56 protein-coding genes and 7 tRNA genes (1 of these 63 cut by a window edge) are annotated in these 57,671 nt (G+C 37.1%); 23 read left to right on the top strand and 40 right to left on the bottom strand.

Going from position 1 to position 57,671, the window contains the following annotated elements; genetic code table 11:
- From MMY79_RS03685 to MMY79_RS03675, 3 genes are all read left to right on the top strand, one after another.
- On the top strand, positions 1-13 hold the end of the coding sequence (locus tag MMY79_RS03685) for a patatin-like phospholipase family protein (RefSeq protein ID WP_034591625.1). 905 nt of this gene lie to the left of the window's left edge; only the last 13 of its 918 coding nucleotides appear in the window; its start codon lies off the left edge, out of view; its stop codon occupies positions 11-13.
- A 104-nt stretch (positions 14-117) separates the two neighbouring features.
- The gene (locus tag MMY79_RS03680) at positions 118-579 is read left to right on the top strand and encodes an NfeD family protein (protein WP_016137083.1); all 462 of its coding nucleotides are present in this window, start codon (positions 118-120) and stop codon (positions 577-579) included.
- Positions 580-607: 28 nt separating this feature from the next.
- The gene (locus tag MMY79_RS03675; protein WP_252612099.1) at positions 608-1,462 is read left to right on the top strand and encodes an SPFH domain-containing protein; all 855 of its coding nucleotides are present in this window, start codon (positions 608-610) and stop codon (positions 1,460-1,462) included.
- 63 nt (positions 1,463-1,525) lie between these two features.
- On the opposite strand, the gene MMY79_RS03670 is transcribed toward MMY79_RS03675, so the two are convergent.
- From MMY79_RS03670 to prpF, 3 genes are all read right to left on the bottom strand, one after another.
- The gene (locus MMY79_RS03670) at positions 1,526-1,894 is read right to left on the bottom strand and encodes an MmcQ/YjbR family DNA-binding protein (RefSeq protein ID WP_252612097.1); all 369 of its coding nucleotides are present in this window, start codon (positions 1,892-1,894) and stop codon (positions 1,526-1,528) included.
- A 57-nt stretch (positions 1,895-1,951) separates the two neighbouring features.
- Positions 1,952-2,863 carry a polyprenyl synthetase family protein gene (locus MMY79_RS03665; RefSeq protein WP_016137086.1) on the bottom strand — a complete coding sequence of 304 codons (912 nt, stop codon included), beginning with the start codon at positions 2,861-2,863 and terminating at the stop codon, positions 1,952-1,954.
- Positions 2,864-3,024: 161 nt separating this feature from the next.
- Complete coding sequence (prpF, locus tag MMY79_RS03660; RefSeq protein ID WP_252612095.1) at positions 3,025-4,212, bottom strand: 2-methylaconitate cis-trans isomerase PrpF; 1,188 nt, start codon at positions 4,210-4,212, stop codon at positions 3,025-3,027.
- 378 nt (positions 4,213-4,590) lie between these two features.
- On the opposite strand from prpF, the gene MMY79_RS03655 reads away from it, so the two are divergent.
- Together MMY79_RS03655 and MMY79_RS03650 are read left to right on the top strand one after the other, a co-directional pair.
- On the top strand, positions 4,591-5,970 hold the full coding sequence (locus MMY79_RS03655; protein ID WP_004789335.1) for an amino acid permease: 1,380 nt from the start codon (positions 4,591-4,593) through the stop codon (positions 5,968-5,970).
- A gap of 59 nt (positions 5,971-6,029) precedes the next feature.
- Positions 6,030-6,102 (top strand) — tRNA-Arg (locus MMY79_RS03650).
- Between the two features lie 347 nt (positions 6,103-6,449).
- Here MMY79_RS03650 and MMY79_RS03645 read toward each other — a convergent pair.
- The 11 genes from MMY79_RS03645 to MMY79_RS03595 form a co-directional block, all read right to left on the bottom strand.
- Positions 6,450-6,743, bottom strand: a complete 294-nt coding sequence (locus MMY79_RS03645) for a hypothetical protein (protein WP_252612093.1) — start codon at positions 6,741-6,743, stop codon at positions 6,450-6,452.
- A 65-nt stretch (positions 6,744-6,808) separates the two neighbouring features.
- Positions 6,809-7,168 carry a hypothetical protein gene (locus tag MMY79_RS03640; protein WP_001247270.1) on the bottom strand — a complete coding sequence of 120 codons (360 nt, stop codon included), beginning with the start codon at positions 7,166-7,168 and terminating at the stop codon, positions 6,809-6,811.
- A 184-nt stretch (positions 7,169-7,352) separates the two neighbouring features.
- On the bottom strand, positions 7,353-7,784 hold the full coding sequence (locus tag MMY79_RS03635) for a hypothetical protein (protein WP_252612091.1): 432 nt from the start codon (positions 7,782-7,784) through the stop codon (positions 7,353-7,355).
- Between the two features lie 260 nt (positions 7,785-8,044).
- Positions 8,045-8,356, bottom strand: coding sequence for a hypothetical protein (locus MMY79_RS03630; RefSeq protein WP_252612089.1), 312 nt, complete (start codon positions 8,354-8,356; stop codon positions 8,045-8,047).
- A gap of 214 nt (positions 8,357-8,570) precedes the next feature.
- Positions 8,571-8,990 (bottom strand): hypothetical protein, encoded by a 420-nt coding sequence (locus tag MMY79_RS03625; protein WP_252612087.1) that lies wholly within the window; start codon positions 8,988-8,990, stop codon positions 8,571-8,573.
- A gap of 482 nt (positions 8,991-9,472) precedes the next feature.
- Positions 9,473-9,925, bottom strand: coding sequence for a hypothetical protein (locus tag MMY79_RS03620; RefSeq protein ID WP_252612085.1), 453 nt, complete (start codon positions 9,923-9,925; stop codon positions 9,473-9,475).
- A gap of 35 nt (positions 9,926-9,960) precedes the next feature.
- The gene (locus MMY79_RS03615) at positions 9,961-10,470 is read right to left on the bottom strand and encodes a hypothetical protein (RefSeq protein ID WP_252612083.1); all 510 of its coding nucleotides are present in this window, start codon (positions 10,468-10,470) and stop codon (positions 9,961-9,963) included.
- 84 nt (positions 10,471-10,554) lie between these two features.
- Complete coding sequence (gene hchA, locus MMY79_RS03610) at positions 10,555-11,430, bottom strand: glyoxalase III HchA (protein WP_252612081.1); 876 nt, start codon at positions 11,428-11,430, stop codon at positions 10,555-10,557.
- A gap of 208 nt (positions 11,431-11,638) precedes the next feature.
- Positions 11,639-12,649: an NAD(P)H-quinone oxidoreductase gene (locus MMY79_RS03605; RefSeq protein WP_252613420.1), complete on the bottom strand. Its 1,011-nt coding sequence runs from the start codon at positions 12,647-12,649 to the stop codon at positions 11,639-11,641.
- A 31-nt stretch (positions 12,650-12,680) separates the two neighbouring features.
- Positions 12,681-13,577 carry an AraC family transcriptional regulator gene (locus MMY79_RS03600; protein WP_252612079.1) on the bottom strand — a complete coding sequence of 299 codons (897 nt, stop codon included), beginning with the start codon at positions 13,575-13,577 and terminating at the stop codon, positions 12,681-12,683.
- 157 nt (positions 13,578-13,734) lie between these two features.
- Positions 13,735-14,553, bottom strand: coding sequence for an undecaprenyl-diphosphate phosphatase (locus tag MMY79_RS03595; protein WP_016137097.1), 819 nt, complete (start codon positions 14,551-14,553; stop codon positions 13,735-13,737).
- A gap of 347 nt (positions 14,554-14,900) precedes the next feature.
- Between MMY79_RS03595 and MMY79_RS03590 the strand changes: the two genes are divergently transcribed.
- Both MMY79_RS03590 and MMY79_RS03585 read left to right on the top strand, forming a co-directional pair.
- Positions 14,901-15,701, top strand: a complete 801-nt coding sequence (locus tag MMY79_RS03590; protein WP_252612077.1) for a PaaX family transcriptional regulator C-terminal domain-containing protein — start codon at positions 14,901-14,903, stop codon at positions 15,699-15,701.
- A gap of 105 nt (positions 15,702-15,806) precedes the next feature.
- On the top strand, positions 15,807-16,799 hold the full coding sequence (locus tag MMY79_RS03585) for a fatty acid desaturase family protein (protein ID WP_252612074.1): 993 nt from the start codon (positions 15,807-15,809) through the stop codon (positions 16,797-16,799).
- 42 nt (positions 16,800-16,841) lie between these two features.
- On the opposite strand, the gene MMY79_RS03580 is transcribed toward MMY79_RS03585, so the two are convergent.
- A complete protein-coding gene (locus tag MMY79_RS03580; RefSeq protein WP_252612072.1) occupies positions 16,842-17,867 on the bottom strand; it encodes an AraC family transcriptional regulator in 1,026 nt (341 codons plus the stop codon).
- A 156-nt stretch (positions 17,868-18,023) separates the two neighbouring features.
- Between MMY79_RS03580 and MMY79_RS03575 the strand changes: the two genes are divergently transcribed.
- Positions 18,024-18,722, top strand: coding sequence for an NAD(P)H-dependent oxidoreductase (locus tag MMY79_RS03575; RefSeq protein ID WP_252612070.1), 699 nt, complete (start codon positions 18,024-18,026; stop codon positions 18,720-18,722).
- A 597-nt stretch (positions 18,723-19,319) separates the two neighbouring features.
- Complete coding sequence (locus tag MMY79_RS03570; protein ID WP_252612068.1) at positions 19,320-20,750, top strand: outer membrane protein transport protein; 1,431 nt, start codon at positions 19,320-19,322, stop codon at positions 20,748-20,750.
- A gap of 59 nt (positions 20,751-20,809) precedes the next feature.
- Here MMY79_RS03570 and thrH read toward each other — a convergent pair whose 3' ends face one another.
- Positions 20,810-21,427 carry a bifunctional phosphoserine phosphatase/homoserine phosphotransferase ThrH gene (gene thrH, locus MMY79_RS03565; RefSeq protein WP_003655338.1) on the bottom strand — a complete coding sequence of 206 codons (618 nt, stop codon included), beginning with the start codon at positions 21,425-21,427 and terminating at the stop codon, positions 20,810-20,812.
- 184 nt (positions 21,428-21,611) lie between these two features.
- Here thrH and MMY79_RS03560 point away from each other — a divergent pair, with 184 nt between their 5' ends.
- Entirely contained in the window at positions 21,612-22,346 is a 735-nt protein-coding gene (locus MMY79_RS03560; protein WP_042897679.1) for a phosphoadenylyl-sulfate reductase, read from the top strand.
- Positions 22,347-22,517: 171 nt separating this feature from the next.
- Complete coding sequence (locus tag MMY79_RS03555; RefSeq protein WP_005309889.1) at positions 22,518-23,903, top strand: wax ester/triacylglycerol synthase family O-acyltransferase; 1,386 nt, start codon at positions 22,518-22,520, stop codon at positions 23,901-23,903.
- A gap of 28 nt (positions 23,904-23,931) precedes the next feature.
- Here MMY79_RS03555 and MMY79_RS03550 read toward each other — a convergent pair whose 3' ends face one another.
- From MMY79_RS03550 to MMY79_RS03525, 6 genes are all read right to left on the bottom strand, one after another.
- Positions 23,932-24,105, bottom strand: coding sequence for a PA1571 family protein (locus tag MMY79_RS03550; protein ID WP_002116397.1), 174 nt, complete (start codon positions 24,103-24,105; stop codon positions 23,932-23,934).
- A 139-nt stretch (positions 24,106-24,244) separates the two neighbouring features.
- A complete protein-coding gene (gene rng / locus MMY79_RS03545) occupies positions 24,245-25,699 on the bottom strand; it encodes a ribonuclease G (protein ID WP_252612065.1) in 1,455 nt (484 codons plus the stop codon).
- A 107-nt stretch (positions 25,700-25,806) separates the two neighbouring features.
- Positions 25,807-26,367 (bottom strand): Maf-like protein, encoded by a 561-nt coding sequence (locus tag MMY79_RS03540; protein ID WP_252612063.1) that lies wholly within the window; start codon positions 26,365-26,367, stop codon positions 25,807-25,809.
- Positions 26,355-26,846 (bottom strand): rod shape-determining protein MreD, encoded by a 492-nt coding sequence (gene mreD / locus MMY79_RS03535; RefSeq protein WP_252612061.1) that lies wholly within the window; start codon positions 26,844-26,846, stop codon positions 26,355-26,357. Before mreD ends, MMY79_RS03540 begins: the two co-directional genes overlap by 13 nt.
- Positions 26,833-27,690, bottom strand: a complete 858-nt coding sequence (gene mreC, locus MMY79_RS03530) for a rod shape-determining protein MreC (RefSeq protein ID WP_252612059.1) — start codon at positions 27,688-27,690, stop codon at positions 26,833-26,835. Before mreC ends, mreD begins: the two co-directional genes overlap by 14 nt.
- 16 nt (positions 27,691-27,706) lie before the next feature.
- Positions 27,707-28,747, bottom strand: a complete 1,041-nt coding sequence (locus tag MMY79_RS03525; protein ID WP_003655325.1) for a rod shape-determining protein — start codon at positions 28,745-28,747, stop codon at positions 27,707-27,709.
- Positions 28,748-28,880: 133 nt separating this feature from the next.
- Here MMY79_RS03525 and gatC point away from each other — a divergent pair, with 133 nt between their 5' ends.
- From gatC to MMY79_RS03500, 5 genes are all read left to right on the top strand, one after another.
- Complete coding sequence (gene gatC, locus MMY79_RS03520) at positions 28,881-29,195, top strand: Asp-tRNA(Asn)/Glu-tRNA(Gln) amidotransferase subunit GatC (RefSeq protein WP_000107699.1); 315 nt, start codon at positions 28,881-28,883, stop codon at positions 29,193-29,195.
- A gap of 53 nt (positions 29,196-29,248) precedes the next feature.
- On the top strand, positions 29,249-30,727 hold the full coding sequence (gene gatA, locus MMY79_RS03515) for an Asp-tRNA(Asn)/Glu-tRNA(Gln) amidotransferase subunit GatA (protein WP_252612057.1): 1,479 nt from the start codon (positions 29,249-29,251) through the stop codon (positions 30,725-30,727).
- Positions 30,727-32,196, top strand: coding sequence for an Asp-tRNA(Asn)/Glu-tRNA(Gln) amidotransferase subunit GatB (gene gatB, locus MMY79_RS03510; protein WP_252612055.1), 1,470 nt, complete (start codon positions 30,727-30,729; stop codon positions 32,194-32,196). Before gatA ends, gatB begins: the two co-directional genes overlap by 1 nt.
- 266 nt (positions 32,197-32,462) lie before the next feature.
- A complete protein-coding gene (locus MMY79_RS03505) occupies positions 32,463-34,460 on the top strand; it encodes a hypothetical protein (RefSeq protein WP_252612053.1) in 1,998 nt (665 codons plus the stop codon).
- 369 nt (positions 34,461-34,829) lie between these two features.
- On the top strand, positions 34,830-35,408 hold the full coding sequence (locus tag MMY79_RS03500; protein WP_252612051.1) for a DJ-1/PfpI family protein: 579 nt from the start codon (positions 34,830-34,832) through the stop codon (positions 35,406-35,408).
- A 79-nt stretch (positions 35,409-35,487) separates the two neighbouring features.
- On the opposite strand, the gene MMY79_RS03495 is transcribed toward MMY79_RS03500, so the two are convergent.
- The 3 genes from MMY79_RS03495 to MMY79_RS03485 form a co-directional block, all read right to left on the bottom strand.
- On the bottom strand, positions 35,488-36,006 hold the full coding sequence (locus tag MMY79_RS03495; RefSeq protein ID WP_004789310.1) for a hypothetical protein: 519 nt from the start codon (positions 36,004-36,006) through the stop codon (positions 35,488-35,490).
- A 110-nt stretch (positions 36,007-36,116) separates the two neighbouring features.
- Positions 36,117-36,887: a hypothetical protein gene (locus MMY79_RS03490; protein WP_252612049.1), complete on the bottom strand. Its 771-nt coding sequence runs from the start codon at positions 36,885-36,887 to the stop codon at positions 36,117-36,119.
- Between the two features lie 40 nt (positions 36,888-36,927).
- Positions 36,928-37,992 carry a DUF1176 domain-containing protein gene (locus tag MMY79_RS03485; RefSeq protein WP_252612047.1) on the bottom strand — a complete coding sequence of 355 codons (1,065 nt, stop codon included), beginning with the start codon at positions 37,990-37,992 and terminating at the stop codon, positions 36,928-36,930.
- Between the two features lie 121 nt (positions 37,993-38,113).
- On the opposite strand from MMY79_RS03485, the gene MMY79_RS03480 reads away from it, so the two are divergent.
- Complete coding sequence (locus MMY79_RS03480) at positions 38,114-38,863, top strand: DUF4850 domain-containing protein (protein ID WP_252612045.1); 750 nt, start codon at positions 38,114-38,116, stop codon at positions 38,861-38,863.
- A 40-nt stretch (positions 38,864-38,903) separates the two neighbouring features.
- Here the strand turns inward: MMY79_RS03480 and sbmA are convergent, their stop codons facing one another.
- The 6 genes from sbmA to MMY79_RS03450 form a co-directional block, all read right to left on the bottom strand.
- On the bottom strand, positions 38,904-40,100 hold the full coding sequence (gene sbmA / locus MMY79_RS03475; protein ID WP_252612043.1) for a peptide antibiotic transporter SbmA: 1,197 nt from the start codon (positions 40,098-40,100) through the stop codon (positions 38,904-38,906).
- A gap of 237 nt (positions 40,101-40,337) precedes the next feature.
- A complete protein-coding gene (locus tag MMY79_RS03470) occupies positions 40,338-41,573 on the bottom strand; it encodes a threonine ammonia-lyase (RefSeq protein ID WP_252612040.1) in 1,236 nt (411 codons plus the stop codon).
- Between the two features lie 205 nt (positions 41,574-41,778).
- Positions 41,779-42,753 carry a patatin-like phospholipase family protein gene (locus tag MMY79_RS03465; RefSeq protein WP_252612038.1) on the bottom strand — a complete coding sequence of 325 codons (975 nt, stop codon included), beginning with the start codon at positions 42,751-42,753 and terminating at the stop codon, positions 41,779-41,781.
- 170 nt (positions 42,754-42,923) lie between these two features.
- Complete coding sequence (locus tag MMY79_RS03460; RefSeq protein ID WP_252612036.1) at positions 42,924-44,399, bottom strand: alanine/glycine:cation symporter family protein; 1,476 nt, start codon at positions 44,397-44,399, stop codon at positions 42,924-42,926.
- A 99-nt stretch (positions 44,400-44,498) separates the two neighbouring features.
- Positions 44,499-44,666 (bottom strand): hypothetical protein, encoded by a 168-nt coding sequence (locus tag MMY79_RS03455; RefSeq protein WP_252613418.1) that lies wholly within the window; start codon positions 44,664-44,666, stop codon positions 44,499-44,501.
- 157 nt (positions 44,667-44,823) lie between these two features.
- Positions 44,824-45,027 carry a hypothetical protein gene (locus tag MMY79_RS03450; protein WP_252612034.1) on the bottom strand — a complete coding sequence of 68 codons (204 nt, stop codon included), beginning with the start codon at positions 45,025-45,027 and terminating at the stop codon, positions 44,824-44,826.
- A gap of 506 nt (positions 45,028-45,533) precedes the next feature.
- Between MMY79_RS03450 and MMY79_RS03445 the strand changes: the two genes are divergently transcribed.
- A complete protein-coding gene (locus MMY79_RS03445) occupies positions 45,534-46,241 on the top strand; it encodes a nitroreductase (RefSeq protein ID WP_252612032.1) in 708 nt (235 codons plus the stop codon).
- 25 nt (positions 46,242-46,266) lie between these two features.
- Here MMY79_RS03445 and MMY79_RS03440 read toward each other — a convergent pair whose 3' ends face one another.
- A complete protein-coding gene (locus tag MMY79_RS03440; protein WP_252612030.1) occupies positions 46,267-47,481 on the bottom strand; it encodes a multidrug effflux MFS transporter in 1,215 nt (404 codons plus the stop codon).
- A 127-nt stretch (positions 47,482-47,608) separates the two neighbouring features.
- Here MMY79_RS03440 and yccS point away from each other — a divergent pair, with 127 nt between their 5' ends.
- From yccS to MMY79_RS03420, 4 genes are all read left to right on the top strand, one after another.
- On the top strand, positions 47,609-49,783 hold the full coding sequence (gene yccS, locus MMY79_RS03435) for a YccS family putative transporter (RefSeq protein WP_252612027.1): 2,175 nt from the start codon (positions 47,609-47,611) through the stop codon (positions 49,781-49,783).
- 100 nt (positions 49,784-49,883) lie between these two features.
- The gene (locus tag MMY79_RS03430; protein ID WP_004789292.1) at positions 49,884-50,459 is read left to right on the top strand and encodes an SdpI family protein; all 576 of its coding nucleotides are present in this window, start codon (positions 49,884-49,886) and stop codon (positions 50,457-50,459) included.
- 155 nt (positions 50,460-50,614) lie between these two features.
- Positions 50,615-53,197 carry a sulfite reductase flavoprotein subunit alpha gene (locus tag MMY79_RS03425; protein WP_252612025.1) on the top strand — a complete coding sequence of 861 codons (2,583 nt, stop codon included), beginning with the start codon at positions 50,615-50,617 and terminating at the stop codon, positions 53,195-53,197.
- A 114-nt stretch (positions 53,198-53,311) separates the two neighbouring features.
- Complete coding sequence (locus tag MMY79_RS03420; RefSeq protein ID WP_252612024.1) at positions 53,312-54,097, top strand: YdcF family protein; 786 nt, start codon at positions 53,312-53,314, stop codon at positions 54,095-54,097.
- Between the two features lie 459 nt (positions 54,098-54,556).
- On the opposite strand, the gene MMY79_RS03415 is transcribed toward MMY79_RS03420, so the two are convergent.
- The 8 genes from MMY79_RS03415 to MMY79_RS03380 form a co-directional block, all read right to left on the bottom strand.
- A tRNA-Val gene (locus tag MMY79_RS03415) sits at positions 54,557-54,632 on the bottom strand.
- Between the two features lie 66 nt (positions 54,633-54,698).
- A tRNA-Asp gene (locus MMY79_RS03410) sits at positions 54,699-54,775 on the bottom strand.
- A gap of 36 nt (positions 54,776-54,811) precedes the next feature.
- Positions 54,812-54,887, bottom strand: a tRNA-Val gene (locus tag MMY79_RS03405).
- An 88-nt stretch (positions 54,888-54,975) separates the two neighbouring features.
- Positions 54,976-55,052: transfer RNA gene (locus MMY79_RS03400), tRNA-Asp, on the bottom strand.
- Between the two features lie 47 nt (positions 55,053-55,099).
- Positions 55,100-55,176, bottom strand: a tRNA-Asp gene (locus MMY79_RS03395).
- 24 nt (positions 55,177-55,200) lie between these two features.
- Positions 55,201-55,276 (bottom strand) — tRNA-Val (locus MMY79_RS03390).
- Positions 55,277-55,483: 207 nt separating this feature from the next.
- The gene (gene elsL, locus MMY79_RS03385; RefSeq protein ID WP_252612022.1) at positions 55,484-55,987 is read right to left on the bottom strand and encodes a cell wall-recycling L,D-carboxypeptidase ElsL; all 504 of its coding nucleotides are present in this window, start codon (positions 55,985-55,987) and stop codon (positions 55,484-55,486) included.
- A gap of 218 nt (positions 55,988-56,205) precedes the next feature.
- Positions 56,206-56,565 carry a YbaN family protein gene (locus MMY79_RS03380; protein ID WP_252612019.1) on the bottom strand — a complete coding sequence of 120 codons (360 nt, stop codon included), beginning with the start codon at positions 56,563-56,565 and terminating at the stop codon, positions 56,206-56,208.
- Between the two features lie 103 nt (positions 56,566-56,668).
- Here MMY79_RS03380 and MMY79_RS03375 point away from each other — a divergent pair, with 103 nt between their 5' ends.
- Positions 56,669-57,550: a DUF1853 family protein gene (locus MMY79_RS03375; protein ID WP_252612017.1), complete on the top strand. Its 882-nt coding sequence runs from the start codon at positions 56,669-56,671 to the stop codon at positions 57,548-57,550.
- The last annotated feature ends 121 nt before the right edge of the window (positions 57,551-57,671 follow it).

The raw sequence follows: 57,671 nt of genomic DNA, 5'->3' as shown, positions 1-57,671 counted from the left end.
TTCTAAATTTTAATTGAAGTGGTTTTTTTCTATCCACATTACCTATCATCTGCTACAGTGGTAAAAGTGATATTAATCACTTTTACCCATCATAAAGATATATAAAAGAGCAGATCTATGGAGTTTGTTGTACAACCTTGGCACTGGTTTGTATTGGGTATCTTACTTATTCTTTCTGAGCTGATTCTACCTGCCTTTGCCGCACTCTGGTTTGGTATTGCCGCCATTATGGTGTGCATTCTCTATTGGTTATTTCCAGATATTAGCCTCACAACACAAATTGTATTGTGGATAATACTATCAGTGCTATGCACCATTCTTTGGTTCAAATTTATTAAACCCTTATCAATTGATAAAACCAAAGCGGGATTGCCCCGTGAAGCAACGATTGGTCAAGTTGGCATGGTGATTCAAACCGGTCTAGACCATGATCAAATTATTGTTCGCTTTCCAATGCCTATTTTAGGGGCCGATGAGTGGAATTGTCGGAGCACTACTCCTGTTAAAGTAGGCGATCGTGTCAGAGTTATTGACATTTCGGGTAATGACTTAATTGTTCAAACCCACGGTACTTCATAAACATTAAAGATAAAGAGAGGGTATTTTCATGCCAGTCGGTACTATTATTGTTTTAGCCTTTTTGGCGTTTGTGGCTATTACCATTTTTAAAGGGGTTCGTATTGTTCCTCAGGGCTACAAATGGATTGTCCAACGTTTAGGTAAATATCACACCACCCTTAATCCAGGGCTTAATTTTGTGATTCCCTATATCGATGACGTTGCTTATAAAATTACCACGAAAGACATTGTGCTAGATATTCCATCGCAAGAAGTGATTACACGTGACAACGCCGTATTACTCATGAATGCTGTGGCGTATATTAATTTAACCACACCAGAGAAAGCAGTTTACGGTATTGAAAACTATACATGGGCGATTCAAAACCTTGTACAAACCTCTCTGCGTTCTATTGTCGGTGAAATGGATCTAGATGATGCTTTGTCTTCACGTGATCATATTAAAGCGAAGCTCAAAGCTGCAATTTCTGATGATATTTCAGATTGGGGCATTACCTTAAAAACGGTTGAGATTCAAGATATTCAGCCATCTACAACAATGCAGGCTGCCATGGAAGCTCAAGCTGCGGCAGAACGTCAACGTCGTGCCACAGTAACGAGAGCTGACGGTGAAAAACAAGCTGCCATTTTAGAAGCTGATGGTCGCTTAGAAGCATCTCGTCGTGATGCAGAAGCACAAGTTGTTTTAGCTGAAGCTTCGCAAAAAGCGATTGAAATGGTAACAAGTGCAGTCGGTGATAAAGAAACTCCTGTGGCTTACTTGCTAGGTGAACAGTACATTAAAGCAATGCAAGAGTTAGCGAAATCAAGCAATGCTAAAACTGTAGTTTTACCTGCTGATGTTTTAAATACAATTCGCGGTATTATGGGAAAGCATAATTAATTTAATGAGTTCAAATAACTAATTGAAATCAAGACGGTGACTACAATGTCGCCGTTTTTTATATTATTGGTTTTTTAATCTTTTCTGATCTTTCAAAGGTAATTTTTTTACGACTAAATCATAAGAATCATGAATTAAATCTTGGAGTAAATCGCTTGTTAAACTCTTATGCGGTGTAATCGAAATCCAGTGTTTTTTATTCATGTGATAACCCGGAATAATAAATGAATAAAGCTCCTGATATTCCTGACTTTTATAAGGGTCACATTTGACATTAATCATTTTGACGCCCGCTACTTCCGTTGTCAGCATGAATATTTTTTCTAAAATTTTAAAAACTTCATATTCAGGCCCAAATGGATGAGTCTGTTGGCTAAAAGGAAGATTACGTGCAATTTCAATTGCTTTTTGATGGAGTTGTTCACCATTCATTCTTTTCTCCTTTATTCATTCCACATGAATAGAAGCATCAATATTGATTTAATATTATTAATTCGTACGAGCTAAAAGGAATTGTGAGATATCAACCAATTCTTTTGCATTGTCACCAAAATGAGCTAAAGCCTCAAAAGCTTGATCATGCAATTCTTTGGCATAAATCTGTGCTTGTTCAAGCCCCATTAAAGCTGGGTATGTCGATTTTTGAACTTGCTCATCTTTACCCGCAGTTTTACCCAAAGCTTCGGTGCTCGAAGTGATATCGAGAATATCGTCTAATACTTGAAAAGCCAGTCCAATGGTCTGCCCATATTGACGCAATTTTGGAATTGCTTGATCTGTGCCAGAAAAGATAGTAACTGCACCCATCATAATTGCAGCCTGAATAAGCGCACCAGTTTTATTACGATGAATATTTTCAAGTTCGTCTTGAGCAATTTGCTTAGCTTCAGCTTGTAGGTCTAATACTTGTCCACAAACCATTTTAGAAGTGGCTGTTGCTAAAATCTGAATTTGTTTTAATACAATCGCAGCATCGGTACCCTGCCCTTGTTCATCGAACAAACGACTACCTAAAACCTCAAAAGCCATTGATTGTAAAATATCGCCTGCGAGCAAAGCAGTATCTTCACCAAATGCAACATGACATGTCGGCTGACCACGACGCAGTAAATCATTGTCCATACAAGGCAGGTCATCGTGCGCTAGTGAATAACAATGAATTAACTCTACAGCAACCGCCGCACGGCGAGCCGCAGCAAAATTTGGATTAGGCTGTAAAGAAGCTGTGGCATAACACAAAGCCGGACGCACACGTTTTCCACCAAGCATAACTGCATGGTGTACTGCACTTTTTAAAGGTTCTGGAATTGAGAACGCGGCCAGTGTCGTCAATAAATCTTGTTGAATACGTTGTTGAGCTTGTTTTAAAACATCCGCATTAACTTGAGAGAGTGATGACACAGTCGCCTCGATAAAATCAGTAGAGAAATTTTATTGAATGTAATGAAGCATTCATGCGCTACATCATACACGATTCACTGTAAAAAGTGGGTGATGAGTTTTTGAAGGTAAACGTAAAAAAGCCTCTTCGTAATTGAGAGGCTTTTTTACTTAAGTGACTTTTAGAAACTGTCACCTGGAACACGTACCCAACCTTCCATTAACACACGTGCACTACGGCTCATAATGGCTTTTTTAACGACCCATTGATCATTAATACGTTCCGCTTGAGCACCAACACGTAATGTTCCAGATGGATGACCAAAACGTACCGCTTCACGTTCACCGCCGCCAGCAGCTAAATTTACTAACGTTCCCGGAATAGCAGCCGCTGTGCCAATTGCAACCGCTGCTGTTCCCATCATTGCATGGTGCAATTTACCCATCGACAAAGCTCGAACCAGTAAATCAACATCACTCTCTGAAACTGGTTTACCACTTGAAGCTGTATAATTTTTCGGTTTAGAAACAAAAGCAATTTTTGGTGTGTGCTGACGCGCAGCTGCTTCAGAAATATCTTTAATTAAACCCATCTGTACCGCACCATACGCACGAATTTTTTCAAAACGAGCCAGTGCAGTTGTATCACTATTAATATGATCTTGTAACTCTGTGCCTTGGTAACCCAAATCTTCTGCATTTAAGAAAATGGTTGGAATTCCTGCATTAATGAATGTCGCTTGAAAATGACCAATGTCGGGGACATCTAATTCATCAACGATATTTCCTGTCGGGAACATATCACCGCCTTCTTCACCATCATCGGCTGGATCTAAAAACTCAATTTGAACTTCAGCAGCAGGAAACGTTACCCCATCGAGCTCGAAATCACCAGTTTCTTGAACTTGACCATTGGTGATAGGCACATGCGCAATAATGGTTTTTTGAATATTTTTTTGCCAAATTCGAACCGTGCATAGGCCATTTTCTGGAATACGGTTTGCATCAACCAAGCCATTTGAAATCGCAAAAGAGCCAACAGCGGCGGTTAAATTACCGCAGTTACCACTCCAGTCTACAAAAGCCTGATCAATTGAAACCTGACCAAATAAATAATCAACATCATGATCTGGCTGAGTACTTTTAGCGAGAATCACAGTTTTGCTGGTACTCGAAGTGGCTCCTCCCATTCCATCAATTTGTTTTCCATATGGGTCTGGGCTACCAATGACACGTAGTAAGAGCTGATCCCTTGCTTGTCCTGCAACTTGGGCTTTTTCAGGCAAATCATCAAGCTTGAAAAAGACACCTTTACTGGTTCCACCACGCATATAAGTTGCTGGAATTTTAATTTGCGGTACTGAGCTCATATCAACTGTTATCCTTACTATTATGTTCTTCTATATCAAAACAAGCATTCTTGTTTACCCTTCTCTGCATCTTAAATTGTTTTAAGGCCAAGAGATAGCGATCTGCTTTATACATCAATCGTATTGACGCGAGTATATTTTGAGAATTTAGCAATATGCTTGCAATGACTTAATCTAAGCAAAATCTAAGAAAAAAAGTCTATATTAAATTATATTTTTTAGAGTACTTTTCACTCTATATTAAAAAATTAAAAGTAAACCAATGATTTTAAATATATTTTAATATTACTTTTCAGTCACTCCTTATTAATTTGTAGTCTAGGCTAAAATAACTCCATCTATTAGAATAATTTACTTATTCATTGTGAGTGAAGACCTTTGACCAACGAATCTTCTACACTGCAACGAGGACTAAAAAATCGACATATCCAATTAATTGCTATGGGTGGAGCAATTGGTACCGGATTATTTTTAGGCTCGGCGCAAGTGATTCAATCTGCGGGACCATCCATTATTTTAGGATATGCCATTGGCGGCTTAATCGCGTTTTTGATTATGCGTCACTTGGGAGAAATGATTGTTGAAGAACCTGTTGCAGGATCGTTCAGCCATTTTGCGTATAAATATTGGGGGAAATTTCCCGGATTTTTAACCGGATGGAACTATTGGATACTCTACGTTCTGGTTGCGATGAGTGAGCTCACCGCGGTAGCCAAATATATTAATTATTGGTGGCCTCATATTCCAGCGTGGACTTCTGTCTTATTTTTCTTTGTCGTGATTACGGCAATTAACTTAACCAACGTCAAATTTTATGGTGAATCCGAATTCTGGCTCGCTATTATTAAAGTTGCTGCGGTTATTTCTATGATTGTGTTTGGGCTTTATTTGCTATTTACAGCAGATGTCGGTTCAAGCATTTCATTTAGTAACCTTTGGTCTCATGGTGGATTTTTTCCAAATGGCTTTAGCGGCCTGTTCTATATGTTGGCTTTCTTGATGTTCGCTTTTGGTGGTATTGAACTGATTGGTATGGCCGCAGCAGAAGCAAAAGATCCGAAAAAAACCATTCCAAAAGCAATTAACCAAGTCGTTTTCCGTATCTTGATTTTCTATATCGGTTCACTGGCAATCTTACTTTCATTAGTGCCATGGAACCAATTAGATCTTGGCGGTCTCGACAAAAGTCCATTTGTTATGATTTTTAGCCAAATGGGAATTGGTTGGGCTGCACACTTACTTAACTTTATTATCTTAACTGCTGCCCTATCTGTTTATAACAGTGGGATGTTTGCAAATAGCCGTATGCTCTACAGTCTCGCTCAACAAGGGAATGCACCAAAAGTTTTTGCAAAAACCAATAAACAGGGGGTTCCTATTCCCGCTGTTCTGCTTTCTGCTTTATTAATCTTTGGTTGTGTTCTTTTGAATTACTTTGTACCTGAAGATGCTCTTGGACATCTTATGTACGTTGTGGTTGGTGCACTTGTTCTAAACTGGGCAATGATATCAATTACACATTTGAAGTATAGACGCTTTGTTAAGCACGCGAATATTAAGACATCTTTTCCAGCGTTATGGTCACCTTTTAGTAATTACTTAGTTTTAGCGTTTATTGCTGTGGTTCTCTATATTATGTGGACTCAAGGCTTCAAAGAGTCAGTAATGATGATCCCTATTTGGATTACGGCAATGCTCGTACTTTTTGACTATTTAAATCCTAAAAAACTAGATTCCATTGAGAATCCTGAAGAATAAATAAATCTAAAAAGCCATTGTCTAGACAATGGCTTTTTTGTTTATAATCATAAAATTATGCGCCCTTAGCTTAACTGGATAGAGCAGTTGCCTCCTAAGCGACCGACGTGGGTTCGAGTCCCACAGGGCGCACATATAATCTAGCAAATAGATATGCTAGTAATGATTATAGAAAAGGATCAATTAAAGTATATACATAGAACAAAGAGCTAAAAAGAATTACACACCATCTCCTATAAATCTCGCCTGTACTACTATTAACATCTATAGCAAATACAAAGGTAAAAGTTCCATTAAACCAAGCATATAAGCAAAAAAAAGTTGATGAAAATATAACTAAAACAGAAGATATAGATAAAACTTCCTTAATATATTGTACAAATAATCCAAAAGCAGAAATTAATGTATATACAGAAAATATTAGGAATTTATATCTTGTATATATTAAAAGATAAGTTTCTTTCACTTCTTACCTCTTATTAAATTATTTTTGTAGAAAAAGATAATAGATAAGGAGTATTAATTATACCTTCTATAAATTTTTCAATATTCCTTAAATTTACTTTTGGCAATACAACCATATTTTCATAAAAAAAATATTGATTTGATCTCAAATCATCTTCAATAGTTTGTTTCAATCTAATAGGATCATAAAAATTAAATGTATATACTTTATCAAATATCTGTATATCCACCTCAAGACATCCCTTCAACTCAATTTCCCAAGCATATTCACAAAAGTCATCAGATAAATTTATAATATAATTCTTCATACAGTTCCTTTAATATTAAAATACTCTTAAGACACTGTTCCAATTTTAAACTTTCATATATAAATTTAATCACAGTAATTTAAATTTAAAAGCCATTTTTTAGTTTCCAAGAGATCTTTTTGAATCTTTCTTTGATCATTTAAATATCTATTATCTATAAAATATTTAACTTGACATAAATTCTTTTTATCATAAAGAGTTAAATCTTTTTCTGATATCCTCCTCATATCTTGCGCAACAAGCAATAAAGGAATATATATATCCACATTTTCATATTTTTGTAACTCTTTAATTATATAGACATAATTAGTTAGATTTACAACAGTTGATGCATTAAAACCTTGCTGAAAATAATACTCCTTATTAATTTCTACAGCTCTACAACCACTAAGAAAAACAATCAAACATACTAAAAAAGGCCTCATATTATTTCCTTTATCCCAATAAAACCTCATAACTTTATTTTAAAATGCTTTTATTTTACATCTTTTTATATAAAAATTTAGAACTGGTTAGTTCCCACATTATATTAACCCATAAGCACAAGCATAGCGCAGTGATGCCTATAGATGATAAATTATAAGACCAGAGTTCTGAACAATACCCGATTCAACAGCTCTTAATATTTACAACCATTTTGTTCTCATTTAAATAAAAACAACCTGAACCATGATAGCCTGCCCCACCATCAATCGAATAATAATATTGAGTATATAACTTTAGCTGCTTGGGTTTTACAATCTCTTTAAATCCACGTGGTTTAACTCCATAAGTCCATTTATAGGCATAATCATTTTTAAAATTAAACCAACTTATTTCCCTGCTTATTTTAATCTCCCATGCTGTTTCTTTCAACGTACCAGCAGGAACAGTACTATTATCCATCACATAAAATCGAAAACCACTATCAAGCTTTTTGGCATCACTTTTAGATAGCTGAAATATAATTCCATTATTAGCATTACCCGAAACAAGTAAATCAACTGTACCAGAGCATGCCACTAACACAGGTATAAATAGTAAGCTATATAAATTTCCCATTATCAGCTGCCTCCAGCACAACGGTTTTTTATAATGTTAGGCAATCTACCTCCAAATATTCAAAAAAAATCACCTTAATTTTCAGTACTATATAAAGAAACAGCTTATTATAAAAATACTAAAAATCAGAATTATCCGTAGGATATATAAAGACTGAATTTTCAAAGGTGATATGACTTAGCTCTAACGAATCTTTGTCCTGAACCACCTTAAGACTCAAATCTAATTTATTCATATTAACAATTCATCCTTTATTAAAATTATTTACCTAACAATGGATTAAGCATCATATAAAAATGAAAAAATGTACTTGAAAAAATTATCATCCATCTCCCTATAACCTCTCCATTAGTACTTGATTCTGTAATGGGAAAAGTTTCAGCAAATAATCCATTACACCAAGTAGAGATACAAACATAACAACTTAAAAAACTAGCAAAAAAGTATCCATAGTCAATTAATCCCATCTTAACTTGCATCAAAATACTTAATAAAGTTAAAAATAAAATTAAAAAAACTATCTCTTTTTTATGCCTTTTAAGCAGATAAAAGTAAATTTTCTTTAATTTCATATAAGAAGCCCTTAATCTTAAAATTTATATTCAGTGATACTTACTACCATATTCAAACATCTATTTATATTTATTAAATATTCTTGATCACAATTTCCCTTAACAATTTAAAAATTTAGTTATAGCCTATATATTTACTATAATTTTTCAATTAACCTTTATACATATTGTTAATAACTAAAAATCTGGGCAGATGCCCAGATTTAATTTACTATTATTCTGGAAATACAATCTGACTAGGCTGTACAATAATATTTGGTGGCAATATTTTTAGTTGATTCATAGTTTCAAAAAGCTCTTTTTGATACACAGTTAGGTCAAAAACTAACTCAACCCAGCCATTATTAAACCACACATCCCAGTAAACTAGGTTGTTCTCATGAGTAACCTTGATATAATCCCAACCGCCATCATCAGCTATACCAGAGACATCTGTAAATATTAGATAAAATCCAGAAGAGTAAATAGATTTTTCTAATTCAGATGGTACAAGTAAGGTACCTTGATCAATGAATAACTTTAAATCAGATTTATCCCGAGGCCATATAAAGGCTGAATTTTCAAAAGCGATATGATTTATCTCTATGGAATCTCTCCCCTGAACCACCTTAACACTTAAATCTAGCTTATTCATATTAACACTTCATTATTTACAAAAACTATTTATTTAACAATGGATTAATTAAGAAATAAACATGAAGAAATGTACTTGAAAAAATCATCATCCACCTCGCTATGACTTCTCCATTATTACTCGATTCAGTGATTGGTAAAGTTTCTGCAAATATTCCATTGCACCACATATATATACAAGCATAGCAACTCAGGAAAATGACAAAAAAGTATCCATAGTCAATCAAGCCCACTTTAACTTGAATGGAAACACTCACTAAAGTAAAAAATAAAATTAAAAAAACTATCTTTTTCTTATGCCTTTCAAGCAGATAAAAGTAAATTTCCTTTAGGTCCATATAAGAAACCCTTAATCCTAAAACTTATATTCGGTGATACTTACCACCTCATTCAAAAATAAATTTACATCCTTGATTAATCAATGCACAATTCTCTATCATTTTATTTAGTCTTCATCCCTTTTATATTTTATAATCATCTAAATTATTTATAATTTTTAAAAAAATTATTGTACGACTCCTCTCTCCTATCATAGAAAAACAAGTCATCAATTTTTTCTAACAAGTAAAAATCACCTATTATTTCTTTAAGCCCATTAAAAACAAAACCTTTTGAATTAGATTTCAACCCTAATGATAATTTTTCAATTAATAAAGAGTGGTTTTCACAATATGAAAATATTTTAATTAAAGAATGAATTTCTTCCTTACAAGGTATATCTACAGTAAGTGTAAGTAAAAAAGCTTTCATATAAAATAAAGTGTCCTTTTCAACTTCGGGAAAATTAACATATCCCGAAAAAATTCGCCTATTAACTCCACTTTGGTTATAAATAATATCATTTTCATTACCATTAGCAGGAAAAATAATATCTTTATTTAATTTAATATAACCCACGTAATTATAGGCTACAATATTAGTTTCATCCTCATCCATATTAAACTCCTACAATCCATTAATATAAAATAATTTTAACCTCCATCCTTAATGTAAACTCTATTAAGTAATGGAGAAACGCCAAATTTCTCTTCTACTACCCAATTCCAAACATCATCTTCTTTTAATTTATCAAGAATATAAATGGATGCTATCTCATTTCCAGCTTTGTAAAGCTCTTCACTAATAATTTTTTCTCTTTCATTAGTAAAAACTATATCTTGAAAAATTTCTTTATTAGTTCCATTGACTTTAACTGTAATCATTTTATTTGCATCTATAAATGGATTTTCTTGATTAATCCCAACTATTACACCTTTCACACAATAAGTTTCTATATTGCCACTTTTGATATTTTCCCACCATTCAGCTGTTGCATATAAACCATTGTCACCCTTAAGCCCCATTGTTGTTCCCTTATCCAACGTAGTTTGCTGTATATTTTTGATATAATTTTCATCCATCAAGATTGAAGAAGATGACCTTAAATCAAATACCAACTTATACCCTTGCTCAAGTAGATTTATATCTTCTATTTTTATCATTTTCAATTTTACACCTAACACATTATTTATTATAAAAAATAGGACTTAATAAATATAAGTCTTATTCTCATAAAAATTGTGTACTTAATCCTTCACTTCAGCCAACAATGTTTCAGCTGCAAGTTTTCCTAAATTATTAGAAGCAAGCGGACTATCACCAGTTAACAATTTACGGTCTCTATGACATTGACCTGTAATACCTTTATTTAAAATTTCTACACCGAGTTTTTCAAGGTTTTCACCTACTAGCCAAGGTAAAGCTCCAGGCATATAACCGATATCAATATTTGCTCCCTTATCTAAGGAATCAGGGAATACACAAATTTGATAGCCTTTAAAAATATAGTTTTCTGGCTGTTCATCTACTGCCGCAGCCAGTAATGAAGCTGGACCATGACATAATGTAATAATAAATTTATCTTGTTCAACCGCCCATTTAAGGACTTTTTTCACCTCAAGGCTATGTGGAATTTTAGCTAATACGCCATGCCCACCCGGAATAAATACAGCCGCATATGGTGAGTTTTCACCGACTGCATTTTCTAAAATATCAGTTAGCTTTAATGGATTTTTTAATTTATCTGCGTATTTTTGAAAAGTATCTAATACAACTTGTTCTTGCTTTGGCATCGCCCACATTTCAAGTTTGACAGGGTTCCCAGAAAGTGTCGCAACATCAATTTCAAAGCCTGCATTATCTAAATGAAACATCGGTAAAAGCATTTCTACAGGATGGTTTCCTGTAGAAAAGAACTTACCGTTTTGCATCTGGATATAGCGTTCATCAGTTGCAATCATTAAAACTTTTTTATTGCCCGCATACGGCGTTGAATAAGTCGTACCATCGTAATCGGTTTTAGGAGCAGTATATTGACTTAGTGAATAAGGTGATGGGAAAAAGGCATTATCTTCAGCCAAATCTGGAGTAGGATTTTTATCATCAATATTTGCGGTATTCATTGTTACTATCCTTTTTCATCAATATGGAAAGAAATAATAAAGTAGGAACCAATTGTTATTTCTTACTCAATTTATAGGTGAAGTCATTGAACTGGTGCAACCTGCCAATAGAATTTGGCAATTTTTATAGAGAAATAGGCAGAACCTAGAATTAAAAAGTATAGTTTAGGCAAACCTGTCGTTCACCCAAACTTTAATGATTACAGCGTTACGCATTCATTTCTAAAACGATCTTCCCAATATGATCACCTTGTTCCATACATGCATGAGCACTTTGTACATCTGAAAAAGCATACGTTTTATAGATCTGAGGTAAACATTTACCTTGAGCCAAGAGCGGCCATACATGCTCATGTAAAGATTTGGCAATTTCTGCTTTTTCTTGGCTATTACGTGCTCGCATCGTTGAACCCGTAATTGTGGCACGTTTTAAAATCAGTTTTTGTAAATCAAATTCTTTTGCAATTCGACCGCCCATAAAGCCAATAATGACAAGTCGACCATCGCGTTTTAATAGATTTAAATTTTTCGAGAAATAAGAACCACCCACAATATCCAAAATAACATCAACACCTTGATCTTGAGTATGTTTCAAAACTTCTTGCTCAAAATCTTGGGTTTTATAGTTAATTGCTGTGGTGAAACTAGAGAGTGCTTCAACTTTATCTTCACTACCAACGGTAGCAAAAGTTTTAATTCCTAAAGCTTGGCAAATCGCTAAAGCTGTAGTTCCAATACCACTTGCCCCACCATGAATCAGTGCCGTTTCATCTTTCTTTAAACGGCCAATATCAAATAGGTTTGCCCAAACCGTAAAGAATGTTTCCGGAAGCGCAGCAGCTTGCGTAAAAGATAAATTTTCAGGTATTGGCAATACTTGAGTTGCAGTTACCGCACAGTACTCAGCATAACCACCGCCATTTGTTAGAGCACAAACTTTATCTCCAACCTTGAATTGATCTACTTCGTCACCTACAGCAACCACAACACCAGCGACTTCCAACCCTGGTATTTGAGTAACACCTTTAGGCATTGGATATAAACCCATACGCTGTAAAACGTCAGGGCGGTTAATTCCAGCAGCCTTTACCTCGATTAAGACTTCATTTGCTTGAGGTACTGGAAGACTAGCATCTTGAACTTTTAAAACCTCTGGTCCACCTGGAGCCGTAATTTCAATAATTTTCATGGTTGTTGGAAAGGTCATAAAATGCTCCATGTTTGATTTATATTTCAAATACTAATCTACGTTAAATAATTGAGGACTTGGGTGGAACGCCAAACAGTCGCTTAAATTCTCGGCTAAATTGTGAAGCACTGACATAACCAACCTCATAGGCGGCTTCTGCTACACCCATTTTATTGTTCATGATTAACTCACGTGCCTTATGTAACCGAGTAATTTTTATGTACTGTAAGGGCGAATAATTTGTCACTTTTTTAAAAGTCTGATGAAAAAGCGAGATGCTCATGCCTGCTTGTTTCGCCAATTCTTGAACCGTTAAGTTATGATAATAATCACGCTGAATAATTTCACAAATGGTGTAAATCACACCATTTCGACTTACTATAGCGGATAAACTCTCGACTAGATTATTACCTGAGGCCTGCACCACACGATAAACCAACTCTCTTTTAACTTGCTCACCTAATATAAAAGTATCTTGTTTAGAACGAAGTAAATTAAGCAATCTGAGAGCAACCTCGGAAATGGTGATATTCATGTCGATCACTCTAAGCCCACAGCTTAATTTTAAATCTTCAGAGTGAACATCTTCAGTAACCACTTGTTGCTGTTTATCCATTTTAGTAATGAGATCAGCCATCATTTGTGGTTCAAATTTTATTGCTATCGCCAACATTGGTTCATTATTTTCAACAACAGTATCGCAATCAAACGGTATTGCAATTGAGATGAATAAGCACTGTCCTCGTTGAAATTGAAAGATTTCTTTACCAATATACCCTCGCTTCAATCCCTGTATAACTAAAACAATTGAGGGTTCTTGCAGCACGGCAACAGGAGGTGTGGAATGATCTACACGCATCAAAGTGATGTTAGAAATAAAAGTAGGATAGAGTCCTTCTGCTGGAGCCAAGTGCAAAAATGCATCGACCAAATGTTCTGTAAGATGATTTTGCGGCATAGTTTTATTGTGAGAAGTAATCTAATAATTAATATAACAATGAACCTAAAATGAAAACATCTGTCTTACGTTTACTTTGTATAAATAGGCAATTCAAATCAATTTTTAGGCATAAAAAAACCTAGAGCATTCTAGGTTTTTCACTTCATCAGATTATTTAAGCCGATAAATTAAAGAACATTGCTGCAATTAAAATAATTACACCGAGTGCAATTCGATACCAAGCAAATACGCGTAAGGTATGACGCTCTACAAACAGAACCAATGCTTTTACAACAAACAATGCGGCAATAAAAGCAGCAACGAAACCTACCCCAATATTAATCATATTATCGGCGGTCAGTACGTCAGCATTTTTAACTAAGTCAAAAGTTGCAGCACCCAACATGGTTGGCATAGCAAGGAAGAAAGAGAATTCTGTAGCAGCCTTACGTGATAAGCCCGCAAACATTCCGCCCACAATTGTTGCACCTGAACGTGAAGTTCCTGGAATCATGGCAACACATTGAGCAAGTCCAACTAAAAGTGCTTGTTTAAAAGTAATTTTGGTTGCATCGAGTGTCTTATGTTCAAATTGTCTAGATTCAACCCAGAAAATAATAAGCGCCCCGACAATTAAGGCAATCGCCACCACAATTGGGCTGAATAAAACACTTTTAATAAAGTCTACTGCCAAAACCCCAATAATAACTGCGGGGAAGAATGCAATAAGTACACTGATAGCAAAATGACGTGATTCCACATCACCACTAAAGAAGCCTTTAATCAAGTTAACAATTTTTTGTCGGTATAACCAGCACACTGCCAAAATAGCACCTAACTGGATTACGACCTCAAATACACGACCGCCGTCTGAATGGAAATCGATAATATGACCAAATAAAATTAAATGGCCTGTACTCGAGATTGGTAAAAATTCAGTTAAGCCTTCGACAAAGCCTAAAAACAGTGCTTTTATAACTTCAAAATTTTCCATCACTTGCTCAAAAAGTTAATCACCAGAAAAGTCTAAAAATTTGTTTTATATCATGTATAAACCATAATTTTGGCCTAGTTCATGCCCAATATCAGATCATTTCTAGCATTTGTGGTTATTGCCCTTAGCAAAAGGCGGTTTATTTAAAGGGGAATAATGTATCACATCATCATGACAATCTTAGGTTAACTATCGTAAAAAGATGAACTTGGTTAAGAACTACAAAATTTCTCATTCTATAGCTAAAGATTTTTACGCTTATTTACCCTAAAATGATCTTAAAAAGACATTACAAAAACATGATATTATTTTTCTTACATGCAACTCATATCAAAAATTCTATCTGAATGAAAAATACCAAAATTAATGCACGTCATCTTATTATCGATTTATTTCTTTCCTCAGCTTATCCTCAGCTCACCATTAAACAAATATTGATTGCAGCTAAACTTTTTAATATGAGTGACAACGGTATTCGTGTTGCTACGACTCGGCTACTAAATGAAGGCATGATAGAAAGTGTCGAGCGTGGTATCTATCAACTTTCACCATCAACTAAAGACTGGGCAAAAGTCATTTTGAATCGTAAAAATGGCATTAAACAAACCAAAGAATGGCAACAGAATTATCTGGCAGTGTTTACGGGGACATTAGGCCGTATAGATCGGACCGCTTTAAAAAAGAGAGAACATGCTTTACATCAATTTGGTTTTAGAGAACTTGAAACTGGTATTTATATACGCCCAGACAATTTAGCCTATAGTTTTGAAAAAACATGTGAAGAACTCACTTTAGCGGGCCTTGAAAATGAAGCTAAAATTTCTATTATTCAAAAGTTTGACCCAAAAACAGTTTTGTTAATTCCTTCTTTATGGGATACGAAGCAGCTTGAAGAAAATTATGAGATGTATAGTCAAGATATCCAAGAATGGCTTTTGAATTATAAAAATTTATCCTTAAATGAGGTCGCCACTCAAGCTTTGTTATTAGGACGTGAAACGATTACCTTACTCATGAACGACCCTCTGTTGCCCCCTCCATTTGTTAACGAACATGCCCGCAATCAGTTTGCTCAAAATGTACAGCAGCTCGACTCGATTGGACAAAAGCTGTGGCAGAAACTTTATAAAAATGAATTAGCCCATTAAAGGGCGATTTATTTTTTTACAAACAAATATTACACTTTTTTAAATTTTATGATTATATTGGTAATATAAAATATGGATACCAAAATCTGATTTGGGAGAATAAAAATGAATGCACAAGTGAGTGTGACCGATCTCTTTAGCAGAGAAGAAATACAGGAACTCACACAACCCTCAGATGCATATGGTGCTTGGGCTGTTGCAAGTACGTGGGCTGTTATTGGTGGAACATTTGCCAGTTTAATCATGATGTGGGATTACTTACCGAGCTGGGGCAAATTACTTGCTTGTATGCTTGCCTTAGCAATATTGGCTGGTCGCCAGTTATGCCTAGCGATTTTGATGCATGATGCATCGCATAAAAGCTTGTTCAAAAATAAAAAAATAAATGACTTTGTCGGTGAGTGGCTATGCGCCCGTCCCATCTGGAATGATCTACAAAAATATCGCGTACATCATGTGCGTCATCATGCAAAAACGTCTACTCCAGATGACCCAGACCTTTCTTTAGTTTCTGGTTTTCCTGTAAGTAAAAAATCTCTTACTCGTAAATTCTTACGCGACTTAACGGGTATGACCGGATTAAAGTTTAGCTTTGGTCGAGTGTTAATGGATCTCGATTTAATGAAATGGACGGTTGCAAATGATCAAGTCTGGCTAGACCGAAGTAATAAAGACTTCGTTGACTATGCTAAAAGTCTTATAAAAAACAGTAGTGGAGCCATTGCAACCAATGTAGCTCTTTATGGTGTTTTAAAAGCTTTTGGTCAACAACGGTTTTATTGGTTATGGCCCCTAGCTTACTTAACCCCCTTCCCATTATTTTTAAGAATTCGCTCCATGGCCGAACATGCAGGTATGCAAACGAGTAATACCGCTTTAACGAATACCCGTACAACACGTGCAGGTTGGATTGCTAGAAGTTTTGTGGCCCCTATTCATGTTAATTACCATATGGAACACCATTTAATGGCTTCGGTGCCCTACTTCAAATTACCGCGCATGCATCGTCTATTGAGAAATCGCGGCCATGTTCCAGCACCACCTAGCTATTTTGAAGTAATTGAATCACTCTCATCTAAGCCAGAAAAATCTACTTAATGAATTCAAATGATAAATGAAAGGCCATAAATTTATGGCCTTTTAACTTAAATCATCCATCTTATGTTTGATTTGGAAATATTTAGGCGTGATGCCCATCCAGCGCTTAAATGCACGGGTAAAGTGAGAAGTCTCGGCATAACCTAGCATTAAAGCGACTTTTTCAATCGACAGGTTATTTTGTGCTAAAAATTTCAGGGCATGCTCCTTTTTCAGTGAGTCCACCAAAAGGGTAAAACTAGTATGATCAAGAGCTAAATAGCGTTGCAGGGTTCGCTCTGACATATTCATGATTTGAGCCACTTGCCCAACTTTTAATGTCTCAACCTCCCCATTCAAAAGCAATTTTTCAGCAACTTGTTTGACTCGCCCTTTCCAGCCACTTTTTAAGTTTAATTTCTCTATATCCCGCTTACATTGTGCATTTAACAACGGCGCTAGCATTGGGTCCACCGTTAATACAGGCTGTGCTAAATACTCTTTTAGAAATATCCAACGATTACACTTTTGATTAAATAAACAAGTAACAGGCAATTGATGACTTATTTGGGTAAAACCTATTGGTTCTGGCATTTGTAATTCAACTTTTCCTAAATGGGAAAGCCCTGTTAATTTTTTTGCAATTTGGACAAAACCGACTAACAAAAAAATGTTGGCATTTGGGCTCAGCTGAAATGCATCGACGGGTTGATGAATTGACCAATATGCATAATTATTTTCTTGTTTTAATTCTGGTTTAAAGACCTTACAACGTGAGCCAATGAACTGTTCAAGAATTTTCAGCGCTTCTTCTAAATTTGGAGAAACTATAGCTGCCATTCCGACTGACCCATAACATGAAGCCGTCATGCTTAAAGCTAAATACCCAGCTAATGCTGGCTCTTTGCATAAATCAATCGCCCGTTCAATAAGCTGATTTAAGATGTTGAACTCAACATACCAATAAGGCTTTTTTAATTGGTCTAAGGTTATTCCACTTCCATCTAAAAGTTGCTCACCAGAGACATCCCACCGCTTAACAGTCTCGGCAATTAAATTAATATAAGTTCCGGGTAATTCTGGATTCATGAGCAACCCAATGAGCAAAATAAAATGGCGCGAAATGGTAAAAACTGTCAGTTCATGAACTATGCCATGCTTTTAAATTGATGCATAGTTATTCAAAATAAAATCCGCTGAATTGCACGAGACAGCACAATTTCTGAAAAGAATACAGGTCGCCTTATGAACATTCTGATTGTCCATGCTCATCCAGAACCACAGTCTTTTACTGCCGCTCTAAAAAGTACAGCCAAACAAACCTTAGAAAAATTGGGGCACACAGTAGAAGTTTCAGATTTATATGCCATGCAATTTAACCCTATTGCGTCCAAAGAGGATTTTTTAGAGCTCGACCAACCTGATTATTTTAACTATGCCCTCGAACAAAGAAATGCCAGCAAAAATCAACTTCTAGCTCCTGATATTCAAGCAGAAATTGAAAAGGTAAAAAAAGCTGATCTACTCATTTTAAATTTCCCATTCTATTGGACATCTGTTCCAGCAATTTTAAAGGGCTGGATTGATCGTGTGTTCGTTTCAGGACTTTTTTATGGCGGTAAACGGTTTTATAACCACGGTGGAATGTCTGGTAAAAAAGCGATGTTGTGCTTAACACTCGGTGGTAGAACGCACATGTTTGGAGAGAACTCCATTCACGGTCCAATCGAAAATTATTTATCACCGATTCAACGTGGTACTTTGGCATATGCAGGTTTTGAAGTTTTACCGCCATTCATTGCTTATCATGTACCTTATATTAGCCAAGAAGCACGAGAAACCCTTCTCGACGACTACGTAACCTACCTCACTCATCTAGACAAGCTTGAACCACTAAAATTTCCTAAGCTTGAGCAATTTGATGAAAAACTATATCCACTCTAATGCTGTGTTTGAGCTCTAAAATTAAATAGCCGAATCTAGCTTATTATTTTCGGTTATTTTCTTACTCATAACTTTTAAATAGAAAGCCCTAATACGCTCAAAAATAGACCAAATGGTAAAAAATTTAAGGTTAACTTTTTTATAAAATTAAGAATATAAAAGTTAATCAATAATATACAGATGTAGAAAAACTGGACTTATCAACTAAAAATGACAACTAATACTCATTTCATAATCAATTAATTCATATTTTTACAAAAAAATCTTTGACCTTTTTTCTTGAATTTATGACAAAAATGTCACTAAAACAAATACCTTTACTAATAGATAAAAAATATAAATATCAATTAATTAAAATAATTTAACAATAAAAATATTCCTTCATATTTCATCCATTATTGGCACTATTTGTATAAAAAGTGAGTACTCTTCAGTTCATATAACAGATTTACTCTTATTGTAATTATGCTATTTTTGTTACATGGAGTTATCAAAGCTTTTATAAGTTGTAATTAGAAGCTTTGAAGGCAACACAGTTTAAACGGTTTAACTCTGTTACTTTTAAAAAAATGTCTTGAAGTTCAAGGAAAGATTAAAATGAAATTAAAACATCTGAGCACTGCAATGATTTTAGCAACGCTGCCTGCAACTGGGGTTTTTGCAGCAGCATTGGATCGCTCTGGACAATCAATGTCTGCATTCTTGCAGCCTGGTAACTACTTTGAAGCTGGTATTTCTGTTTTAGACCCAGATGTAGCGGGTAAAGAAGCAGGAGGAAGTGCAACTCGCCGTGATATTGGCGATATGGCTGATGATTACTATTTTCCAAGCGCAGCCTTAAAACTACAACTTAACGATAAATTCTCTTTTGGTTTACTTTACGATCAACCATTTGGTTCAGATGCAGAATACTCAGGTAATAACGCATTCGTTTCAAATCCAGGTTCTGACTCAGTTCTATCTCCTGCTGCAATTGACGGGATTGTTACGAAAAAAGCAAAAGAAGCTTTGATAGCACAAGGGTTACCTGTAAATGACCAAACTGTGGCAATAGCAAAAGGACAAGTTTTAGCAAGTCCTCAATTTCAACAACTTGCGGGTGCTCTTGCTGTAGCAAATAATTATTTAGGAACTGGCGGAACAAAAGTTGAAGTTGATACACAAAACTTATCTTTTGTTTTTGGTTATCAACCGACTCAAAATTTTAACTTCTATGCGGGCCCAGTATTACAAACAGTTAAAGGTCATGTAAGTTTACGAGGTCAAGCTTATAGCCTTTACAATGGTTATGATGCAAATATTAAAGAAACTACAGGCGCTGGTTGGTTAGCAGGTGCAGCTTATCAAATCCCTGAAATTGCATTAAAAGCATCTGTAACTTATCGATCTGAAATTGATCATAAAGTGGATATTAATGAAAGTTTATCTTTATTAAATTTCCCGGGTCTTACTTCAGTACTTGCTGGTTTAGATGTTCCTGCATCTAAACTTCAAGCTATTAACACAGAAGGGAAAACTACAATTACTACCCCCCAATCTGTAAACCTTGATTTCCAAACAGGTGTCATGGCAAATACAGTCGCATTCGCCAATGTACGTTGGGTAAACTGGAAAGACTTCTCAATTCAACCATATAAATTTGGTAAAGTTTCAGAAGCTGTAGGCAATCTTGTTGGGCGTCCAAATGGCTTTAATTTAGTTGAATACGCTGATGACCAATGGTCTGTTAATGCTGGTGTAGGCCGTAAACTTAATGATAAATGGGCAGGTAACGTTTCTGTAGGTTGGGACTCTGGTGCAGGTAACCCTGTTACAACTTTAGGCCCAACTGAAGGTTATTGGAACGTAGGCCTAGGCGTTCAATATAGCCCAACCCCACAAACATTTATTGCTGGTGGCGTAAAATACTTCTGGCTGGGTGATGCCAAAGCTCAAACTGGCGCACAAGCAGGTACGGATCAATATGTTGCAGAGTTCTCTGACAACAATGCAATCGCTTATGGTTTAAAACTTGGCTATAAATTCTAAGTTTCAAAGCTCATTCATATAAAAAAGGCGCTTTAAGCGCCTTTTTTATTATTTGTTTCTTATGCTGGAATGCTACGTTTCGAAACTGAACGGATTGCTTCTTTTAATGCATCATATCCGTGGATAGCTGGAAACTGCGGGAACTCAGCAATCACGTTTGCAGGTGCATCAAATAAGAAACCGTGGTCAGCTTCACCCAACATGGTTGTATCGTTATATGAATCACCCGCTGCGATTACACGGAAATTTAAACCATGTAGTGCTTTAACAGATTCACGTTTTTGATCTGGTTGACGCAATTTATAAGCTGTAATCATTCCTTCTTCATCTGTCTCTAATTTATGACAGAAGATTGTTGGCCACCCTAATTGCTTCATTAAAGGATGCGCAAATTCATAGAAGGTATCGGACAAGATCACGAGTTGGAAATGAGTACTCACCCATTCAACAAATTCTTTTGCACCTGGTAACGGTCCCATCTCAGCAATGACTTCTTGAATGTCATTTAAGCCTAAACCGTGTTGTTTTAAGATATTAAGGCGCTGAGTCATTAAAACATCATAATCCGGAATATCACGAGTTGTTGCCTCGAGTTCTTTAATCCCTGTTTTTTTAGCGAAATTGATCCAGATTTCAGGAACTAAAACCCCTTCAAGATCTAGGCATACGATTTCCATGAATGCTTCCAACGTTGGTTAAAAATTGCTGTATCATACCACTAAGATTTTCAGTTTTGCGTTGTTATTGATCAAATCAATTTTATTCATAAGGATCGAAATTAAAGTGCTAAGCAGTTTATCAACTATCCTTTAGAATATTTTTCATAACTCAATGCGCCCAAGCCTTTTGCCAGGAACACACATGACCGTTATTCCGACTATTGATATCGTAGATGCTCTTGCTGCTGAATATGCAACCAAAAGCCCTCGAGAAATTTTAGAACTTGCCTTAAGCCAACAAGGTGAAATCGCAATTTCTTTTTCGGGAGCTGAAGATGTTGTTTTAATTGATATTGCTTCACGTTTGGGTAAGCCGTTCCGTGTCTTTAGTCTCGACACTGGTCGACTGCATGCCGAAACTTATCAATTTATTGAAACTGTCCGTAAACACTACAATATCAATATCGAAATTTGTTTCCCTGAATCTGAAGCTGTTCAAAACATGGTAAACGAAAAAGGTTTATTCAGTTTTTTTACAGATGGGCACCAAGAATGTTGTGGTATCCGAAAAGTTCAGCCTTTACGTAAAAAACTTGCGACTTTAGATGGCTGGATTACGGGCCAACGTAAAGATCAAAGTCCTGGTACACGTACAGAAATTCCAGTAGTACAAGCTGACGTAGGTTTCTCTGGTCCAGGTAAGCAACTGATTAAATATAATCCTTTAGCAAACTGGACAAGTGCTGAAGTATGGAGCTACATCCGTATGATGGAAATTCCATATAACCCTCTTCACGAACGTGGTTTTGTTTCTATTGGCTGTGAACCATGTACACGAGCTGTATTACCAAATCAACATGAGCGTGAAGGACGCTGGTGGTGGGAAGAAGCGACTCAAAAAGAGTGCGGATTGCATGCAGGCAACATGAAAAAGTAATTTGTTATCAAAAAACCACTGCTAAATCAGTGGTTTTTTTTATGTCATGTTCCGTACACAAAGTCATATTTTATCTACTCTAAACGCTATATACTTAATTTTACGGTTCTATAATTCTAATAAGAGCTCAGATAAGGGCTTCTTAGAAAAATGCATGAGGCACAATGATTTATGCGTCCATTACACCCAATTGATTTCATTTTTCTGTCACTTGAAAAAAGACAGCAACCCATGCATGTCGGTGGATTATTTTTATTTGAAATTCCTGAAAATGCGCCTGAAACCTTCGTACATGATTTAGTAGAAGATATTAAACGCTCAAAAAGCATTCCTATTCCGCCCTTCAATAACCGTTTAAATGGTCTATTTTGGGATGAGGATGAAGAGTTTGATATCGATCATCACTTTCGCCACATTGCTTTACCTCATCCTGGCCGCATTCGTGAACTTCTGGTTTATATTTCACAGCAACATAGTTCTTTAATTGACCGCGCAAAACCACTTTGGACTTGTGACATTATTGAAGGAATCGAAGGCAATCGTTTTGCCATGTATTTTAAAATCCATCATGCAATGGTCGATGGCGTTGCGGGTATGCGTTTGATTGAGAAATCACTTTCAAAAACACCTGAAGAGAAACACGTTGTTCCTTTATGGTGTGTTGAGAGCAAAAGAACTAAGCGCTTAAAAGTTCCTACACCAAGCACAAGTAAAATTAAGAGTATTTTAGGCGGCATTAAGTCTCAACTCGATATAGCTCCTAAAGTCATGCAAGAGCTATCTCAGACTATATTTAAAGAAATGGGTAAAAATCCTGATTACGTTTCTACCTTTCAGGCGCCAGTGTCGATTTTGAACCAAAGAGTGAGTGCTTCACGTCGCTTTGCTGCCCAATCCTTTGAATTGAGTCGCCTTAGAAAAATTTCAAAAGTATTAGGCGTGACAATTAATGATGTTGTGTTGGCTGTTTGTTCTGGTGCTTTACGTGAATATTTGATTAGTCAAAATAGCTTACCTAAAAAACCACTTATTGCCATGGTTCCAGCTTCATTACGCACAGATGATTCTGATATGAGTAACCGAATTACCATGATTCTGGCAAATTTAGGAACTCATAAAGACCAACCGTTAGAACGTCTAGAAATCATTCGTCGCAGCATGCAAAATTCAAAGCAACGCTTTAGCCGTATGACTGCGAATGAGATTTTAAACTATAGTGCGGTTGTTTATGGTCCGGCAGGATTAAACATCATGTCAGGAATGCTTCCTAAGCGTCAGGCATTCAATTTAGTTATTTCTAATGTACCAGGACCACGTGAGCCGCTTTATTGGAATGGTGCGAAATTAGACGCCCTCTACCCTGCTTCAATTGTCATGGATGGACAGGCTTTAAATATTACCATGACCAGTTATTTAGATAAGCTTGAAGTTGGATTAACGGCTTGTCGAAATGCCTTGCCAAAAATGCAAAACCTTTTGACTCACTTAGAAGATGAGATTCAACGTTTTGAAGAAATTATTGCAGAGAAACAACTGAAACATCATTCAGCAAGTTAGAAAAATTAAGGGGCTTTGAATCGGCCCCTTATTTTTTGATGGTGCGGCACTGGTTAAGCAACTGATGACATACTGAACGAATCATCGCAGTTGTGATCGGCACTTCTTTACCTTGGTCATTCAACATATAGCAGCTATTTACTGGCGTGCTTTCTAAAACATGTTTAAGACCGTTGCTAATTAAGTTTTCACTTACATTCATGGGTTATACCTCTTATTGTTTGCTAAGACGTTAAATAGGGAGAACGTCTACGGCTACTGTATGTAAGTAGTATTTAAAATTCATGAATGAAAGTAAAATTTCAGTTGTAACAAGGATTAAGCGATATCTTGTTACAACTTTAACTTAAAATGATATCGTATTGCTCTTGCGTATATAAATTTTCGACCTGAAATTTAATGACACGGTTGATGAAATGCTCTAAATCTGCCACTGCTGGCGCTTCTGCTGTTAATAATCGGTCAATCACAGAAGGATGAGCAACAACAGTAAAGCCACTCGTTGACTCAAATGCACGGGTATATCGTAATATCTCACGAAATATTTCGTAACACACTGTCTCTGCTGTTTTGACAAAACCACGCCCTTGACAGGTTGGACACGACTCACACAGCAAATGTTCTAACGATTCACGTGTGCGTTTACGCGTCATTTCAACCAACCCAAGTTCTGAAACCTGAGTAATTTTGGTCTTGGCATGATCGCGCTCAAGCATTTTTTCAAACTGACGCATCACCTCTTCACGGTGAATTGCCTCTTGCATGTCAATAAAATCAATAATGAGAATACCGCCCAAATTACGCAGTCTAAGTTGACGCGCGATAACTTGAGTCGCCTCCATATTGGTTTTAAAAACGGTGTCTTCAAGACTACGACCACCAACATATGAACCCGTGTTAACGTCAATCGTTGTCATGGCTTCAGTCTGGTCTATCATCAGATAACCACCCGATTTCAAAGCTACACGGGTTTGAAGGGCTTTTTGAATATCTTCTTCGACATTATAAAGATCAAATAGTGGTCGCTCACCCGGATAATGAATGAGTCGATTCTGCATATTCGGGACAAATTCTTCAACAAACTCAAGAAGTTTGGCATGAATTTCTCTCGAATCGACATAGATCTTTGCAGTCTCTTCGCTTGCTAAATCTCGAATAATACGCTGAGGTAATGGCAACTCTTCAAAAATTAAAGAAGGAACCGCAACATCAATTTGCTTCCGTTGGATGTATTCCCATAATTTACTCAGATAGCACATATCCCGTGCAATTTCTGCCTCATCTACACCTTCAGCAGCTGTACGTACAATTACGCTACCCGGCAAATTATGTTCAGATTGAATACCTTCAATAATATTACGCAATCGCTCTCGTTCTTCTTCAGACTCAATACGCTGCGATACACCAATATGATTACCGTATGGCATTAAGACTAGGTAACGAGAAGGAATTGAAAGATCTGTGCTGAGACGTGCGCCTTTTGTACCCAACATATCTTTCATTACTTGGACAGTAAGCGTTTGCCCAGGGTGTAAGAGTTCAAAAACATTTGGGGTGGGCTGTGAACGCGGCCAAACCATATCATTGATATGTAAAAAAGCTGTTCGAGATAAACCGATATCAACAAAAGCGGCCTGCATGCCCGGAAGCACTCGCACGACTTTACCCTTGTAAATATTGCCAACTAGACCGCGCTTGACTGTACGCTCGACATACAGCTCATTAACAGTTCCATTTTCGATTAATGCCACCCGACACTCCATAGGCGTGACATTAATAAGTAATTCTTCTGACATACATAAACTCAAAGCATTATAAAATTTTTATTAAAGAGTCAGAGAAGCTGTTAACTTTGCCTAGTGTTTATCGACAATGCTATTCAATTAAGAATGATAACAACCTCTTATGTCTTTACTCTTTTTAATAACTGGGCAAATTCGTATAAAGGAAGTCCTACCACATTACTATAACTTCCTTGAATTTGGGGAATATATTGAGAAGCAATTCCTTGAATTGCGTATCCACCGGCCTTCCCCACAGGCTCACCTGTAGTCCAATAATCTTCCATATCTTGCGTCGTCAAATGCTGGAATTCGACTTGTGTTTGCACCACCTGACTTAACAGTTGTTGTTGAGTCGCAATGCATAGTCCAGAAAACACATCATGCCAACGTCCAGATAATTGTTTCCATATTTCAAAAGCATGGCTTTTTGATTCAGGCTTACCAATAATTTGACCATCAAGCCCAAGACTTGTATCGGCAGCAATAACAATTGCTTCTGGAAAAAGCTTTAATACAGTTTGCGCTTTTTCTCTAGCCAAGCGTTCAACATAATGGTGAACCAGCTCATTTTCATGAATAGACTCATCAATATCAGGACTATAGATTTCAAAATCTAAACCCAGCTGTTGCAATAGCTCCTTCCGACGAGGAGAGCTAGATGCTAAAACTATATGCGCCATTTTGCCAAACAATAATAGACGATTGGCCAAGTGATGATACTTGTCATCAATGGTTGCCAATGTCTAGCAATTGAAAAATGAATTCCACCCATGGTCTGGGTTACCCACATAAACGCTAAATGAGCAATAATGACCAGAGTTGCGATCGTCCATAAATTACCAAAGGTTAAAATACGGCGCTCACGAATTAAAAAACGGGTAAGAAAACTCACAATTACAAAGCTTAAAGCATTAAGACCTAAAGGAGCATCAAGCAATAAGTCTGTAAAAATTCCCATTCCAAACGCAAACCAGATCCCACACCATGTTGGCTGACACACCACCCAAAACAGCATAATCATCAACATGAATAATGGGCGCCAACCTGAAATATCATAGGATAGCGGGTAAACCATGAGCACAGAAGCCACAATAACAGAGATAATTATTCCCCATAATGGATCTTGGCGCTTTTCTCGCTTCAGTTTAGCGATCGGCATATGGTTGCTCCTTCGCTAATGACTCTGAGAAAAGTACGACTACATGGTGACCTGTTGCTAATTGCGCTGCTGGTGTAACATCAATTTCTGCAAACTCACCTGAATTATGGCGTCTTACTTTGGCTACTGTACCCACTGCATACCCTGCTGGGAAATGTTCACCCAAGCCTGAGCTAAATACTTTATCGCCCACTTGAATATTCGCACTCGTCGGGACATATTCCATTTTTAAACGGCCCAAATCACCTGTACCAGAAACAATCGCACGCATGCCAGTGCGTTCAAGACGGACTGAAAGTGAGTGTTCTTTATCTGATAACAACATTACACGTGAGCTATGAGGATATACATTAATGATCTGCCCCATAATCCCCTTATCATCCAGAACCGTTTGACCGACCTTTAAATGGTCCATAGAGCCACGGTTAACAATGATGATATGACGTAATGGGTCTGCATCTGTCCCTATCACTTCAGCAATCTCCATACGTCCATCAATAATTAATGGAGTATCAAGAAGACCTCGCAAACGGGTGTTTTCAGCTGACAGTTCAGAAAGCTTCTGTAAGCGGACTTGAGCTTGTAAAAGCTCAGCCTGCATCGCAGTATTTTCACGACGCAGTTGTGCTTCAGATTTTGTTTGTTGATTCAGCCATTCTCTCGACAGGACTGGATAACTGGCCAATGCATAAATTGGGTTATATGCAGCGTACAAGACATCCCTTGCTGGCTGAATTACATACGGCATACGCCAATCAAAGAACAGCACAACCAAGCATGTAATGACCGCAATAACGAACGAGCGGAAAGATGGCGGCTGTCTTGAAAAAATATTCGGTTGCACCGCCTAATCCTTAAACTTAACCAACAAAAAGCATGTCATGGTTCGGATTGTCAAAGAATTCCAATACTTTACCACCACCGCGGGTAACACAAGTAAGAGGATCTTCAGCAACCATAACAGGTAAACCAGTTTCTTGAGCTAATAATTTATCGAGGTTACGAAGTAACGCACCACCACCTGTCAACACAATACCGCGTTCGGCAATATCAGAAGAAAGCTCTGGAGGAGTTTGCTCAAGTGCTGATTTCACTGCGCTTACAATGTTTTGTAATGGATCAGAGATTGCTTGAGTAATTTCGTCAGAAGTTACAGTAATTGCACGAGGTACACCTTCTGCAAGGTTACGTCCACGTACTTCAATTTCTAATGTTGTACCATCAGAAACAGCCATACCTACTTCTTTTTTAATGATTTCTGCTGTGGTTTCACCAATCACGCAACCATGAGCTTTACGAACATAATTGATGATTTGCTCATCAAAAACATCGCCACCGATGCGTAAAGAGTCAGCATAGACACAACCTTGCAATGAAATAATTGCAATTTCTGTTGTACCACCACCAACATCCACAACCATAGAACCACATGCTTGCTCAACTGGCATACCTGCGCCAATTGCAGCAGCCATAGGCTCTTCAATGAGACGAACATCACGGGCACCAGCATTAAATACTGCTTCGCGAATCGCACGACGCTCGACCAAAGTTGATTTACATGGTACACATACAACCACACGAGGTGCAGGTGGGAACAAACGTTTTTCGTGAACTTTACCAATAAACTGATTTAACATGGTTTCAGTCACTTCAAAATCCGCAATTACACCGTCTTTCATTGGACGAATTGCAGAAATATTCGCAGGCGTACGGCCTAACATTTGCTTAGCATCTAGTCCTACAGCAGCAACAATTTTTTGTGAACCACTGTGACGAATTGCCACAACTGTTGGTTCATTTAATATAATGCCGCGGCCTGGTGCATAAATAAGTGTATTTGCAGTACCTAAATCAATGGCTAGATCCGGCGAAAACAAGCCAATTAGTCGTTTTAGAATCACGGTTCGTTCTCAGTTAAACTTTCATGTGGATGCAAGGTGGCAACTTTAAACTAAATGTGATGATTTGAACAAGTCAATCGCTTATTATAACGCACGATATTTTGAAAATTTTTAATACTGATTAGGTGATGTTATGTCTACATCGGATGCACAGCATTCAGCAGATTTAAATGCACAAACAGTTTCAGCAATCGCCAATCTTGCTCGATTGTCGCTCAATGATACGCAATCTGCTGAATATGCTCAAAGTCTAAATAAAATTTTAGGCATGATGGAAACCTTAAAAGGCATTGATACTGAAGGCGTAGAACCTTTAAAAAGTCCTTTTGATAATCCTCAACCTTTACGTGCTGATGTGGTAACAGAAAGCAATCATCGAGATGAGTACCAAGCAGTTGCACCGGCAACTCAAGATGGTTTGTATCTTGTTCCTCGCGTGATTGAATAACTTTTACTCAATTAACCCATCTTCCCTATTTTGAATGTAAAGAAATTTTACTCATGACTGATTTACATCGCTTATCAATTCGTGAACTTGCTGAGGGCTTAAGCCAAGCGAAGTTTTCATCTCGCGAACTGACTGAACATTATTTGCAACGTATTACGAAACTCGACTCACAAGTTAAAAGTTATGTGACGGTTACACCTGAACAAGCGCTTTTAGAAGCAGACGCTGCCGATGCTGCATTAAAAGCAGGTAATGCAACTGCTCTAACGGGTATTCCTCTGGCACACAAAGATATTTTTTGTACCAAAGGTATTAAAACAACTGCTGGTTCAAAAATACTAGACAACTTCATCTCTCCTTACGATGCAACTGTTGTTGAAAAAACTAAAGCAGCTGGTCTTGTCACTTTAGGTAAAGTGAACATGGATGAGTTTGCGATGGGCTCAACTTCTGAAAGCTCATATGTAGGCGCAACAAGCAATCCTTGGGCACTTGACCATGTACCTGGTGGTTCATCAGGTGGTTCTGCTGCGGCTGTAGCGGCTGATTTAGCACCATTTGCTACAGGTACTGATACAGGTGGATCAATTCGTCAACCTGCCTCTTTCTGTGGTTTAACAGGCTTAAAACCGACCTATGGTCGTGTATCTCGCTTCGGGATCATTGCTTATGCATCATCTTTAGACCAAGCAGGTCCAATGGCACGCTCTGCTGAAGACTGTGCTTACCTCATGAATGTGATTGCAGGTCACGATGCGAAAGATTCAACTTCTGTTAAAAAAGAAGTCGATGACTATGTTGCAAACTTAACTGGCACATCTGTAAAAGGCTTACGTATTGGTATTCCTAAACAATACTTTAACGTTGTTGGTTTAGATGCTGACGTAAAAGCTCGTGTTGAAGAGTCTTTGAAAAAGCTTGAAGAAATGGGTGCAACACTTGTTGAGATTGACCTCAACATGACTGAGGCTTATGTACCAACGTATTATCTCATCGCGCCAGCAGAAGCATCTTCTAACTTGTCTCGTTATGACGGTGTTCGTTACGGTCACCGCTGTGAAAACCCAGTTGACTTAATGGATCTTTACAAGCGTTCACGTTCAGAAGGTTTTGGTCCAGAAGTTCAACGCCGTATCTTAATTGGTACATACGCACTTTCTGCAGGTTATTACGATGCTTACTATGTGAAAGCTCAAAAAGTACGTCGTTTAATTCAACAAGACTTCTTAAAAGCATTTGAAAATGTAGATGTGATCGCTGCTCCTTCTGCACCAACAACTGCTTATAAAATTGGTGCAAACTTAAGTCCAACTGAAATGTATTTAGGCGATATTTATACACTTGCAGTGAACTTAGCAGGCTTACCAGCAATTAATGCTCCTGTTGGTTTTGATAAAGACAGCTTACCTGTAGGCCTACAATTAATTGGTAACTACTGGTCAGAATCACAATTGTTGTCAATTGTTCATCAATACCAACAAAACACAGACTGGCACACTAAACGTGCAGCAATTGCTGAGGAGAATGCATAATGGCTGAAGCTCAAAAGTTGAAATTGATTGACGGTTGGGAAGTCGTTATTGGTATCGAGATTCACACTCAGCTTGCAACCAATTCTAAAATTTTCTCGGGTTCATCAACTGAATTTGGTCAAGACCCAAACACGCAAGCGAGCCTTGTCGACTTGGCAATGCCGGGTGTATTACCTGTGCTGAATGAAAAAGTAGTTGATCTTGCTATCCGCTTTGGTTTGGGTATCGATGCTTACATCGACCAAGCATCTGTGTTTGCACGTAAAAACTACTTCTACCCTGACTCGCCAAAAGGCTATCAAATTAGCCAAATGGATAACCCAATTGTGGGCTTAGGTCACATCGACATTCAGCTTGAAGATGGCACAACAAAACGCATTGGCGTAACTCGTGCTCACCTTGAAGAAGATGCGGGTAAATCGATTCATGACCAATTTGAAGGCATGTCTGGCATTGACTTAAACCGTGCTGGTACACCTTTACTTGAAATCGTTTCTGAACCTGATATGCGTTCGGTTGAAGAAGCAGTGGCATATATCAAATCAATTCACACCCTTGTGCGCTGGTTAGGTATTTCCGACGGTAACATGGCTGAAGGTTCATTCCGTGCAGACTGTAACGTGTCTTTACGTCGTCCGGGTCAACCGTTTGGTACGCGCTGTGAGCTTAAAAACCTCAACTCATTCCGTTTCATTGAACAAGCAATCAATGTTGAAATTGAACGCCAAATGGAAATTTTGGAATACGGTGGAAGCATCGACCAAGAAACTCGTTTGTTCGATCCAAACAAAATGGAAACGCGTTCAATGCGCTCTAAAGAAGAAGCGAACGATTACCGCTACTTCCCAGATCCAGATTTGTTACCTGTGATTATTGCAGATGAGCAAATTGAAGCAGCTCGCGCTGCACTTCCTGAGCTGCCTGCTGCACGCCGTGCACGCTTTATCGCAGAATTTGCTGTAACTGAATACGATGCACACGTACTTACGCTCTCACGCGAAATGGCAGACTTCTTTGAAGCTGTTGTGGCTGCTGCGGGCGGCGCTGCACAAGGTAAAGTATCGGCAAACTGGGTGATGGGCGAATTCTCAGGTGCTTTAAACAAAGCTAACCTAGATTTGGCAGACTCACCTGTTTCTGCTGAACAGTTAGGTGGCATGATTGCACGTATTATTGACAACACCATTAGCGGTAAGATTGCTAAACAAGTCTTTGGCTTTATGTGGGAATCGGAAGGTAAATCTGCCGATGACATCATTGCTGAAAAAGGCTTAAAGCAAGAAACTGACACTGGGGCGATTGAAGCAATCATTAAAGAAGTACTTGCAGCCAATGAAAAAATGGTTGAAGAGTACAAGTCTGGTAAAGAAAAAGCCTTTAACGGTCTTGTAGGTCAAGTCATGAAAGCTTCTAAGGGTAAAGCTAACCCTGCTCAAGTAAATGAATTAATGAAAAAACTGATTGGTTAAGCTAATCCAACTTTTAGAAAAACCCGCTTTAGAGCGGGTTTTTTATCTATTTTAAAAACTCAATGAATCCACAATAATTTTTAAGCTAAAAAACATATTGATAGGTTATCCATGACAAATAAACTAATATCTTTATTGGTTATTAATATTATTTCTAGTATCTCAATAATTAAAAGAAAAAATATAACTAGAAAAAACTTACAATACAACTAAAATAAAAATATCATTATTTTAAAATTCCCATACTTAAGCAAAGAGAATTAATTATGCAAAAAAAGACATACAAAAAAATAAAGGACATTCTTTTATCTATGCAGACTACTATTAAAGATGAAACACACATCACAAGCATATTTTTGGAAGAATTTTACTTTAAAACAAAAATATTTAATACTGACGATGTAATCTCCAGTATTAAAAAAATGGGGTTTCTAAGGCCTTCAACTTATGATTATGAAACCAAAAATTTAAAAAAAATAATTAAAACCCTTTTAGATGATGAGAAATTCATAACACATAATTCATATCTTTACAGTATGCTGCACTTATGTCAAATCTCCAAAAATATTAAATATATAAACAAATTATTAAACGACTATATTTATTTACAACCTAGCTTAGTAAAAACACTAACTGCTTATGCAGACAATTTTTTCTATGAATACAAATTTAACTCAGCATATGAGATAAAACTAGAAGCTTTCTCCCACCTCATTATTTTATGTAGGAATATCAAAAGTACTAGCGAAAAAGATATTATTAAAATACATGAATTACCACCAAATGAGTTAGAATCAATTATAGATTTAGCATCTAAAATAGTTTATTTTAAGAAAATGGAAATAAAAGTTGACTTTTTTCACTACAAAATAAATAAAGAAAATAAAAAAACCTACTCCATGGATAATATTGATTTTGAAAAATCAATAACATTTTCCCATCTAAAATATGATTTAAAAAGAACAACAGTATTTAATGATTTTTTAAATAGCAAAAATAATCGCCCCACTCTAAATGAAGTTTTAGATCAAGTATGTGATACGTTAATTAATCTAAAATCTTATGAAATCAGAAATGAACCTTTCATACGATTATGTCCCAAATTTTCGCTTAATCCTATTTTTTTAGATTTATTAAACACAGATTCAATTTTCCTAGAAGAAATCTCTCAACTTTATCTTATTTTCAACGAAAATTTCCTTAATCAAAATGACCTAGAACAAAAAATAGTAGATGACTTTACTGTTTTAGATTTCTTAAAGTTACAAAGATTCTTTTTGCTTCTAAGTAAGTTCTATAGAGAAATAATAAAAAATGAAAAAATGAAAAATAAAGATTTTATATTAAGGTCTTCTTCAATCCCTCTATTTCATGAAAAAGACTTTGAAAGATTAATTAATCAAATTTTTTCAAAAAGTAATAAAAATTTCTATAATTTATTTATCAATCATATCAGCGAAGACTTTTATAAAATTAAAGATTTCTATGATATACAATATTCACCAGCATTAAAGTTTGGAAAAAGTATTATTGTATCACCTACAATTTTAAGTAGATCAAATATTATTAGAAATGTATTATGGAGAAACAACATAAACTTATCAATACAAAATAAAAATGACAAAATGATTGAGACTATTAAAAACGAGTTAAAGTCCGTAGGTTTCACAGTATTTACTGAAGTAAAATTTGGAAAATATGATATTGATATTCTAGCAAAATTAGATAATGAAGTATTTATTTTTGAGTGTAAAAACTCGTACCACCCTGCAAATGAATATGAGTTAAGAAACTCCTTTGAACATTTAGTTAAAGCAGAAAAACAGTTAGAAAATTTAGAAAAAATGCTTAAAGACCCTACAACAAGAAAAAATTTAGCTAAAAAATTACAAATCTCTCTTTACAAATGCAATTTTAATTTTTCAATAGTATCATCAAACAGGCTATTTAATGGCCTGAAAGTAAAAAACTACACTTGTTTAAACGCCCAAGAACTAATAAATTGTATTTCTGGTGGCTCTTTAAGGATAGATAAAAATGTATATAGGTTCTGGGAAACTGACCACTTCTCTGTTCAAGAATTAAAAAAGTATACTAGCGGAAAACTAATAATTGATTATTTTTCTCTTGCGCATGAAGTAATAATAAAAGTTGACTTAAAAAATCTTTTAATTTTAGAGAAATCTTTTGAATATTCTCTCGAAGAAATTAAATCTTTTATTGAAGGTAGATATCCTCTAATTGAAGAATCACTACCCTATTAACACACCCAATTTATTCAAAATTTCTGATATTAAAAACGTTGTTATCCATTTATTTAAGTGGATAGAACTCGATTACCTTGCAACTGTTATTTAAGTGCTAGCGCACTTTGAACTAACTATTAATTTGTACCTTGACCTACTTACTAAAATTCTCTCAAGTACCATAACTACTTCAGCCTAAATCACAATTAATTGGTTAATTTCATTAGCCAACTCAACAAAAAGCCTCGATCTATCGAGGCTTTTTTACATCACTTATGAAACATTCTTCGACTAAAGAATGCGCTTTTTTCTAAAGAATTACTCAGTGACTGTGCTAATTTAAATTAAGAATTTAGATAACTTATATTTTAAAAAGAGAGATAAATCATGTCTAAAAAGATTTTAATGTTGGTCGGTGACTATGCAGAAGACTATGAAACCATGGTTCCCTTTCAGTTCTTAACTGGTTTAGGTTATACCGTGCATGCTGTTTGCCCAAATAAAAAGAATGGCGACCATATTGCGACTGCGATTCATGATTTTGAAGGTGAGCAAACTTATAGCGAAAAATGTGGCCACAACTTCGCGATTAACTACGATTTTGATGCCATTAATACTGAAGATTATGTAGGTCTAGTTATTCCGGGTGGTCGAGCACCAGAATATTTGCGCATGAATGATCGTGTTGTCGAAATTGTGCGTGAGTTTGATCGAGTGAAAAAACCAATTGCAGCCGTATGCCATGGCGCTCAGTTACTCGCTGCGGCAGATGTATTACAAGGTCGCCTCTGCTCAGCTTATCCCGCGTGTGCTGCCGAAGTAAAATTGGCAGGTGGACAATATGCGGATATTGCTGTGACTGAAGCAGTTACAGATGGACATTTGGTGACTGCACCTGCTTGGCCTGCACATCCAGCTTGGTTAGCGCAATTTGTGAAAGTTTTAGGCGCTACAATTACGATCTAAATAGATCTCTTCGTCCCAATTTAAATAAAGCCTGCTGAATAAATAGCAGGCTTTATTACTAAAATAGAAAACTAGATTTTTAACGTGTAATTCCCAACTTATTCCAAATCTCTGGTGTTAAAAACGTCGTCACCAATTTATTTAAATCGATATAGCGTAATGTGCCCTGCAACTGCTGTTTAACTGCGGGGTCTTTAACAATATCTTCGCCAGCACTTTGACCTAACTGCTGGAAAGCCTCCCCAACTGCCTTCACACCTTCAGCCTGAATCACAGCTTTAGTTTGGGTAGAACATTGCTCCACAATCACACGTTGTAAAACCTGCGCCAGTTTCTGATCTAACTGATCCTTTTGCTCAGGCGTTACATTACTAAATGCTTTTAAATCAGGATGGGCAGCTAAAGCCGTAAATGTCCATTGAAGCACAGTAGTCTTGTCTGAAGCCGTTGTAGCCTTAACTAAACAGTCACTTAACTGATCAACCGTGGGACCTGCCATCGCAATTTGTGTTGTACCCAGTACAGCAACTGCCATACAAACTGAACGGCTCAAATGTGAAAACTTACGGCGGGCAATCGCATAAACTTGACGTGACATAGGTCTAGCTCCAATAAACAATCTGTTCTTTGTATCACAGAGCTAGTGGTGTTACCTGTTATGACTCTGTAAATCGTCTATTTCTTCAAATTTAACAATTACTTTAGTAATTAGCCCATTCCAGCATAACTCCATGCTTCTGGAATATTTGGCTGTTCTGGTGCTTTATTTAAATCAATATTTAAGTTTCTACTGCCGTTATATGATTTCTCACCTGAATCTGAGGCAGGTGATACGCTTAAACTATAACGATAACGGAATTGCCACAATAGCGGTTTGACTGGACGAATATCCAAACTTAAAGAATCCTCATCATGACAATTTCCTTGAGAACTTTCATAATCTTGCTCAGAAAAACAAGCTCGGATCATCCGACTAAAACTAAATGGATAGTTCGCAATAAATTGATGTGTCGCTCCAGAATCTGTTAACTCATAAAAACTAGCGCGCTCAATATTTGCACCACCTCCTGAGTACATTTCAGAAAATGAATCGATTACAGCAATTGCATAACGATTTTGAGCCATAGGAAAAAGCTTAGGAAAGATAAACTGCCCATCAGATGTACCCTCCTTTTGAGTAGAGAGATTTACATGCCACTGTTTCGATAGTTTGAGTCCCGTTGCAGAGTTGTTAAATTGAATAATATCTCCACCCGACAGAAGCCATAACTGCCGATCTGCTGTTTTTAAAACCCGCCATTGGTCCAGATGCTCGCAAAGCTTTTTAACTTGTATGCAAAGTTGCTCCTGCTCATTCTGACTTAATTGTGTTTTTTTAAACTCTAAAATACTTAAGGGTGCAGCAAAAGCAGGCTTGGCAAAACAAGCAAACATTCCTGCTATAACTAAGAAAGCTATCTGTATGCTGCCTTTAATCATTTTTTTATTTTCCTAATGATATTTCTTTTCAACAAATTAGCTATTTTACAATAGCTTCAATTCGATCAAGCTCCCACACCCCACCTGCTGCCAAACCTTTGCACATCCCTGTCCACATATCCTTAGTATGTACAAAACTCTTGCCGTCCCAGACCCATTCTTCACTTGCCCAGCAATCGCCGATGCCTCTTCCCTTTTGAGCGCTACTAATAATACCGCTATCGAAATCAGAAGCTGTTTCTGTCACGAATGTTGCCTTACCAGCCAAAGAGTCATCTAGTACCCAAGCGCCATACCCTTCGTTATAGGCCCCTCTCCAACACAGCGTAGTCGCGAGAACTTTCTTATTAGTTAGTTTATATAGCTCTATTTCTTGTGGTTCAGCTCCATCACTATTACCACCATAAATTCCTTCACAAAAGTCTTCTTTAGGATTCGGATTAGCTGCCATCAAGCTACGGTGTATTATTTGGTACTGCTTGCTTTTAGGCTGTAAAGTTAAATAGGGTTTAGCTGTAGTTTTAATATGTTTAACAACCAGTTTTGGCTCAGGTATAAGTACTTTAGTTTCATTAGCACTGCCCTTTTTAACCAAAGCACCAACAGTCCCAATACGCTTCTGAAAATCATCCATTTTTAATAACACAGCGGTCATTCCTGCATCGGAAATTTTCCATTCATGCTGCGCATTTTTAAATACAATTTCAGTTTTCTGTTTAGACTGCTGTAGTACAGTGTTGACTTGTGAATTATTCAATTTCCCCATCAATGGCAAATCGGTACCATCTATAGTCACAGCGCCTAAATCTTTGCCATTTACATAAAAATGAATATTTTTAAGCTGATTGGCTGGCAAGCTTTGCTCATAGTTTGATAAAGCAAATTCAGCTTGTACAGGTTGTTTTGGCCCTGCTTTACGCACCAATAAAAGCGATGCTGGATTATCGCCATTTTCTTCACTTTGATAGCCTGCGGCTTTACATGTACCCGTATTGCTACAAGAGATTTCCCACTCTTGGTGTGAAAATGAAATACCTCTTATTTCTTGAGCAAAACTATAAGAACTCATTACCGTTAAACAGCAAATTGAAAGCATTTTTTTCATTTTTTATGTCTCTGCTGGTCTGTTTTATTATTAAGTTAAAACAGTTTAAAATTTTGGACTAACATCTAGTTTAAAAGAATATGCTAGGTTTATATAAAATTTAAATGATTACTTTTTAAAAATGAAAAAACTGAATTTTTTATTATGCACAATATTAGTCAGTATCACTTCAAGTGCCTATGCAGAAGTAGAAAGCTTTACGCCTCATTTCCCCAAATTTTATAGCTCTGCTGCCACCCGCAAAGCAGATAATCAATTCTACTCTCTAGGAGAGGCAAAGTTTTTAAACGGCGTTACAGTCCCGTTTTATGGTGTTACAGCACAAAGCCCAACAGAGAATGGTTTACTTAAAGATTTTGAAACCTGTACACCTAAAAGTTGCCGTTTTAATTTTAAACTCAATGCTCAACATGCCAAGCAACTCAAGCTTGTTGCATTACCTGAAACAGGTTTAGTGCTCATTCCACAAAACTGGCAAGATGTGCAAGCAAATGCAGGAGCTAACGGAACTGGCTTTGCGCTAATAATGAGTGCAGATCAAAAACAAGCAATAGAACTTTATGATTCTTCATTTTGCGTTGGTTGCGGGCTACCAAATGCAACGCTCTATTTCCCAGAACTGTTAAAAGAAAGTCTTGAAAATGAGTTCGGTGGTTATAAAGACTCGAAAAAACTAATTAACATTGTTCATCCTTCTAAGAAAGTGGCTTTTTTTAGTTATCAAATTCCCCAAGTGAACAATAAAACGCATGGTATTGCTAAATACCATGATGAAGACACTTTCAACTATAAAGAAATTCAAGTCACCTTAGATAAATCGCAACAGGCATTGGTTGGTCCTATTCTCAATTTTTATAACGCGACTCATTAAGTCCACACCTAAAAGAAAACCCGCTTTCGCGGGTTTTCTTTTATTTATGTAGTATCGACTCAAAAGCTTTTAAACGCTTATAAATTGAAAGCAGTTCAATAATTGTTTTCCATGAACTAATTAAATATTGGAAAGATTCACGAACCTTATCAAATACACCAGCAATCTGATTAATCAAACCTAGAGTCATTTTCCCACCTGCAATCGCAGGGAACAATACAACCAAACTATATAAAATATCTAACTGTTTATACCAAGTTGCCACCAAGTTAAAGTAAGCATAATGGAAATAGAGTCGGAAGTAGTTTTTACGGACTTTACTAAATAACTCACGTAACGTAGCCGGTTTTGCGCGGTCTGCATGGTCTTCGCCATAGACCAACTCTTTACGATAAGCCGCTTCTACTTTTTGATTATTAAATTGTAGTCCCGGTAATTTAATACCAACGACCATTAAAAGAATGGTACCAAAAGCCGCCCATACAATTGCTGCCCATACTAGAGAATGTTCTAGTTCACCAACAATTGGCAAAACAGGAACATGTTTAGACAGTTGAAATAAAATAGGTAAAAAGGCAATTAAAATCATGACTGCTTTTACTAGTTCAACACCTAAGTCTTCCATAATAGTTGCAAAGCGCATGGTGTCTTCTTGCACACGCTGCGAAGCACCTTCAACATGACGCAGTTGTTCCCAATGTTCTGTGTAGTATTCATTCATTGCTGTACGCCAACGGAATACATAATGGCTCGTGAAAAAAGCATTAATTACAGCAAGAGTCACAGCAACCATAGCAATATAAAGAAAGACCATTGTCTCACTATATAGTGCTGAGAGGTCTCCACCTCCACTCGAAAGCATTTTTTGAATTAAGTCCCAAAATGGTACATACCATGCATTAATCGCAACGCTGACCTGAACACCAAACCAGATGTTAAATAAAATAAATGCAGAGCCCCATATAGACCAACGCTGCCATGGGTTATTGGAAATAATTTTCCAAAAGCCAGCAAAAAGCGCAGTAGAGACTAAAAACCAGAGATAAAACCATAAGAAAGTTGGAGACCAAAAACGACTCACACCCACAGGGAGTTGTGCATCATGGTAGCCCTTAGCAAACCCGATAAAAGTTCCCCACGTGTTTCCACCTGAGTACCAGAGCACCATATTGAGTGCGATCCAAACAACCACAGATATGAAAAAATACCGTGGTGATGGAAAGAATGATTTGAACATTGAGCGTGGATATCCTTATATTTCTTCAAATTTACAATGAGAAGAATACTAAAACCTAAACCTTAAAATTGTGAAGTACAAAGTTTAGAGAATTGTCAGTTTTTCTCGTTTCATTGAAGGATTTGATCGTTTTTTTGTAAATTCATCCCTTTTTGGCAATTTAATCCATTTAAATTGCCTTGTATATGACTCTCGATAGAGCCATATACGGCTTTTATAACACAGCAATATCAGAGATTAAATCTCTTCTTTACGAACAATATAGCCTTCCAACTGCATTGCCTGAATCAGCAAATCGAGGTCTGATGCGCTTTTAAGCTCAACATCGACACTCACGGCACTTTCTTTCGCACGGCTTGTCGCGGCAAAGCGCTCATGACGTAATTCATAAATATTACCGCCTTGCTCAGCAATAATTGCTGTTAAACGAGCTAAAGCGCCTGGGTTATCTGGTAATTCAACACGGATACGAACCATTCGACCTGTACGCGTTAAATGACGTTGCAATACAGAAACCATAACGCGTGTATCAATATTGCCACCAGACAGCACTACACCCAACTTATGACCTAAAAATAGATCAGGACGAGACATAATTGCAGCAATACCTGTCGCACCTGCTCCTTCACACACTGTTTTCTCAATATTAAGTAACAGTGCAATTGCCTCTTCAATCATGTCTTCTGTGACAACAACAATGTCATCAACATATTCTTTGGCAACTTGTGTCGTAAGCTCACCCGGAGTTTTTACCGCAATACCTTCTGCAACGGTAGAGCCCATTGAAACGGCATGCTGATAATTACACAGAAGTTTCGCCATACTTGGATATACAACCGATTGCACCCCAATCACTTTAATTTTGGGATTTATTGCTTTAGCAGCAATCGAAATACCAGAAATTAGGCCACCACCACCAATTGGCACAACTAAAATATCTAGTTCAGGCACAGCTGCAAGCATTTCGAGCGCAATGGTTCCTTGACCTGCAATAATTTCTGCATCGTCAAATGGATGGATAATTGTTAAAGATTCTTCTTGTGCAACTCGGTGCATTTCAGCAGCAGCTTCTGAAAAGTCTTGTCCATGCAAAATAACGCGTGCACCATATTCACGCACTCGTTGTACTTTTACATTAGGCGTAGATTTCGGCATCACAATGGTCGCTGTTACTCCTGTGCGCTGAGCATGATAAGCAACACCTTGTGCATGATTGCCTGCTGAAGCCGCAATAACACCATGTTGTTTTTCTTGGTCAGATAAACACAACAGTTTATTCAGTGCACCTCTTTCTTTAAAAGAAGCTGTAAATTGTAAGTTTTCAAATTTCAGCCACATCTCAGCCCCTAAGGTTTTAGAAATGGTTTCTGAGAAAACAAAAGGAGTTTTTACGACTAAACCTTCTAAACGTTCTGCGGCAGCATGAACATCATCTAATGTTGGAAACCCATTTTTAACCTGTTGCTGTATCATTTATCTAGTCAGCCTCAATACATTACAAATCAATTATTTTTTAAAAATGACATCAATATTTTATATTGGTCATCCATGTTTTCAGCATATCCAACATATACCTAATATACAAAAATTTTTATTCCAAAAATTAAGGATTTAAATTCACATAAAAAAAAGCCCTATTCAGGCTTTTTTAATTAATTTTCAAATAATTAACGTCAAATTATTGAGTTTGTGCACTTAACCCTTCAGTAGACATATTCTGTTCAGCTATTTTTTCATCAATAGCAAACTGAATATCGGAAAGTTTGGCATTTGCTGCATCGATGCCAGATTTCATGGTGGCTTCACGACCTTTCACATCAAAAATATGAGCTTTTTCTCTTAAATCTGGCTGAATAACAACATCCGCATATTGTAATTCTTCTGCCGCTAGACGACCTTGCATAATATTAATATTCTGGTTAAACAGTCCCCAAACATTCGATGTTTCTGTGTAAATCGGCTGAGCTAAAATATCAACAGCAATAATCACATCAGCGCCTAAATCTCGTGCGACTTCAACTGGTACAGGGCTCACTAACCCGCCATCTACATATTCAGATTTACCAATTTTAGTAGGTACAAACATACTTGGAATTGAAGCAGATGCTCTTACGGCTTGCCCAGTATTACCATAGTTAAATACGGTTTTAGTGCCATGCTTTAATTCAGTTGCAACCACATACATTGGGATTTTCATTTTTTCGAGTGGCATATTGTTTACTTGCTGGTTAACGTAGTTTTCTACTTTTTTACCATCAAAAAAACCCTTTAGCCCGATACTAATATCACGCACATCGCCAGCTTTCATTTTTAAAGCGGTATCACGCAATTGAGCAGGACTTTTACCACTGGCATAAAGTGCTCCAACAATACTACCCGCACTGGTACCTACAATAAAATCTGGTCGAATACCATGTTGCTCCAAAACCTCAATGACACCAATATGAGCATAACCTCGTGCTCCACCGCTGCCCAATACAAGCGCGACAACTGGACGCTTTTGCTGTTTTTTAATTCGTGCAAATGGCTGATCAACAGAGCGGGCATAAGCTTCCGTTGTTTGCGGTTTTAGAGCAGCAGACAAGTGTGTAGTGGTCTGGCATCCTGCCAACACTATAGAGAGTCCGAGAACCCACAATTTAAGCTGTTTCATGGCCTATATTCGCACTATGAGGTTTAAAGTTCGGATTGCAATTTTAGTTGCTAGTCTCGTTAAAAGCTGTATTGAATTTATTTAATTTGTCATGTTTAAAATTTAGACTCAAGTATTTTATCTATGCCCTTATGAAAAAGGCCCCTTATTTATAAGAGGCCTTTTTTAACTTACCAGATATCTGAATCGACTTTTTTCTTCAATTCCGGATATTTATCAATTTTAAACTCAGGCTCTTTAATGCCTTTTTTCAATTGTTCACGGTAGTCTTTCAACAATGTGCGTGCCATCGGTGTTAATAGTACGATTGCAATCAAGTTAATGGTTGCCATGATACCCATAAACAAGTCAGCCATAGACCAAACGAGCGGAACACTACCAATTGCACCGAAGTACACCATTACCAATACAAAAATACGGAAGATGAACATAACTTTCGGATTGTTATTAATAAACTGTACATTACCTTCTGCATAGGCATAGTTACCTAATACAGCCGAATAACAGAATAAGAATAATAGAACAGCAAGGAAGTCCGATCCCCAATGCCCAACTTGAGTTTCTAAAGCACGTTGTGTTAATTCAACACCGACAAAACCTGCATCTTGGTAAACACCAGAAACCAAAATAATAATTGCAGTACTTGTACATACAATGAAAGTATCTACAAATACACCGAGCATTTGTACTAAGCCTTGGTTTACAGGATGTTTTACATCAGATGCAGCCGCTGCGTTTGGTGCAGAACCCATACCAGCTTCGTTAGAGAATAAACCACGCTTAATCCCTTGCATCATTGCCATTGACACTGCCGCACCAAAGAAACCACCTGCTGCAGAATTAAAATTGAAAGCTTCAGTCACAATCAGTTTTAAAATATCAGGCAAAATTGCATAGTTACTAATTGCAATATAGAGAGCAACAGATAGGTAAAGACCTGCTTTTAAAGGTACAAACATCTCTGCAAATTTAGCGATACGCTTAATACCACCAAAAATTGCCAATGCCACTAAAACTACAAGAGCAAGGCCAACCCATGAAATTTCTAGATCAACGCCACCTAAATGAGCAATAACATTGGCTTTGTCCCAACCCCAAGCATGTGAAGATGCATTAGCAATCGCATTGATTTGAACTGAGTTAAATACGAAACCGTAGGTAAAGATCAATGCAAGTGCGAAGACCGCACCAAAGGTTTTACTACGTAAACCTTGAGTAATATAGTAAGCTGGTCCACCACGGAACTGTTTAGTCTTGCTATCTCTAACTTTAAATAGTTGAGCAAGCGTAGACTCAATAAAAGCAGAGCTCATACCAAGAACAGCTGTTACCCACATCCAGAACACTGCACCAGGACCACCAATTGCGATAGCAATTGCTACACCAGCAATGTTACCTACCCCAACACGGCTCGCAAGGCCAGTTACAAACGCCTGAAAAGGTGTAAGACCATGCTCATCTGCACCTTCTGTACGACTGCTTTTCATCACTCGGATACTTTGCAAGAACATGCGAATTTGCACAGCTCCTGTTAAGACCGTATAAAAAATACCTACAGCCAGCAAGAAAATAACCAAAAAGTCCCATAAAGGGTCATTAAAAAATTTTACCCACGACATCAGTGTGGCATTGAGTTGTTCATTCATACTCGGTCCGCTTACGTTCCTTGCTAATGTGCTAAGAGCACATGCCAAAATACTGCAATAAACAAAAAAGCCCCTAGAAACCGGGACTTTTCAGTAAATTCAAGAAAAAACTTTTAATGTCAATTGAATAGCAATTATCGTCACAAGTTTAAGCAACATGATGCCCAACACTAAGCCTTTGAAAGTTGCATGAGAGAAAGCAACTTTCAAATAAAATAATATCATTGCACTACCAAACTTTTCCGTTTTCGGAAAAACAGTATGCATCGGCTCAACTACAAACTTGGAAACTAACAAATGACCACCGCTAAATAAACTCGTCTAATGATTCCCATCAATTAAGCGAGTTTTACAAAATCTGGATTTAAGCCAATAAGCATATTTACATATACTTTTGAGCAAATGTCTAAACTGGATATAAATTTCAAAGACTGTAACGAGCCATCGCCATAACGCGACTATCTGCGCCCTTTTCTCTATGGTCAAAGAAGAGTGCGTTTAGACCTGTACTAAGCTGTTGTATTTTTTGTGACTCAGTAGCTGCTTGAGTTACGTTCATTTTCATGGTTGCAATGGTAATTGCCAATCCTTGTTTCATGAACTGCTTGTTGATGAGTGATAGACTCATGTAAAGCTCCTATACCTCGTGTATTTCTCCATTTCTACAACTAAATCCTTTTTGTAAAGGGATTTTGTTTGCAGCCAGTACTTCCTAACGTGAGTATGGAGAAATCATACCTGCGTAAAAAAGTCGGTATTATGCAGAAATTTAAAGTTTTGTGTATATTTTTCATTAAAATTTTATATAAAAAATGGTCATCTTTGATATAAAACAATCTGTTTTGCACTGTTTTTAAACATATTATACCTTTTTTTCAATTGAATATTTTTCACCCGCTCACTGTTATGCTTTTATTTTTATAACCGACAAAAACACATTATTTTGTCTATTTAAATCTAAAGTGGCATATTCGAATTATGATTAATCATACAATATGTCTAAACTAATTAAATTATCATACCTGTAAGAATATCTCTTTTCTAATATTTTTTGCTTATAAATGAAGTACTTTTAAAGCATGAAATTAGTCTTCAAAAGTATGAAATATTTAAGAAAAAGATATAGGAGTACTCATGAATCTGGAACAAGTTCGTCTCGTTGATGAAGCTATCACTTCTCGACATTCTGTCCGCGCTTTTTTAAATACGCCAATTGAGCCAGAAGTCATTAAAGATATATTACAAGTCGCAAGTCGAGCACCTTCTGGAACAAATACTCAACCATGGAAAGTCTATGCGGTAACAGGGAACAAGCGTAGTGAAATGGTAGAGCGTGTTTGTGCAGCACAAATTGAAGTTTCAAAAAACCCAGAACTTGCAGAAAAATATAAAGAAACCTTTGCCTATTATCCTGAAAAATGGATATCGCCATTTATTGATCGCCGCCGTGAAAATGGTTGGGGGCTCTATGGTCTACTCGAAATCAAAAAAGGTGAAAAAGAAAAAATGGCGGAACAGCAGTTACGTAATTTCAAACTGTTCGACGCCCCAGTCGGCCTTTTCTTCACTGTAAATAAAACGATGGGAATCGGGTCTAAAATGGATATCGCAATGATGATCCAGAACGTGATGGTCGCTGCTAAGGCACGTGGTTTAGATACATGCCCACAAGCAGCTTGGAACCATTTTCACCCTGTTGTTTTAGATATCTTAGGTGCATCAGATGATGAAGAGTTAGTATGTGCAATTGCGCTAGGCCATGCTGACCCCAACCACATTGTAAATACCTTCATTACTCCTAGAGAACCTGTTGAAAATTTCGCAGTTTTTCTAGACGAATAATATCTAAGTGGCCATTCACTAAAAATTATGCGAATGGCTTGTTTTTTACCTGTTGAGCCGCTTTTAACACGACAACGAACCCACTCAGTGTAAATAACACCATCATCACGCCCATATTGAGCGATGCAGACCAAATAAGAAAATTAAGTAGTACGCCACCTAAAAGGCCACAAGCGAACTGCATACTTCCCATAATGGCACTTGCAGTCCCTGCACGAGCACCTTGTTTGGACATTGCCAGCGCCATTGCATTTGGTCCTGTTAAACCAATGCCTGAAATAGCTAAAAATAGCCCTAACATAACAAGCCATAAAGGCGCTGCCGGGATTAAACCCGCAATAAATACGATAATGGCGCCAGTCACTTGTACGAGTGAACCTGCCTTTAATCGTTTAGTGATTTCAACACGTGATGTTAAATGCTTATTTAAAGATGACATCAACATAATGCCAAAAGCATTTAGTCCAAATACGTAAGCAAACTCTTGCTGATTGAGTCCGTACTGATCCATAAAAACTGCTGGTGCTGAGCTGATATAACAAAATAGCGCTGCCCCTGTTAAACACCCTGCAAACATAGGTAAACGGAAACTCGCATCTTTGAAAATAGCCCCATAGAGGGTCACTACTTGATAGAGTGATAACTTAAGCCTTTTATCAGTTGCCAGAGTCTCTTTAAAGAAGAAATGTACACACAACCAACATATGATGCCAACAATTGAAAGGGCAATAAAAATAGCTTGCCATGGGAACCAAATTAAAATCCATGCTCCAATCATAGGTGCCAAAATTGGTGCAAGCCCCATTACAATCATCATGCTAGAAAAAGCTTGTGCTGAGCCTTGAACGTCCAGTTTATCGCGTATTGCTGCACGAGCCATAACCACGCCAACACAGCCGCCTAAAGCTTGCAAAATACGAGCAGCAATCAAGCCCCATTCATTTGTTGCCAATACACAAAATAAGCTTGCGACCGCATAAAGTGCGAGACCAAAATAAAGTGGTTTTTTTCTACCAATACGGTCGCTTAGAGGACCATAAACCAATTGCCCAACAGCTAAACCAAAAAAGTAAGCTGGTAGTGTGTTTGCCACCATTTGCGTACTTACCCCAAAATCATGCGCCATTTGTGGCAAAGCAGGTAAGTACATATCGATGGATAATGGCCCTAAAGCCGTAAGCAAAGCGAGCAACATAATCCAGCCAATAGAGTATTGACGCTGGGCTGTTTGTTCAGACATAACGATATTTCATTTTTCAATCATTTGCATACAGACAAGCTTACACTGTCTATCGTATGATTTGTGCAACATTGGTGTAGAAATACACAAATCCTTTATCACTCAGGTTGATCAGCAAGGACTTCCTTTGAAATCTTGGTTTAAACGCCTAAAAAGAGCGACTTATAACACAACATTTATGTATAACGTGCGAATGCTGATAGCCTTTTCAGGAACTGCTTTCGTGCCTTATTTTCTAGGCCATCAATTAGCAACAATTCCTCTCACTTTAGGTGTAGTCGCAGCAGGTTTAAGCGATATTGATGATCGCTTTTCCGTGCGAATCATGAACCTGATTTATACTTATATTGGGTTCTTCGTTACTGCGGCTTCCGTACAACTACTTTTCCCCTACCCAATGGCTTTTGCGTTAGGGTTAATTGCATCATGTATTGGCTGGATTTTACTCGGTTCATTAGGACGTCGTTACGCAACCATCTCTTATGGCTGTTTAGTTGTTTCGGTCTATACCATGCTAGGTGTTCACCTTTTTGATCATTGGTATATTCAACCTGCCCTTTTAGTTGCAGGTGCTGCGTGGTACGGCTTAATCGCAACTATTAGCTTTTTATTATTTCCGGTTCGACAACTACAAGACAAACTGGCTGCATCTTATGCATCTTTAGGTGATTTTCTTTTTGCAAAATCAAATTTGTTTGATGTAGATATGACTCCTTCCAGCTATCAGCAAAGCATGATTGAACTGTCGTTAGAAAACGGTAAGTTAATTACGATTTTTAATGACTTAAAAACAGCTTTACTGACTCGCTTAAAAGGCGACCGTGGACAAAAAGATACACGCCGAAGCTTACATTACTATTTTGTTGCACAAGATATTCATGAACGTGCTGACTCAGCCCATATTGACTATCAAAAATTAGCCAAAATTTTTCAGCACAGTGATATTTTATTTAGATTCCAACGAATTTTGGCTGTTCAAGGTAAAGCTTGCCAAGAGTTAAATGAATGTATTTTGCAACGCAAACCTTATAACCATAACAAACGCTTCAAGCAGAGTTTTGAGAACTTAAGACTATCTTTAGAGAAGCTAAGACGCGATCAGCATTATGACCTTTTATGGGTAAATGCTCTTTTCGCTTTATACCAAAATTTAAAGTCTATCGATTCCCAATTACTCAACTTAGAAACCGAACAACATATTCAATCGGATAAAGTGAAACAAGCCGAAAACCAGCTTAAAGATGATGATTTACAAGGATGGAATGATATTATCATCCGAATAAAACAGAATTTAACTCCAGAATCTGTGCTGTTCCGCCACGCAATTCGTGTATCGATTGTTTTATTCATTGGATATGTGTTTATTCAAATGACCCATATTGAATATGGCTACTGGATTATGCTTACAGCTTTATTTGTAAGCCAACCCAACTTTAACGCAACCAAACGCCGCTTACGCCTACGAATTGTTGGGACATTAGTTGGTATTGTTGTTGGACTTGCGATTATCTTCTTAATTCCTTCGACCGAAGGACAACTATTCATGTTGATATTAAGTGGAGTTCTATTTTTTGAGTTACGTAGTAAACAGTATGCACAGGCAACTGCCTTTATCACAATCCTTGCATTAATTAACTTTAATCTAGACGGTTCAGCGATGGCTGCTGCCATTCCTCGATTTGTAGATACTTTAATAGGATGTGCTTTGGCTTGGTTTGGCGTGACCTTTATTTGGCCTGACTGGAAATTCCGACGCTTACCTCGCAACATCAGACGCTCACTACAAGCCCAATGTAATTATTTAGCCGAAGTCGTTAAACAATATCATGAAGGCCGTAATCATGCGCTAAATTACCGAATTGTACGTCGAGCTGCGCATAATACAGATGCTGAAGTTGCTTCACTTATTTCAACTTTAGCAACTGAACCAGACTTTGACCCGACTCGTAAATCCGATATTTTTGAATTTTTATGTTTAAACCATACATTTTTAAGTTATATCGCGGCACTTGGAGCACATCGAGAAAACATTCAGGATCAAGCTGTCCTTAAACTATTAGACCAAGCACTTGATGATATTCAAGGCGCTCTATTAAGAGACGAAATGCCTGATCTTACAGCACAAAATATGCTCCAAACGATACGTCAACGTCTAAGCCAAAATGATAAAGATGACCAAAAATCACTCATTATTTTACAGCAGCTCTCGCTCATGCTTGGTGTATTGAACCGATTTAGTATGTTAAAACAACGGCTAAGTCATGATCTTGATAATGATGCCAGTGAGCTTGCTTCATTATAAATTTGCCTCGGAATTTAGTATTAAATTGGCATAATATCCTTTCCTGACTTATGCCAATTAGTGCTAAACTTAAAACAGTTTACAATTTGTTATTTGCACTATGACCGCGAAAACTTTATACGCTTATACGCTTCAGCCTGTTCCATATGACGTGTCAGAAGCTGAACAACGTAATGCACAGCTTCTTATTTGGCGCAGCACCAATAAAATCAGCACAAAAATTTGGGCAATTATGGGTGTCGTTTTAGCCCTTGCTATATTAGGTCTTATTTTTATTAAGAACTACTCTACTGTTTTTTGCTGGGTTGCTATTGTCGCTGTAGTACTTTACTACCTAGGTCGTAAATACGGATTAGAATGGTACGTTAAACGCAAAATGAATGAATTTCCGGTACAGGAAATCAAAGGTATTCGTTTAGGCGTACAGCCTCATGGTATTGTGATGCGCCAACAAATGGGCCATCAAGAAGGCGTTGGTACAATTGGATGGAAAAATATCTACGAATGGTACAACGCACCTGATTTCATTTTGGTCAATTTCAAAGTAAAAGATCCAAAAGGTCAAGAACAACAAGGTGCTTACATTCTACCTAAGCGCATGGATTCTAAGAACTTCTCGTTCAACACAATTCGCACGCACTTAAAAGAATCTGTAGGTGAACCAAAAACCTTGTAATTCGATATTCTATAAAAAGCCTCCTGATGGAGGTTTTTTATTAAAGTAAAAATAAATGATAATGAAAATTAATATTATCTCCAAAATCCATATTATCTACTCAATCTTCGGCTATACTTCGTTACAAGATCTCCATCATATTTACATTTTCGACCATGTTTAAAAAAATTTTATTTCAAATTCATTGGTTTCTGGGTATTACTGCTGGCCTTATCTTATCCATTATGGGTGTAACAGGTGCAATTTATTCTTATGATCAACAAATTTTAAAATGGGTGAATTCTGATAGTTATGTTGTTCAAGCTGAAAACACTCCAAAATTAACTCCTGCTCAGCTATATCAACATTTCAATACAACTCAGCCTGAAATTAAAATTAATAGCATTACGATTGCCAAGGACCCCACCTCTTCTTCTACTGTCAATATTGAAAAAGAAGGTGAACGTCGTGGCTATAATATGATGGTTAACCCGTATAACGCTCAAGTTCTGCCAGATGTTAAAGGCCGAAAATTATTGTTACTCATACAACAAATTCATCGTAATTTAACAGCTGGTGAAGTTGGTAAACAAATTACCGGTGCTTGCGCCTTAATGCTCATTTATTTTGTCTTGAGCGGATTATATTTACGCTGGCCTAAAAAGCATTCTGCCCGTCAATGGCTTGCCGTTAAACCGAAATTGAAAGGTCGAAATTTTATCTGGGATCTACATGCTGTTGTGGGTACGTGGGTCATTGTTTTTTATCTGCTTTTCGCGTGTACCGGTCTATATTGGTCTTATGATTGGTGGCGTAGTGGCATGTTCAAAGTGATGGGCGTTGAGCAACCCAAACCACAAGGTCATGGTAATACTCCTCAAAATCGCGGAATGCAACAAGGTAAACGATCTGATCATAATAATGATAAAAAAGCAGAACCACAGTTAAATAATACTCAGCTCATTACGGCACTTAATCAAACATGGAGTGGTTTCAATAGTCAGGTCGGACGTGATTATTCGACACTAACATTGAGCTTACCAAAAAAAGATGATGGAAAAATTGAGTTAAGCTTTGTCGATGCTACGCCACAACATGAGCGTGCACGTAACCAAGCCATCTACAATTATCAAACTGGCAATATCGAAAAGATAGAGCTTTACGAAGATAAAAAGCTTAATCAAAAGATTATGAGCAGCATGTTACCCGTGCATCGTGGTAGCTTCTTTGGACCAATTTATCAATTTGTTGCAATGCTTGCTTCACTGGCAATGCCTTTATTCTTTGTTACAGGATTGATGCTTTATCTTAAACGCCGTAAACAGAAAAAATTAACACAGGCAGCTCGTCAGTCTTTAGCTGGACAATACATTGATCCAAATGCAAAGCCTTGGCTTATTACTTATGCAACTCAAACTGGTGTAGCTGAACAACTCGCCTGGAGTACCGCAACAAGTTTACAAGAAGCTCATCAGCCAGTTCAGGTAAAACCTGTACAGCAGCTAACACAATCTGATTTAGAGCAGCATGAGCAGGTTTTATTTGTAATCAGTACATATGGTACTGGTGATGCGCCTGACCTCGCTAGAAGCTTTGCTAAGAAACTTTTAAAAGTGAATCTGGACCTTAAGCACATCAACTATGCTGTTTTGGCGCTAGGTTCTAAAGAATATCCTGATACGTATTGTAGTTTTGGTCATGCAGTAGATGCTTGGCTTAAAACTAATGGTGCTCATGCCATCTTTAATACAATTGAAGTTGATAATGTAAACCTATCGGATATTCAAAATTGGAATCAATCACTTGCGAAAGCAACTAAATTAGATTTGCATGCTGTAAATTTAGAAAAAGTTTTTGATACATGGAGATTACAACAACGTGACTTACTCAATCCAAATAGCTTAGGGCAACCTGCTTATAATATGGAGCTTAACGCAAAGCACGAAGCAATATGGCAAGCTGGTGATATTGCTGAAATTCAGCCTGGTAATAGCCCTGAACGTATTCACGCATTCTTGCAGAAGCATCATATTCTTAAAAATGCCAAAGTTGACTCATTAGAAATCTCAATTGAGAAAGCGCTTTGGAATAAAGATTTAACGGGCGAAATTGAACCATTTGCGAATCTGGACCATTTATTAGAACAGCTTCCTAACTTACCAACGCGAGAGTACTCAATTGCCAGCATTCCTTCTCAACAAGTGCTCCGTTTAGTTGTTCGTCAACAACATGATGAGTCTGGTAACTTAGGTTTAGGTTCTGGATGGCTGACTCAACATACTCAAATCAATGATGAAGTTGCTTTACGTATTCGTACCAATGAATCATTCCATCTTATTGATGACAACCGCCCAATTATTTGTATTGGTAACGGCACCGGTATTGCAGGCTTAATGAGCCTATTACATACACGTACTCGTCATGACTATACTGAAAACTGGTTAATCTTTGGTGAACGACAAAGAACATGTGATTTCTTCTATGCATCAACAATTGAAGCATGGCAAACAACAGGAATGTTAAAACGCCTCGATTTAGCATTTTCCAGAGATCAAGAACAACGTGTGTATGTTCAAGATGTAATCCGTCAAAATGCAGCAGAATTAGTAAGCTGGATAGAACGCGGTGCTGTTCTCTATGTTTGCGGTAGTATTGATGGCATGGCAAGCGGAGTCGACCAAGCACTGGTTGAAATTCTAGGTGATGAACAGGTAGATGAATTAAGACAACAAGGCCGTTATCGCCGTGATGTTTATTAAAGGCCAATAAATCAAAAAGCCGAGTAATAGCACAAATGCTTTACTCGGTTTTTTATTGCATTCAGAATGATTTTGCATACACTGTCTGCAATTTAAATTGCAACTCTAAACACAATGCAAGTCAGTAAGTGGATCCGTATTTTCCTCGCAATCATTGCTTCGATTTTATTTCTGGATGGATTAATTTTAATTTGTCTCAATAAAATTAATGTCGGCACAATTATCCCTTTAATTTTGGGTGCGTTCTTCTGCCTCTATTCTTTATTCTATTATCATTTAGAGCGTTTCTTCTTCTATCATTACCACTTACACATACTTTGGCGTTTTGGATGGTTATGCCTCTGGATATGGCTAATTAGCTTAGGCTATTTCTTTGATTTTATTAAAGAGAATAAAGAGACAAGTCAAAATCTGCCTCCAGTAAATGCAATCATTGTATTAGGTAGTGGGGTAGAAAATGGTCAGCCATCCAAAACTCTTGCAAAACGTTTAGATACAGCTGCCCCTATTGCTCTAAAACAACTCCAAGCAAAAGTTGTTGTAACGGGAGGTCTTGATTTTTCAGAAAAGGAAAGCGAAGCATTAGTGATGTCTCGTTATCTAGAGCAACATTATCATTTAGCAAAAGAACGAATGATACTTGAAGATAAAAGTACAAGTACTGAACTTAATCTAATGAATAGTAAACCACTATTAGCACAGCACCACATTACCTTCGACCAACCGATAGCTATTGTGACAAGCGATTTTCACACTCCACGAGCAGCAGCTATTGCTAAAAAACAAGGTTATACGCAAGTTTATACCGTGGCGGCAGAAACACCATTAGCTACTCGCTACAATTCTTGGTTACGAGAATACTTCGCTTTTGCAAGTGGATGGTTTTTTAACGAATATTAAGACTGACTTATTTCAAAACTGCTATTAAAAAATAGCAGTTTTTTTTACGCAAGAAAGTATTGTTATTGGTTAGAAATAGATCTAGTAAGCTTATGAAATATATAAAGCTCTATTTGAGTCATTACATGGCAAATTTAATATAAGAAAAGTCTATTCAGTAAAATTATTTCAAATAAAATTTTATTTGAAATAATTTTAGTCTATAACTCAGGCAATCACTTTTAAACACAGTTAGGTTTTAAACCTATAGCCCCAAATTAAATAACACAAAAGTCATTTATCCAAATAAGAAATAACTTAACTAATGATTTTCAGTCAATTGGAGATATAAACTTTGAGCTTTAGAATAGAACAACTAAATTTAGATTAACTTAGATAAAGAATTCAAATATAGATTGAGAATTATAGATAAATAAGCAATTTAAATATTAGAAAAATTTAACTTTCGGAATGAAATAATGGTGGGCGCTGACGGGATCGAACCGCCGACATTCTGCTTGTAAGGCAGACGCTCTACCAACTGAGCTAAGCGCCCTTAATGAGAAAAGATAACGAATGTATCTTTATACTCTACATTCTCTAGACAAGGGAATCAAGAGAATGGCGCAGCGGACGGGGCTCGAACCCGCGACCCCCGGCGTGACAGGCCGGTATTCTAACCAACTGAACTACCGCTGCACTACAATACTTTAAAATAAAGTATGGTCACATATATGGTGGGCGCTGACGGGATCGAACCGCCGACATTCTGCTTGTAAGGCAGACGCTCTACCAACTGAGCTAAGCGCCCCAAGAAGAAAAATTAATTATTCATTAATTTTTTGATATAAGATTTTTACATCTCAAATCATCTTCCAAACACAACCCGAACTGAAAAGTGGCGCAGCGGACGGGGCTCGAACCCGCGACCCCCGGCGTGACAGGCCGGTATTCTAACCAACTGAACTACCGCTGCACTTTCACAATATCGAAATTGTGGGGTAAACGATGTTAAGTCTTAAGTGGCGCAGCGGACGGGGCTCGAACCCGCGACCCCCGGCGTGACAGGCCGGTATTCTAACCAACTGAACTACCGCTGCACTTGAGAGCTTAACGTAAAGGCTTGGTGGGCGCTGACGGGATCGAACCGCCGACATTCTGCTTGTAAGGCAGACGCTCTACCAACTGAGCTAAGCGCCCTTTAACGTCTTCATCGTTTGTGAGGTGCATTATAGAGAATCTTTAACAGGTGTCAAACGCTTTTCGACTTCTTTTTGAAAAAATGCGAATGAATGATTAAAAATAAGTCATTATTAAGTAAAAAACAATTTTTTGTATTTTATTTAAACACTTATTTCAATATTTTCTACATTTGCACAGCTAATCAAGATTAGATAAATCCTGCACTCAGGTTAAAGATTGTTCAGATAAATAAACTAATGCATCTTCAGCCACTAAATCAAATAGCTCAATGATTTCTTCATTACGCATTCGAACGCATCCATGTGACATTGACACCCCCATTGGTTGCGTGTCTGGAGTTCCATGTATGTAGATATAACGCTGCATGGTGTCGTGACCTTCGCCTTTATTAAAGCCTTCTTCTAAGCCATCTAACCAAAGAATACGAGAAAGGATCCAGTCCCGTTCAGGATATTGGGTAGCTAACTCAGTGCTATAAACCTCCCCCGTTGGCTTACGTGCAATAAAAACTGCATTTTGTGGGGACTCTGCACCAATTTTCTTTGCCACTCTATGCCATCCGCGTGGTGTTCTCCCCGTATTTTCCTGCTCACCAATTCCATTCTTTCCTGTAGAAATGACATAAAACTTATTATGTTTAGGCAAAGTTAATGTTTGGTTCGCTAAATCGATAAGAACATCCGCATCTTCGAGCTTAAATTGAGACATTGAACTTATTCTCTTATATCAACTCAAATACATTGAGCTTAATTAAAAAATTATTGTAAGGGCGTGTCTTGCGCCAAAAATAAAAGATTATCAATCTTCTTTTATCTACGCGCAGTTTCACTGCTTGTCTTACGCCAAAATAAAAGATTATCAATCTTCTTTTATCTACGCGCAGTTTCACTGCTTGTCTTGCACCAAAATAAAAGATTATCAATCTTTTATTTTGGCTCAGGGCGTAGCCATAACCAAACTGCAACGATGAACATAGTAATATCAGTAAAAGCCTTGACTAAAAGTGGCGCTGAAGTAAATAGCATGATAATTCCGCTAATCGCCATCATGATGCTTGCAATCCACTTCGCTTTACGAGGCACTGTGCCATTGGCTCGCCAATCACGTAATGTTGGACCATATTTAGGATGATTTAACAACCACCTATCCATTTGTGGCCAGCCTTTTGATGCAGCCCAAGCAGCCAGAATCAAAAACACTGTTGTCGGCATACCTGGTAAAATTGCTCCAATAATGCCTAGCGTGATAAAAATCACAACTAAAGAGCGCCAGAACAATGTTCGCATATATAAACCTTAACCTGCTGTTAGCGTTAGTATAAAGTGTTTTTCTAATATTTTTTGTTGATCCGTTATGAAATTAGGATGAATTACTTCGAGTATTAAATGTATGAATATTGCCTCAGTTAAAACGTCCTATTTCGAGCCATGGCTTCAATTTCAACATCCTATAGTTCGACAGCTCGCCTTTTGTATTGCTAGTCCAAATTTGCTTTGCCAACTACCAAAAAGCTTAGATATACAACATCATTTTCAGCTACATCCAAGTGAGGTTTGGGAAGTTCATTTCCAAAATTATTTACCACGTTTGAAAGAGCTCGATCAAACTCCAGAGCCTCTAATTCAGTTTTTATCTCAGCTTAAAAGTACACGTCTAGGTTTACGCTTTGAACATCTACTCTGGTTTTGGTTGCAAGAGGATCAGTATCATCCCTATCAATTATTAGGACATAGTATTCAAAAAATTGAGGGGCCAAAGACATTAGGCGAACTGGATTTTTTAATTTTAAATAAAGAAACTCAAAAAATTGAACACTGGGAGGTAGCCTTAAAATATTATCTCGGTGAGGCAGATTTACATTTAGAACAATGGATTGGCTTAAATCGTCAGGATACTTTAAGCAAAAAGCTTTATCACTTCACAGACAAACAATTTCAGTTTCCTGAAGCCTTAAACTTCGAAATTCAACAACGCTTTGCGGTTTTAAAAGGACAACTTTATCTTCCTTTAGGTTTAAATTTGCAGCAGCCACTACCTGACTGGGTAAATTTAAAGCGTCGTTTGGGATATTGGGGTACAACAATTCCTCATTCTTCTTTTTATCGATTAGAAAGGCACGAATGGCTTTGTCCAAATAAACAACCTAGTTCCGCTCCAGCACATTGGTGGACAGATGGTTTGTATTGTAAAAATGGTCAGGAAATTCGGTTTTACATGTTTAGACATCCTACATACTTAAAATTTAAGTCCAACCTGCAGAAATTTAAATAATTAACAAGAAATTTAAGATTCTAGAAACATTTTATAACGTTTTTACTATTAAACAGTCATGTTTCTTTTTCCGTTTGTTTTTTAATCTAAATTTACTTCATTATTAAATTTAAACGGAGAA

It is taken from the genome of Acinetobacter sp. XS-4 (genome assembly GCF_023920705.1).
Lineage (GTDB): Bacteria > Pseudomonadota > Gammaproteobacteria > Pseudomonadales > Moraxellaceae > Acinetobacter.
The sequence above is the reverse complement of the archived record's forward strand: the minus strand, read 5'-3'. Positions and strand labels throughout refer to the sequence as shown.

What these genes read in the sequence shown, in the direction of transcription:
- prpF (WP_252612095.1), bottom strand. Translation starts at nt 4,212, where the DNA reads ATGAGCTCAGTACCGCAAATTAAAATTCCAGCAACTTATATGCGTGGT.
- gatC (WP_000107699.1), top strand. Translation starts at nt 28,881, where the DNA reads ATGTCTACATCGGATGCACAGCATTCAGCAGATTTAAATGCACAAACA.
- MMY79_RS03630 (WP_252612089.1), bottom strand. Translation starts at nt 8,356, where the DNA reads ATGAAATTAAAGAAAATTTACTTTTATCTGCTTAAAAGGCATAAAAAA.
- MMY79_RS03430 (WP_004789292.1), top strand. Translation starts at nt 49,884, where the DNA reads ATGACCGCGAAAACTTTATACGCTTATACGCTTCAGCCTGTTCCATAT.
- MMY79_RS03540 (WP_252612063.1), bottom strand. Translation starts at nt 26,367, where the DNA reads ATGGCGCATATAGTTTTAGCATCTAGCTCTCCTCGTCGGAAGGAGCTA.
- MMY79_RS03505 (WP_252612053.1), top strand. Translation starts at nt 32,463, where the DNA reads ATGCAAAAAAAGACATACAAAAAAATAAAGGACATTCTTTTATCTATG.
- rng (WP_252612065.1), bottom strand. Translation starts at nt 25,699, where the DNA reads ATGTCAGAAGAATTACTTATTAATGTCACGCCTATGGAGTGTCGGGTG.
- MMY79_RS03560 (WP_042897679.1), top strand. Translation starts at nt 21,612, where the DNA reads ATGACCGTTATTCCGACTATTGATATCGTAGATGCTCTTGCTGCTGAA.
- MMY79_RS03495 (WP_004789310.1), bottom strand. Translation starts at nt 36,006, where the DNA reads ATGTCACGTCAAGTTTATGCGATTGCCCGCCGTAAGTTTTCACATTTG.
- MMY79_RS03445 (WP_252612032.1), top strand. Translation starts at nt 45,534, where the DNA reads ATGAATCTGGAACAAGTTCGTCTCGTTGATGAAGCTATCACTTCTCGA.
- MMY79_RS03600 (WP_252612079.1), bottom strand. Translation starts at nt 13,577, where the DNA reads ATGCCGCAAAATCATCTTACAGAACATTTGGTCGATGCATTTTTGCAC.
- MMY79_RS03675 (WP_252612099.1), top strand. Translation starts at nt 608, where the DNA reads ATGCCAGTCGGTACTATTATTGTTTTAGCCTTTTTGGCGTTTGTGGCT.
- MMY79_RS03585 (WP_252612074.1), top strand. Translation starts at nt 15,807, where the DNA reads ATGAATGCACAAGTGAGTGTGACCGATCTCTTTAGCAGAGAAGAAATA.
- MMY79_RS03645 (WP_252612093.1), bottom strand. Translation starts at nt 6,743, where the DNA reads ATGAAGAATTATATTATAAATTTATCTGATGACTTTTGTGAATATGCT.
- MMY79_RS03420 (WP_252612024.1), top strand. Translation starts at nt 53,312, where the DNA reads ATGCAAGTCAGTAAGTGGATCCGTATTTTCCTCGCAATCATTGCTTCG.
- MMY79_RS03640 (WP_001247270.1), bottom strand. Translation starts at nt 7,168, where the DNA reads ATGAGGCCTTTTTTAGTATGTTTGATTGTTTTTCTTAGTGGTTGTAGA.
- MMY79_RS03625 (WP_252612087.1), bottom strand. Translation starts at nt 8,990, where the DNA reads ATGAATAAGCTAGATTTAAGTGTTAAGGTGGTTCAGGGGAGAGATTCC.
- MMY79_RS03670 (WP_252612097.1), bottom strand. Translation starts at nt 1,894, where the DNA reads ATGAATGGTGAACAACTCCATCAAAAAGCAATTGAAATTGCACGTAAT.
- MMY79_RS03550 (WP_002116397.1), bottom strand. Translation starts at nt 24,105, where the DNA reads ATGAATGTAAGTGAAAACTTAATTAGCAACGGTCTTAAACATGTTTTA.
- MMY79_RS03480 (WP_252612045.1), top strand. Translation starts at nt 38,114, where the DNA reads ATGAAAAAACTGAATTTTTTATTATGCACAATATTAGTCAGTATCACT.
- MMY79_RS03460 (WP_252612036.1), bottom strand. Translation starts at nt 44,399, where the DNA reads ATGAATGAACAACTCAATGCCACACTGATGTCGTGGGTAAAATTTTTT.
- MMY79_RS03455 (WP_252613418.1), bottom strand. Translation starts at nt 44,666, where the DNA reads ATGCATACTGTTTTTCCGAAAACGGAAAAGTTTGGTAGTGCAATGATA.
- MMY79_RS03470 (WP_252612040.1), bottom strand. Translation starts at nt 41,573, where the DNA reads ATGATACAGCAACAGGTTAAAAATGGGTTTCCAACATTAGATGATGTT.
- MMY79_RS03590 (WP_252612077.1), top strand. Translation starts at nt 14,901, where the DNA reads ATGAAAAATACCAAAATTAATGCACGTCATCTTATTATCGATTTATTT.
- MMY79_RS03555 (WP_005309889.1), top strand. Translation starts at nt 22,518, where the DNA reads ATGCGTCCATTACACCCAATTGATTTCATTTTTCTGTCACTTGAAAAA.
- MMY79_RS03615 (WP_252612083.1), bottom strand. Translation starts at nt 10,470, where the DNA reads ATGATAAAAATAGAAGATATAAATCTACTTGAGCAAGGGTATAAGTTG.
- gatB (WP_252612055.1), top strand. Translation starts at nt 30,727, where the DNA reads ATGGCTGAAGCTCAAAAGTTGAAATTGATTGACGGTTGGGAAGTCGTT.
- MMY79_RS03635 (WP_252612091.1), bottom strand. Translation starts at nt 7,784, where the DNA reads ATGGGAAATTTATATAGCTTACTATTTATACCTGTGTTAGTGGCATGC.
- MMY79_RS03440 (WP_252612030.1), bottom strand. Translation starts at nt 47,481, where the DNA reads ATGTCTGAACAAACAGCCCAGCGTCAATACTCTATTGGCTGGATTATG.
- MMY79_RS03570 (WP_252612068.1), top strand. Translation starts at nt 19,320, where the DNA reads ATGAAATTAAAACATCTGAGCACTGCAATGATTTTAGCAACGCTGCCT.
- MMY79_RS03575 (WP_252612070.1), top strand. Translation starts at nt 18,024, where the DNA reads ATGAACATTCTGATTGTCCATGCTCATCCAGAACCACAGTCTTTTACT.
- MMY79_RS03605 (WP_252613420.1), bottom strand. Translation starts at nt 12,649, where the DNA reads ATGGAGCATTTTATGACCTTTCCAACAACCATGAAAATTATTGAAATT.
- elsL (WP_252612022.1), bottom strand. Translation starts at nt 55,987, where the DNA reads ATGTCTCAATTTAAGCTCGAAGATGCGGATGTTCTTATCGATTTAGCG.
- hchA (WP_252612081.1), bottom strand. Translation starts at nt 11,430, where the DNA reads ATGAATACCGCAAATATTGATGATAAAAATCCTACTCCAGATTTGGCT.
- MMY79_RS03580 (WP_252612072.1), bottom strand. Translation starts at nt 17,867, where the DNA reads ATGAATCCAGAATTACCCGGAACTTATATTAATTTAATTGCCGAGACT.
- MMY79_RS03375 (WP_252612017.1), top strand. Translation starts at nt 56,669, where the DNA reads ATGAATATTGCCTCAGTTAAAACGTCCTATTTCGAGCCATGGCTTCAA.
- MMY79_RS03465 (WP_252612038.1), bottom strand. Translation starts at nt 42,753, where the DNA reads ATGAAACAGCTTAAATTGTGGGTTCTCGGACTCTCTATAGTGTTGGCA.
- MMY79_RS03485 (WP_252612047.1), bottom strand. Translation starts at nt 37,992, where the DNA reads ATGAAAAAAATGCTTTCAATTTGCTGTTTAACGGTAATGAGTTCTTAT.
- MMY79_RS03425 (WP_252612025.1), top strand. Translation starts at nt 50,615, where the DNA reads ATGTTTAAAAAAATTTTATTTCAAATTCATTGGTTTCTGGGTATTACT.
- thrH (WP_003655338.1), bottom strand. Translation starts at nt 21,427, where the DNA reads ATGGAAATCGTATGCCTAGATCTTGAAGGGGTTTTAGTTCCTGAAATC.
- MMY79_RS03620 (WP_252612085.1), bottom strand. Translation starts at nt 9,925, where the DNA reads ATGGATGAGGATGAAACTAATATTGTAGCCTATAATTACGTGGGTTAT.
- MMY79_RS03500 (WP_252612051.1), top strand. Translation starts at nt 34,830, where the DNA reads ATGTCTAAAAAGATTTTAATGTTGGTCGGTGACTATGCAGAAGACTAT.
- mreD (WP_252612061.1), bottom strand. Translation starts at nt 26,846, where the DNA reads ATGCCGATCGCTAAACTGAAGCGAGAAAAGCGCCAAGATCCATTATGG.
- MMY79_RS03595 (WP_016137097.1), bottom strand. Translation starts at nt 14,553, where the DNA reads ATGGAAAATTTTGAAGTTATAAAAGCACTGTTTTTAGGCTTTGTCGAA.
- MMY79_RS03450 (WP_252612034.1), bottom strand. Translation starts at nt 45,027, where the DNA reads ATGAGTCTATCACTCATCAACAAGCAGTTCATGAAACAAGGATTGGCA.
- gatA (WP_252612057.1), top strand. Translation starts at nt 29,249, where the DNA reads ATGACTGATTTACATCGCTTATCAATTCGTGAACTTGCTGAGGGCTTA.
- MMY79_RS03680 (WP_016137083.1), top strand. Translation starts at nt 118, where the DNA reads ATGGAGTTTGTTGTACAACCTTGGCACTGGTTTGTATTGGGTATCTTA.
- MMY79_RS03490 (WP_252612049.1), bottom strand. Translation starts at nt 36,887, where the DNA reads ATGATTAAAGGCAGCATACAGATAGCTTTCTTAGTTATAGCAGGAATG.
- MMY79_RS03380 (WP_252612019.1), bottom strand. Translation starts at nt 56,565, where the DNA reads ATGCGAACATTGTTCTGGCGCTCTTTAGTTGTGATTTTTATCACGCTA.
- sbmA (WP_252612043.1), bottom strand. Translation starts at nt 40,100, where the DNA reads ATGTTCAAATCATTCTTTCCATCACCACGGTATTTTTTCATATCTGTG.